We start from the raw sequence: 57,671 nt of genomic DNA, 5'->3' as shown, positions 1-57,671 counted from the left end.
AATACCGGCAGCGGCCAGACGCGCTCAGCCTCACCTTCCCTATCCAGCGAAGTATCCATGGTGGCGGCATGTAACAGATTCTCGGCGCAACGCCGGGCCGACATCCACCAGGCCGTCGCTTGCGGACCGACCGGCAGGCTCAAGGACTCACCGGCTGCCAGCGCGTGCAGCAAGTCGCTCATGAAGGCCGATACCAGACCGGATGGTGCACGCGGGCGCGCGACGATGCCCGGCAGGCGCAACGAGCGTCCATCGAGCAGGCCGCGACGGGTGTAGTCGGCCAGCAGGATTTCGCAGGCGCGCTTGTGGGCACCATAGATCAGTGCCGGCCGGGTAGGTGTGTTCGGCGTGACCGGGTCCGGCAAGGGCGAACCATAGACGGCGATGGTACTGGCATACACCACCACCGGCGCGCGGCGCGCGCCACCGCTGGCGGCTTGCGCGGCCAGCAGTTCGAACAGATCCAGGGTGGCATCCAGATTGACGCGGCGGCTCAGTGCCGGATCGGCCTCGGCCGCACCACCCGGGACAGCTGCCAGATGGAAGCAGACATCCGCACCGAATTGTGCAATGCGGGCCTGTACCTGAGCATCCTGCAATGCACCTTCGATGCGTACTACGCCCTCCATCGTGGCTGGCAACTGCTGATCCAGCGCTGCCAGTTGTGTGATGGGATGGCTGCCTATGCGCCCCGCCTGCTGCAGCACTTGCAGCAACGTGGCGCCGATGAAGCCGGCGGCTCCGGTAACCAGGACCTTCATACTTGCTGCACCACGCGTTGCTGCAGCACGCCAAAGGGACCGGCGCGACCATCGTCGTAGTGGGCTTCCATGCGCACCTCATCGCCAAAATGCATGAAGCCGGTGCGGATCTCGCCCTGGTCGATCTTTTCGATCACGCGCCGCTCGGCGATGCAGGCCGAGCCGGCAGTGCGCGCCACATTGGAGACCGTGCCCGAGCCAATGATGCAGCCAGCGGTCAGTCGTCGGCTGTGGGCGGCGTGCGCCACCAATTGGCCGAAAGAAAAATTCATTTCGCCACCATGCGGCTCGCCGAAACGCTCGCCATTCCACTGCACGTGCAGGCGCATCGCGACCCGTCCTTCACGCCAGGCATCACCCAGCTCATCGGGCGTAACCGCGATGGGAGCAAAGGCCGTCGAAGGCTTGGCTTGCAGGAAACCAAAACCGGTCTTCATCTCGTGCGGGCCCAGCGCACGCAGGCTCCAGTCATTGATCTGTACCACCAGGCGCACCGCTTGCAAGGCCTGCTCCGGGGTGGCGCCCATGGCCACCGGACCGACCACCACGCCGAACTCGCCCTCGAAATCGATGCCCTCTTGTTCTGAACATAGCGGCACGTCCTGATAGGGACCGAGGAAGTCATCACTGGCACCTTGGTACATCACCGGCACGGTATCGAAATGCGGGATGGGGGGCGTATTGAAGGCCTGTTCCATCAGCCGGCCATGATTGAGGAAGGCCGACGCATCCAGCCATTGCGGCGCGCGCGGCAGCGGCGCCATGCAACGTTGTACATCGAAGCCGATACTGCCATCTGCCCGGCCTGCATTGAGTGCCTCGTAACGCTCGGCCAGTGCGCCCTGGACCTGGTCCCAGCGTGCCATGGCGTCGATCAGGGTGGCGGCGATCTGCGGCACCGGCAAGGCGCTGCGCTGGTCACGGGAGACCAGCACCAGGCTGCCATCCGGGGTGCCGTCATGGTAGGTGGCCAGTTTCATGCGGCGGCTCCCTTGGCCAGTTGCGCGGCAATGGCGGCATCGTATTGGCCGTCGATCAGGATGAAAAGCATACGACACGGCTTGCCCGAGCGATTGGCCCAGGCATGATTGGTGCCGCGCTGGATCACCACGCTGCCGGGCTTGAGCGCCACTTCGCCGCGATCCAGCACCAGTGTCATCTCGCCTTCGATGACGATGCCATAGTCGACCGACTCGGTACGGTGCATCAGCGGGTGCGGTGAATCGGCCTGCATGGTCGAGGCTTCGGCTTCGCCGATCTGACTGAAGGCATCGTGCATCTTGCTGCGGGCGCTGGCCAGGAACTCTTCGGTGTCGGGTGGAATATCGACGAAGCGCATACGCGTGCCCAACTCGGGCGGCGAGAGCACCATGGGACCCAGCGAGGGATCGATGCCATTGTCCACTGGCGCAGGGGTGGCGTTGGTGCTCCAGACTTCATGGAACAGCGTACCGGGAATGGCGGCGATATCGACCACGGTAGGCAGCGGGCCGTCGCTGCTAATGATGGAGTGGCCTTGGGCGTCATGGCCGGTGACCACGCGGTGGATGGGGGGGAAGGACATCATGGGCTCCTATGAATCGCTTGAATCGCTTGAATCGGGGCAGTGCAAGTTGCGTCAGGCTTCCTCGAAGATCGCCACGGCACGGGTCCAGCCCGCGCTGGCGCCGCGGATCTTGTGCGGGAAACAGCTGATGGTGAAGCCATGCGCGGGCAAGGCTTCCAGGTTGTGCAGTTTTTCCAGGTGGCAGTAGCCGATGTCACGGCCGGCCTTGTGGCCTTCCCAGATCAGGGCCTTGTTGCCGGTCTCGGCCACCCGTTGGGCGGTGTAGGAGAACGGCGCATCCCAGCTCCAGGCATCGGTGCCGGTCAGGCGCACGCCACGTTGGAGCAAATACATGGTCGCTTCGTAACCCATGCCGCAACCGGCGCCGAGATAGTCGCGGTGACCATAGCGCGAGCCGGCACGGGTATTGACCACCACGATATCGAGCGGCTGCAGGACGTGGCCGATGCGCTGGAGTTCGGCTTCCACATCGGCTGCCGTGGCGACATAGCCATCGGGGAAGTGCCGGAAGTCCAGCTTTACGCCAGCCTGGAAGCACCATTCCAGCGGTACTTCATCGATGGTGATGGAGGGGCGCGCACCGCCGTTCTTGGCGTCCTGGGTGGAATGGAAATGCCAGGGCGCATCCAGATGCGTGCCATTGTGCGTGGTCAGGGTGACCCACTCGGCGGCAGCCGCTTCACCATCAGGATAATCCTCGGGCTGGGTGCCGGGCAGCATGGCCATGAATTCGGGCAGGGTGTCGGCGTGCTTCTGGTAGGTGATCTTCGGCGCCAGCGGCGGCGGGTCTGAGAGCACGTCGTTTTCAAGGTAGATGGACAAATCGACGAAACGATGACGGCGACGTGCCTGCAAGGGTGCGGTCATGCCAAGGCCTCCTGGGATTGAACAGCGGCGCCGCGCGGCAGCCGCGAGAAACAGAACGATGCCGTCAGCCCCAGTGCGATCGCCACCGAGCCCAGACAGGCATAACCCCAACCCTGCACCAGCGTGCCGCCAAGAATGGGGCCGATGGCAGCACCCGTCATCAGCATGGCGGGCGTGGCGGCCAGGGCGCGGCCACTGCGATCGAGCCGGGCCATCAAGCCGAAGGCGAAGGTATGGGTGAAGATCATCACTGCGGCAAACACCGAGGCTGCCACGGCATAGGGTGCAAAGCGCGTCGAGGACATCATCAGGGCGGCCAGCATGGCCTGCACCAGCGGCCCGACCATCAGCACGCTGCGGGCCGACAGGCGCTTTTCCAGCAGGGCTGCCAGCGGCGCCGGCAGCAGATTGACGAAGCCCAGTGCGATGAGCACGCCGGTCAACGCCGCGTGACCAAAGCCGCGGTCCATGCCCACACGCTCCAGAAAACTGAAGATCATCGACTGCACCAACCCCATGCAGGCAATGCCGGCGATGCCGAACCACACCACGCGCGGCATGGACTCGCGCGGGCCGCTGCGGGGCAGGATACCCTCGGTCTCGGGCAGGGGAAATGCCAGCGCGCAGGCCAGTGCGCCGACGGCCATGACGGCACCGAAAATATAGAACAACGCCTGACCACCCTGGCTGGCAATGATGACCGGGGAGCCGCCCAGAAAGACAATGGCGAATACGCCCAGTGCCATGCCCACCAGAGCGAAGCCACGATGCGGATTGACACCACGGGCGATGGTGCCGTGTGTGACACTCAGTGAAAGCCCCGTGGTCATGCCGCAGCCGGCATGCAGCAACGCCAGCAGCAGCAGGCTATGAGTCTGCGCTGCCAACACGAACAGGATCGCCGACATACTGAAGCCCAGCGTCGCTCGCAAACGTGAGGTGCGTGGGTCGAACCGCGGCGCCACCATGGCACTGGCCAGCACCGCCCCACCCAGAAACAGCGACACCAGCAAGCCGGCCTGCTGGGGATTGAAACTGTAGTAGGCCACCAGCGCGCCAACCCATACCGGTAGCGCCACCATGTCGATCATGCCGGCACAGTGCGCCAGCATCAGCGCAGCCAGGGCGCGCTTGGAATAGGTCGTGATCATCTTGTCTCCTTGTTGCGCGCAGATTGAAAGCCGTGGATCGTTTATTTTTTTATATTGTTTTCTTGAGATCAGATCGGCTGCACCAGCGCGGCGTGCGACTCGCGCATGATGCGGGAATGTTCGTCCTTGTCGCCGCCTTCGACCTCAATCTCGCCCAGCCGCGCCGAGTTCTCCACCACCATACGGCAGCGCTCCCAGCGGCGTTCCTCGAAGGCCGACAGGGCCAGCGGCACGGTGCCGTTGCGCGCCAGTTCATCGGCCAGCACCAGCGCATCCTCGATACCGATGCAGGCGCCCGAGGCCAGGTGCGGGGTGGTGGCATGAACGGCGTCGCCGATCAGTACCACCCGGCCCTGATACCACGGACGCGGCAGCAGCATACCTTCCAGCGGACGGAAGATGATGCGGGCGTTGTCATCAAGCTGATCGCGAATGGTCTTCAAGACCGGTGCGCTGAAGTCCGCCAGCAGGCCGCGCAGACGCTCGACGAAACTGGCCGGATCGACGTGATCGTTGACTGGGCGCGGCTCAGTGACGAACAGATACATTTCGTCCTTGGAGACCGGATTGACACCGGGCTTGATGCGCGGCCCCATCCACATGGTGCAGGTGGTGATCTCCGCCGGACGCGGCAGCACCGCCCGCCACACCGCCTGGCCGCTGTAACGCGGCTTGGGTGCGTTGGGGAAGATATGGGCGCGTAGCTTGGAATAGAGACCATCGGCACCGATCACCAGGTCATAGCGACGGGTCTGACCATCGGTGAAATCCACCTCGACTTCATCGCCCACCTCGCGCAGTGCGGTAAAGGTGCAGCCCAGGCGTACGTCGGTGCCCGCTGCGCGCGTGGCGTCGGCCAGGATGCGCGCCAGCACCGGACGCAGGATCGCGCCGCCGCCCGGCACGTCCGGCGCGGCCAGGCGCGGTGTGGGCAGCACCGCCACCTGGGGGCCATGCGGCAGACACAGTTGCACGCCATCACCGGCCGCGCCCTCACGCAGGAAGGCATCAAGCACGCCCAGTTGCTTCAAGGCGCGCAAGGTGGCCGGGCCCAGGCTGATGCCGGCGCCATAGTTGCGCCACTGGGCATCCAGTTCCACCAGGTCGACCTGGGCGCCAAGGCGGCGCAGTTCGATGGCGGCCGACGTGCCGGAAAAACCGCCGCCGATGATGAGAATGCGTTGGGCTGCGAGTGTCATGGTGAGTCTCCTGAATTTTTTTACTGAATTTTTTCTTGCACAAACTAAATCGGATTGCCATCGGCAATGTGCAGGCCGCCGTCGCCATCGATGCGCAGTGGCACCGCAGTGAGCGTGTCACCCAGGCAAGGGCCGAGCGTGCACACGCCGGTCAACGGATCGAACAGGGCGCCATGGGCGGCACAGACCACATGCTCGCCGCTGGCGTCGAGGTAGGCATCGCGCCGCCACGGCAGGGGGGTGCCATGGTGCGGGCAGATGTCGCGCCAGGCACGCACCTGATCGCCTCGGCGCAGCAGGAAGATGGTGGCCTGCCCTGCGCCTTCGGTATCGAAACCGCGCGCGCCGCCCTCGGGTAACTGGGTCACATGGCACAGGTACATGGCTGCCTCTGCGCTGGCGACTTCAGTGCGCCGCGCCTGGCGGCGGCGGACCGCTCGGCGCCCACTTCTCGCGGTACTGGAACAGGAACAGTTGCGAGGCATCTGCCCCCATCGGGACTTCACGAGCGGCCCAGTGCTCATCGTGCAAGTCCATATCGGCGTCGTATTCGACGTGGCAGCCCAGCGGCGAATTGAAGTACCAGAACCAGTTGCTGCCAAAGTGATGGCGACCCGGGCCCCAGAAGCTCTGGTACCCCTTCTCGACGAAGCGGGTGCCGGCCAGCAACACTTCGGTGGGGCCACCCATGTGGAAGGTAAAGTGTTCGCAGCCTTTCATGAAGGGCGGTGTCTGGATCATGAAGAGGGTATGGTGATCCTGCGTGCCGGCCGGACGCAGGAAGGGGCCTACGCCAGTGAAGCGGTCGGTGCAGACGAAGCCCAGGCGATGATAGAAGGCCTCGGCCTTGGCCGCGTCGGGCACGAAATACACCACGTGCGACAACGTGCGCGGCAGGGCTTGCAGGTCCGGCGTCAAACCCAGTTGGTTGGGTGCGCGCTGGGCGTCGCCAGGGCCGTTGACGCGTTCGGAGGACAGCGCCAGGTCGCGACGCACGGTGACCTGGAAGGCCAGGGCAAATCCCATGTCATCGACACTGCGGACCACGCCATCGCGGCGACTGACTTCGCGGTCGCGACGCAGTTCGGTTTCGATGGCGTCCAGGGTGGCCACATCGGCCACGCCATAGACGGTTTCACGCAACAGGCTGGCAGTGCCCATGGCTGGCGGCAGCGTGGCGTCGTCCTTGGCACGCAGCACGACGGCGGTGCCATCGAGTGCTTCAAAGCGGTCGCTGCCGGCATCCTTGAGGCCATAGTCGATCAGGTACTGGCGGCAGGCGGGCAGATCGTCCACGCCAAAGACCAGGGCATCGGGTCCAATGATGTTCATGCGAATTTCCTTATGGTTGACTGGGTGTTTTCTCGTGGCGCCGTAGGCATCAGCCCTTGGTGCGCCCACCCAGGGTCTCGGCCACCCAGTCGGCGATGACGTGGCCGGCATTGATGGAGTTGTCGAAACTGGCGTGCTGGGCGCCGCCTTCACGATCCGTGAAGACCTTCAATTCGCGCTTGGGGCTGTTGACCAGTTGTTCGTAGGTGCGATGCGCCCACTTGAGCGGAATCTGGCTATCCTTCTCGCCATGGGTGACCAGGAAGGGCACGCGGATCTTCTCGACCACGCCATCCAGATGGACGTCTTCGGCAATGCGCATGAAGTCGTCGATGTCCTTGGCGCCCCACACCCAGCACACGTGCTGCCAGTAATGCGGCACCGGGAAATCGCCTTCCTTTTCCAGGCGGCGCTTCTGCACGTCGCGCCAGTCATGATTGGCACCCCACACCACGCCACAGGCAAAACGCGGTTCCATGGCGACCACGCGCGGGCAGTAGTAGCCGCCCAGGGAGACGCCTTCGCAACCGATGCGGGTGGGATCGACGTCGTCGCGCTGTTCCAGCCAGTCCACCACGTGACGGGCCCAGTGCTCGGCATCGAAGCGCGCGGTCAGGCCCTGCAGGCGCAGAGCTTCACCTGTGCCCGGCTGGTCGATCACCAGCGAGGAAACGCCGCGCTCGGCAAGCCAGCCCGGCAGGCCGACCAGGTATTTCATTTCCTTGGTCGAATCCAATCCATTGAGCTGCACCAGGATCGGCGCCGGACCTTGCACATTGTGGGCACGGGTATAAAGCCCCGAGATGACCTTGCCCTCATAAGGAATTTCGACACGTTCGCAGTTGTCGCCGGCCAGGGTGATGCCACGCTGGAACACTTCCAGGAAGCGCCGGTACAGCTCCAGCCGACCCGGCGCGCCATGACCCTGCAGGCGCTCGCAGGTCAGCAGATAGCTGGCCGCGCGCTTGTACTTGGCGCCGGCCGAGAGCAGCCGGCCGCGCACTTCATCCTCGGCGGCCAGGCTGCACAGCTTTTCTGCCATGTCCGCCCAGGTGGCGCGAAAGGCCGCAGTGCCTTCAGCGTCAGGCTGCTTGGCCGCCTCCTGCAAGGGCGCGCACATGGCTTCGATTTCGCCGATGCGGGCGCCCATCTCGATGGCGAGATCGACGGAAAGATTCCAGACATAGTTCGTCGGGAAGTAACGGAACATGGTGTAACTCCTTAGATGATGATTAATGCTCGGGGACGCCGCGTTGCTACAGGCTCAGTGCGGCCCGCCCAGCCACAGCGGCATGGCGAAGTTGAGCCAGATGGCATCGTTCTTGGCCGTGTTGGCGGCATACAGACCGCGCTGGTAGTTCATGTTGATGGAGTAGGTGCCGGCGTTGTAGCTCACCATCGGCCCCATGGCGAAGCTGCGCGCGCGATTGCCCGTGATGGTGTTGCCGTTCTGGCGGTCGTCGGTGAACTGGTTCAGATAAGCGCCGGTCACGCCGACCTTCCACTTGCCGAAGTTCCAGCCGCCGATGAAGTCGGCTACATAGGCCGAACCGGAGCGGTAGTTGGTATCGCTGTTCTTGTCGTTGAAGAGCACCCGGTTGGAGATGCCCAGATCCAGACCATCTGGATCGTTGTGGCGGATGGCCAGCACCGGCTGGTAGGAGGTGTAGCCTACCGCTACGCTGGTGCGGGCGGGATTGTAGGAACCGGTCTTCAGCGCGAAGTCAAACCCCCATGTCACGTTGGTGTTCGGGGCTACGTCCCAGCGCAACAGCAGGGGCGTGACGGTGACGTTGGAGAGGCCATTGTGGTTCTCGCCGTGACCGAACACTTCGGTATGCAGCGACACTACCGGTAGCACCAGTTGCGAATACACCTTGGCACCGAGAAATTCCACGCCATAGGAAGCCAGCAGGCGCGTGGTGGACGAGAAAGCGTCGGACTTGAAGGGGATGGGCAGCTTGTTGCCATGGTTGTCGTAGAGGCCGTTCGAACTGCTGTAGTTGAACTGCTCCACTGCGAAGAAGCCGGGCATGGGGGGCAAGGCCGCGATGTATTCACTGGTGGACCCGGCAGGGAACGGCGAAACACCACTTTCGAAGGCTAGCGCGGACTTCATGCTGGCAGCACTCAACATGGTCATGACGGCACAAGCTGCCAGCCGACGGGCTGGTACATATCCTCTCTTCACTTCTGTCTCCTTGTCTCCTACTCTGCCTGGCTTGTTGTCTCGCCGTCTCGGCGTGTTGTCGTGGCCAGGCCGAAAGTGGCGCATAAAGCGCCACTGGCTTGCCCTGCCGGCCTTTTCTCATGCTTGTCTGGGAGGCCGTGCAGCGGTTGTATGAAGATTAAGGTCGAGGTTGATATTGATCAAATGGATTGTTTTGATTCATGATATGGACACCATCAATACATGACCGCGCCCAGCGACACCCCACGAGAAGGCCGGCATCCTGACAACGGAGACTGCCCCATGCGATTTAACAAGCTCGACCTCAATCTACTGGTCGCCCTCGATGCGCTGCTGACCGAACGGAGCATCAGCCGCGCTGCCGAGAAGACCCACCTGAGCCAGTCCGCCATGAGCAATGCCCTGGCCCGCCTGCGCGAATACTTCGATGATGCCCTGCTGATCCAGGTTGGACGCCGCATGGAACCGACGCCACGCGCCGAGGTTTTGCGCGATGCGGTCAACGATGTGCTCAGACGCATCGAAGGCTCGATCTCGGCCAAGCCGGCGTTCGTACCGAGACAATCGCATCGCGAATTCCGCATCTCGGTCTCGGACTTCAGTCTGAGCGTGCTGATCCCACGCGTGATCGCCCGCGCCCATGCCGAGGGGCCAGACATTCGTTTTGCGCTGATGCCGCAGGTACAAGACCCGACCCGTTCGCTGGACCGCGCAGAAGTCGATCTGCTGGTACTGCCGCAAGAATTCTGTACGCCCGACCACCCCGCCGAGGAAGTCTTCCGCGAGCGCCACGTGTGCGTAGTGTGGCGCGACAGCCCGCTGGCCGAGGGCGAGTTGACGCGGGAGCGCTACATGGCCGCCGGTCACGTGGTGATGGTGCCACCCGGCGCCCATTCATCCTCGGTGGAAGCGTGGATGGCCAACAAGCTGGGCTTGGAGCGGCGGGTGGAGGTGACCAGCTTCAACTTTGCCTCTTGCATGGCACTGGTGCAGGGAACGGACCGCATCGCCACCGTGCATGGACGGCTGGCGCGCCAGCTGGCACCGCAACTGCCAGTGGTGTTGAAGGAAAGCCCGCTCCCCCTGGCGGAAATGCACCAGATGATGCAATGGCACCGCTATCGCACCAATGATCCGGGCATCGAATGGCTGCGGCGAGTGTTCCTGGAAAGCGCGAGGGAGATGGATGAGGTCGTCGGTAGCTGACGCCTCCGCGATGAAGAGGTGTCGGGTCGACAAACGGCCCATGCGGTGGCGGGTTGCCCCGGTTTTGGGCCGATATGAATGAAAAAGCCCCGGCAACCAGGCCGGGGCTTTCAAACGGACTTCATCCGGTGCCGCGATGGCGCCGGATATGAAGCTTGATACTTACTTCACCACGCTCAGCAGCGAACGCTTGCCACCCTTGTAGGTGTACAGGGTCAGGGTACCGTTGAGGATGTCGCCCTTCGGATCGAAGGCGATCTCGCCGGTCACGCCCTTGTGGTGGATCTTGGCCAGAACCGGCAGGTAGACCTTCGGATCCGACGAGCCAGCCTGTTGCATCGCATCAGCCAGGGTCATCAGCGCGTCGTAGGTATACGGTGCGTAGATCACGACTTCCTGGTTGAACTTCTTCTTGTAGGCAGCCTTGAAGTCCTCCAGCGGCTTCTTGCCAGCTTCGGTCACACCACCGGCTTCAGCACAGACCACCTGGTTATCCTTCAGACCGGCGCCAGCCAGGCCCGGCAGTTCGGTGGTGCAGATACCGTCACCGCCCATGAACTTGGCAGCAATGCCCAGTTGGTCCATCTGGCGCAGCATCGGGCCGGCCACGGCATCCATACCGCCGAAGAAGACCAGGTCCGGCTTCTTGGACTTGACCGAGGTCAGGATGGCGTTGAAGTCGGTCGCCTTGTCGGTGGTGTACTGGGTAGCCACGATGGTGGCACCGGCAGCCAGGGCGCTCTTGCGGAATTCTTCAGCCACACCTTGGCCGTAGGCGGTACGGTCATCGATGACGGCGATGTTCTTGGCCTTGAGTTCATTGACGGCATAGCGACCCAGCACGCCACCCAGCTGGCCATCGTTGGCCACCACGCGGAAGGCGGTGTTGAAGCCTTGTTGGGTGTACTTGGGGTTGGTTGCCGACGGCGAGATCTGCGGGATGCCGGCGTCGTAGTAAATCTTGGAAGCCGGGATGGTGGTACCGGAGTTCATGTGACCGACCACGCCCTTGACCTTGGCATCGACCAGGGCCTGGGCCACGGTGGTAGCTTGCTTCGGATCGGAAGCGTCGTCCTGGGGCACCAGTTGGAAGGTGACCTTCTTGCCGGCGATCATGAAGCCCTTGGCATTGAGTTCGTCCACGGCCATGCGGGCACCGTTTTCATTGTCCTTGCCGATGTGCGCATTGGGACCGGTCAGAGGAGCGACGTGACCGATCTTGATGACTTCTTGTGCCTGCGCAGCCCCTGCGAATGCGAACGCTGCCACCAGTGCTGTAGCGACAGGAATCATTTTAATTTTTTGCATGAATTGCTCCTATTACTTCCAATGAATGATTGAAAACGCAGTGCGTTGTGTGCCATTTGTTATGTGTGCTGACCCAAGCTGACAACCGTATCGACGATCACATGGCCGGACAGCACCGCAGCGCCTCCCAGTGGATAACTGGTTCTTGCTTGCGGACTCTGCTACAGCAAAAAACGAGCCATGCCTGAGAGCATCACGACTCGGGCGCTTTCCCGCCGGTGATCCGCGGATAAAAAGGGACGGAGCCACAGAAGGCAAGCGGCCCGGACGAACGGCCAGGCCAGGCGAGGCAGTTCCACCAATGCACTGCCCCGCCGGGCAGAATACACCTGAATTGTGCGCCTGGGAGAGCGAGTTCCGTGCCAACACAACTCTTCATTCAGATCGCACGTTTTATGCACTTTTTTGAATCAGGATGCGCAGGGATGCACCATTAAAGGCCATGCAACAGAAGAAAGCTGCGCTTGGACAGAAACTGCAGCAGAAGAGCACTCTCAATATAAGCACATACAATCCCGCAAATTGAGAATATCCATCAAATAGCAGGGCCACAGCCATCACGCGAGTTGATAGCTCACATCAGCACAATCCATTTGTCCTGCAGCAAAGGGGGCCTTAGAGTAATGCTGGGTCTGCACCAGAGTGCCGGCCTTCCTATGAAACAGCATTACAACGACGAGAAAAAAGAAGAGACATTCATGATCAAGTTGATGATCATCGGCCGACGCCGAGCCGGCATCACCCGCCGCGCCATGCAGCACCACATGCTCAACATCCATGCTCCGCTGGTACTGGAGTTCATCGCCGCGCATCCGGCCGAGGCGCCCAAGCGCTATGCCCAGAACCACTTCATCGACGCCACCCATGCCCTGGGCTCGCCGGCGGAGTCGGACTGGGCACTAGACCGCGACTTCGTGACGCAGGTCTGGGCCACCTCCCCCGCCGAAGCGATGGCCGCGCTGGCCCTGCCCTTCTACCAGGAAAAGCTGCGGCCGGATGAAGAAAACTTCGTGGACCAGTCCACCGTGAGCAAATTCATGGTTCAGGAGGAGCTGGTGTTCTGTGACAAGCGGCGCACTGCGCGCCACAAGCTGTTCTTCGTCCTGCCTGCGGCCCCGGAAGCCGCGGCGGAGGACGGGCCGCGTGCCGAGCAGTTCGCCGAGGTAGTTGCCCGCGTAGTGGCCGACCGTCGCACGCCGTATATCTCGCGTCATGTCCGCAACCGGGTGATGAATCCGCCCAGCAGCCCAGCCAGCGTCGATCTGATCGAGGAATTCTGGCTCGATGACGCAGACAGCGCCGAGCGCCTGCTAGCGCTGCTCACGGAAGGTCTGGCGAGCGACGCGACTGCACCGGGCTTGCGGCAGGTCATGCAGCATGGCATGGCCAGCATCGCGCTGGAGCACGCGCTCTACCAGGAATGAAGTAATCTGGAGACATACGGCAGCCTGACGGGTGCCCGTGTTAGTTGTTCTTCAATTGATACGGCATACGACGGTCTTTACTTTAAAATCGCTCCCCGCCACGCCCCTACGCCTTCCTTGTCCTCGCCAGCGCTTCGTCGGGCGTGCCCCATCCTGAAATGACTTGAACCTTCAGACAGGACAGGGCACGGCAATGTCGCTAACCAATGTTGGCAGCTGCTCAAAAAAAGTGTAGCAACCGCAGATTGATACGGGCATTTTCCTTGAAACCGTTTTCCACCGACAGATCACGGCCCAACGCCATCAGCAGCTGCGTCTTGGGGAGGATGAACCAGCTACCGCCGATGCTTGCCTTGCGTTCGCGCGCTTCGTCGTTGCTGTCGACACTGTTGATCCGCGTTTCCCCACCCCAGGTCTGCGACAGACTGACGAAGACGTTGGCCGCTGGCGTGAACTGGTAACGCAGATAGGATTGCCCCTGGAACAGCGGCTTTTGCCTTTGGGTGGCACCGCTGCTGCCATAGTCACCGTTCTTGCCATAGACCATGCCGTCTCCGGTCAGCTCGAGGTACCACTTGTCGGTGAGTCCCTTCACGAAACCGACCTGCAGATCGAACTTCCATCGGTTCTCCCCCAAGTTCAACGCCCGGTTGTGGTCATAGCTGCCAGTGGGCAGATACAGGTAGGGAGCAATGCCGAGATAAGTACGGGATGCAGCATCGTTGACCGGCCAGAATGGCGCGGCCAGGATGATGTCACCCACGCCACTGGTCTGGCCCAGGGCCGCCGTATCGCGTCCGGCATCTTGCCGCCCGAATGGCACCATGACTTGAGGGGCGAATGCCAGTCCGCCAATCGTAGTGTAGTGCACCAGTCTGGCAATGCCGATGTCCGAGTCCAGCTTGGGGTCAGTCGCGGCTTTCTGGCCTTGCGCATACAAGCTGGTGCGCTCGACGTGCTGGTAGTAGAGCAGGCCCACCGTCGTACCAGCGGGTGCCGGTACAAAGTCGCCGATGTCCACGTCGATGGCTTGTGCGGCGATGGGCAGCATCGTGACCGACAGCACTGACGCCAGCAAGGGAATCCTTTTTACGGGAGTGCTGGGTGACTTGATCTCTGCCTTGCGCAACCGAAGCGCACGGCTGCGCTTGCGGGAAAGTATTACCTTCATAGCGGTACCTCTTGAGCTTGATCACATGAAATGGATCGGGTGCCCTCGCTGCGCAGCCAGGCAGTAGAGGCCGTTGCACATCGCGCACCCGGAGCTTGCCGGCGAGCGCTTATCCTCGCGCTTCGGCGGAGGCCATCGCGTCGTAGTCCTTGGAGCGCAGCAGCGTGTGAAGCTGCCGACGGCGCACGCCCATATTGCCGCCGTCGTAGAGAGGGAAGCACAGGGCATCTTGCATCAGGCCGGCCAGCGGGTAGAGGTCGGTGTAGGCGTCCACGCCGACGACGCGCATCGCGTCATAGACCACTTGCACGCACAATTCAGAACAATAGGTTTTTGTAATGACCGCCAACTCGCGGCTGCGGCCCTCGGTCAGGTCGAGTTGATGGCAGGATTTCCAGGTCAGGTAGCGGGCAGCCTCGATGCGCATCTTGATATCGGCCAGCATGAAACCGACGTTCTGATGTTCGATCACTGGCACCGTGCCAGAGCGGCGGTCGCTGTGCGCGAACTTCAAGGCAATGTCAAAGGCGGCGCGCATCACGCCCACGCAGGCCGCGCCGATCAGTGCCGCTGTCCACGAAAAAGCGCCCTCCAGCATCGTGATGCCATCGCCGGGCTTGCCCACGATGTTCGACGCAGGAACGCGCACATTGTTGAAATGAATGCGTGGCGAGATCGTCGCACGATGGCCCATGGTGTCGAGCAGGCTAACGATCTCGATACCCGGGGCATCACCCGGCACCATGATCACCGCCAGCGATTGCTGGGGAGGCAATGCGGGATCGGTACGACAGATGACGCTATACAGATGCGCCCCCTTGCCATCCCAGCCGGTGCCGTTGGTGGTGTAGTGCTTGGCACCGTTGATGACCCATTCATCACCCTCCAGACGGGCAAAGGTTTGCACTCCCACGGAAGGATCGGTGCTGTCATAGTTGGCGCCGCCGGTGACCTCGGTAAATGCAAGTGCGGCCAGGCGTGAGCCATCTTCGATGAAGTCCGGCAGGAAACGCTGTTTCTGTTCAGGCGTGCCATGATGCACAACCGCATGCAGTCCCAGACCGGTGCCCAGCAACGCGCTAGGGAGGTTGACATCCGCAGCAGTGAGCTCCTCTGCGGCCAGGGCGAAGTCCAGGGTGCTCATTGCTGTACCGCCGAAGGACTCCGGCAGCAGCGCCTTGACAAAGCCGGCATCGGCCATGGCCTGGTAGAACGGTCGCGTTGCATAGAAGCGTTCATCCGGCTTCACTAGCGCAGCGATGGTTGGCGCGACCTTGCTCAGGACGTCGGCGGCGAAGGTGCGCGCCCCTGCCTGCAAAGCCTTCTGGGATTCAGAGAGTTGGAAATCGATGGGCATGGAGAACCTCCTTTATTTGCAGAGTGGATGGGAAAAGCGAGGCTCATCGTAGAGGGCTGGATCGGCGTGGTCTCGCCGGCCTGTGCAGCATCGTTTGTTCAATTGCGCAATCCGGCCAAGGCTTGCTGAAGCGCAGCGAAGAAGTGGAGGACTGGCATGAACCTTGCGATGGTCCGGCTCAACGCTGGCAATGCGCGGCCTGTGTTGATGCGAGTACCGACTTCGGTGCAGACGAGGGCACCAGCAAGAAGCGCGCGGTGCTGCGCGTCCCCGGCGTGGGGCAAATCTGGCCTGCGGCATGGCCACCGTGACACCGGCCTTTGCGAAATTGACTTTTCGTGCAAGGCCAACTTGACTACTTGTGCAGCGAAGCCAAAAACGCAAGGTACGTAGGGGCGTTTGCCCATTTACCTTGGCGCCGGCCATTCGCCGCAGGCACACTCCGGATGTCCAGAAAGGATGACGGCAATGAAGCTCTGGTCCACTCAGTCCTGCGCGCAGAACGAGCGCTTCAGTTACTGGCGCGAGGTGCTGTGCGAGGCGTTTGTCTCGCTCAATCCAGTCCTTGAGGAAAAGCAGAGGGCGATTGATTTCGTGGGAGAGGTGAATTCAAGGCCACTCTCGACGACTGCGCAGACGCGCGTGTTTTCAAGGGCCCAGCACATTGAGCGACGCGGCGAAGAGATCCGCCGCAATCCGGTCGAATACTGCTTTGCGAACTTCCAGCTCGAAGGCTCATGCGTGGTACGCCAGGATAGCCAGGAAAGCCTGGTGCTGCCCGGCGACTTTTCCATCGTGGACAGCACCCGCCCCTACTTCCTTGATTACCAGGGGGACTGGCAGGTATTGTCCTTCCGCATTCCCAGGGAGCAAGTGATCTCCAGGCTGGCCTCCCCCTACAAGGCGACAGCACGCCGAGTGGACGGCAATACAGGCATGGGACTGGTGGCATCTCGTTTCGCCCGTTCACTTGAGCAGGTGGAACTGGATATGGGTAGCGGCATATCGGACGGACTCAGCGCCGCGCTCAACAGCATCATCGCTATCGCGCTAGGTGCCACGCTGGAGGCTCAAGAACGGGACCGGCTCCCGGTGCGGGAGGCTTTCCGCATGGCCGTCGAGACCTATATCCGTGACCATCTGGAGGAGCCTCACCTCGGACCGGACATGCTAGCCTTGCGCTTCAAGGTTTCGCGCCGCACGCTCTACGGCCTGTTCGAGGACGCGCCGCTCTCTGTCAGCGGCCTGATCCGCGAGTTACGCCTGCAACGCAGTGCGCGTGATCTGCTCAGTCCAGGCCATGCCGGTGTGCTCGCCATCGCATTACGCTGGGGCTTCAGCGACGCTTCTCACTTTTCGCGCTTGTTCAAGCGCCGCTTCGGCGTCTGTCCGCGCGAATTTTCGGACTACGCACTCAAGGGTGACTACGATGCAAGATTGAGCCCACTCCCAGGTGCAGGACCTTGAACAGCGGAAGGCGTGCTGCGAGTCGATAGGAGCGGTCAGGTTTTGTAAGGGCCACTCTGGAAAGTTCATACCTAAACGAATTTTCAAAAGTTACTAAAAGGAAATAAAAAATTCGGGTATGTCGGACAGCAGTGGGGGAAGAGCTATCGTGTTACATGCTCAAAACCGGAATTTGTTTTCACATGAAATTTAAACGTCCATGTCGAATTCAAATCGTCATATTGATCAGAAAACAGCGCGACTCGATCCTAAGCCACTGATTTTAAATAAGTATTCCAGCGTCATTATTTTTGATCGCAGTGTCATTATTCATGAGCGCGGACAGCAATTGACGCCTTGAAAATTCCCCAACCCATCCCTATACTTAGCACTCGTCAAGGCAGAGTGCTAACAGCCCGCCTGACGCAATCCCCTTTTTCATGCGGTGAGGTTTGCTGCATTTGGAAGAAAACCGTTGCAGGCTTTGCCGCAATCAATGCTAACTTATTGAAAATTAAGGAGTTCTCATGAATCTTCGCCCTTTGCACGATCGCGTTATCGTCAAGCGCCTCGACCAGGAAACCAAGACTGCTTCCGGTATCGTTCTGCCTGACGCAGCGACCGAAAAGCCGGACCAAGGCGAAGTCCTGGCCGTCGGCAACGGCAAGATCCTGGAAGACGGCAAGGTCCGTCCGTTGTCCGTGAAGGTCGGCGACCGCGTCTTGTTCGGCAAGTACTCCGGCCAAGCCGTGAAGATCGATGGCCAGGAACTGCTGGTCATGCGCGAAGAAGACCTGTTCGCCGTCGTCGAGAAGTAATTCGGCATCCGGCCTTCCTTTTCTTTCTCTATATAGAAAGAAAACCTGAAGGCCAGCGGCAACAAGACAGCAGCCGGCGCCCCTGAAACTTCAGTCGTGCGCCAGGCTATATGAACTGAACCGAATTTCTGGAGAATCCAACATGGCAGCAAAGCAAGTTATTTTCGGCGATGAAGCACGCGCCAAGGTCGTCAACGGCGTCAACATCCTGGCCAACGCAGTGAAGGTCACCCTGGGTCCCAAGGGCCGCAACGTCGTGCTGGAGCGCAGCTTCGGCGCCCCGACCGTGACCAAGGACGGCGTTTCCGTCGCCAAGGAAATCGAACTGAAGGACAAGCTGGAAAACATGGGTGCCCAGCTGGTCAAGGAAGTCGCTTCCAAGACCTCCGACAACGCCGGTGACGGTACCACCACCGCTACCGTGTTGGCCCAAGCCATCGTGCGCGAAGGCTTCAAGTACGTCGCCGCCGGCTTCAACCCGACCGACCTGAAGCGCGGTATCGACAAGGCTGTCACCGCCATCGTCGGCGAAGTCAAGAACCTGGCCAAGCCCACCACCACCTCCAAGGAAATCGCTCAAGTCGGCTCGATCTCGGCCAACTCCGACGCGGACATCGGCGACATCATCGCCAAGGCCATGGAAAAGGTCGGCAAGGAAGGCGTCATCACCGTGGAAGACGGTAAGTCGCTGGAAAACGAGCTGGACATCGTCGAAGGTATGCAATTCGACCGCGGCTACCTGTCGCCGTACTTCATCAACAACCAAGAGAAGCAGATCGTCGCCCTGGACAATCCCTTCATCCTGCTGTTCGACAAGAAGATCTCCAACATCCGTGACCTGCTGCCGGTGCTGGAACAAGTCGCCAAGGCTGGCCGTCCGCTGCTGATCGTGGCTGAAGACGTCGAAGGCGAAGCCCTGGCGACCCTGGTGGTCAACAACATCCGTGGCATCCTCAAGACCGCTGCCGTCAAGGCGCCTGGCTTCGGCGACCGTCGCAAGGCCATGCTGGAAGACATCGCCATCCTGACCGGTGGCCAAGTGATCGCCGAAGAAGTCGGCCTGACCCTGGAAAAGGCTACCCTGGCTGAACTGGGCCAAGCCAAGCGCGTTGAAATCGGCAAGGAAAACACCACCATCATCGACGGCAACGGCGAAGCCGCTGGCATCGAAGCTCGCGTGGCGATGATCCGCACCCAGATCGGCGAAGCCACCTCCGACTACGACCGTGAAAAGCTGCAAGAGCGCGTGGCCAAGCTGGCTGGCGGTGTTGCACTGATCAAGGTGGGCGCTGCCACCGAAGTCGAAATGAAGGAAAAGAAGGCCCGTGTCGAAGACGCCCTGCACGCTACCCGCGCTGCTGTTGAAGAAGGCGTCGTGCCTGGCGGTGGCGTTGCCCTGCTGCGCGCTCGTGCCAACGTCAAGGATCTGAAGGGCGACAACGCCGATCAGGAAGCCGGTATCAAGATCGTCCTGCGCGCCATCGAAGAGCCGCTGCGCCAGATCGTCTTCAACGCCGGCGATGAGCCGTCGGTGGTGGTCAACAAGGTGCTGGAAGGTTCGGGCAACTTCGGCTACAACGCCTCCAACGGCACCTACGGTGACCTGGTGGAACTGGGCGTGCTGGATCCGGCCAAGGTGACCCGTTCGGCTCTGCAAAACGCTGCCTCCGTGGCCAGCCTGATCCTGACCACCGACGCCCTGGTGGCCGAAGTGGCAGAAGACAAGCCGGCCGGTATGCCTGGCGGCATGGGTGGTATGGGCGGCATGGGCGGTATGGACGGCATGATGTAATAGGCCTCCTGCCGCGGGCCATGGATGACATGGCCTGTGCTGCAAGAAGAAAACCCGCATCGGTGACGATGCGGGTTTTTTGTTGCCGACTCTGGTCTATGACTGCTCTTGGAGGTCGCCAGGCGTGCTGTTGCCGATGCATAAAAAAAACCCGCCCCCTTTTTGCGGGAGGCGGGCCAAACATCGGGCCCAGGAGCCCGGATGCAGTGCCAGATCTTAGAAGCTGTGGATCAAGCCGGCGTTGATGCCGGTCTGGCCGCGATTGGCGCCGGGAACGCGATCGCTGCTCAGGCCCACGTTGTACATGTCGGACGAACGCAGGTTGCGCAGGACAGCATAGGTGGTGGTGCGCTTGGACAGCTCATACTTGGCGCCCAGGTTGACCTGCAGCAGGCGACCATCGGAGGTGCGAACGAATTTGGCCCGGGTGTATTGCAGGCTGCTGATGAGCGACAGCGCTGGCGAGAGCCGGTAGTTCACACCGATATCGAAGGTCTGGCTGGATTCGTTGTTGGCGCCGCCGATGGTGTAGTCACCCTTTGCAGCAGGCTGGTAGAGTCCCAGCTTTTTCGGGTCGATGAACGCAGCAAAGCTGTCGAACCTCGAATCGAATCGGGTGCGCGGCGCAGTCAGCGGCAGCCTCACATGCGAATAAGAGCCATAGACCTTGGCCGGACCGAACTGGTAAGAGGCGGCCAGGGTCCAGGTCTTCAGGCAGGTATCGCCATTCTTGCCCGGACCATTGCAGGCAGATGCGCCATTGACGTCGCTGGCATTGGCGTTGCCCATCTTGCTCTGGAAGTAACCCAGGCCGACGTTCAAGGGACCGTTGGCGTAGGTGCCGCCCAGACCGAAGGACTGGCCGGAACCGGTCTTGCCGGCTTGCTCACCGAAGCCATAGATCACGCTGCCGATGAAGCCGTTGAAGTCCGGGGTGTTGTAGCGGATGGAGTTGTTGACGCGCTCGCCGTTGGTACGATCCAGGTTCAGCGAGTGGACACGGCTGACCACACCACCGAAGTCGCCGGGCGAAGTGATGCTGCCGACATCATCCAGGACATCCTTCTGACGACCGGCCAGCACCGTACCAAAGTTGCCCGACAGGCCCACGGTAGCCTGGCGCCCCCACAGCACACCCTTCTGGCCCGCATCGCCGGAATCGACGTTGAAGCCGTTCTCGATCGTGAAGATGGCCTTCAGACCACCACCCAGATCTTCAACGCCCTTGATCCCCAGGCGCGAACCCTTGATCAGGCCAGAATCGAGCGCCATCTGGCCGCCGGTATCCTTGCCGGCGATATCATTGCCGTGGGCGTCCTTGCCAGAAATCCCGATCTTGTTGGTGTAGGACAGGCTGGCATCGACCGCGCCGTAGATGGTGATGTTACTTTGCGCGTGCGCCGCGCCGCCGAAGGCACCCAGCACGGCCAGGGCCAGGATGGACTTTTTCATAGAGTACTCCGTAGTGGTTTGATTGCTGTTGATTGACGGGTGGTGGTCGCCATGGCGCGCAGGCACCACCCAGGCTTCCGAAAAGAAACATCAAGAAGTCATCGCAAATCTAAACCGTCTTTATTTTTTCAATCGAATCAAAATTTGAATTAATGGCTTTTATAAGATTTTTCTGTAGTTTTATTACAACCAATGTCGTCGATAGTGGCCGCCGCCTTTGTTGGCAAGCAGTAATCGGAATGGCATGGACGAAGCGGCAGTACGGCCATCAACCGTGCTCGGCTGGCGGTGCCGCTCGCCCCGGAATTGCACTGCTGCGCCGACCACCTCGGTGTGCGCAAAATCCAGTCCCCTGGCGGTTTCCCGCCAGATGCTAAGACGCGATGGTTATATGCATAATTGAAAAATTATTTTCCCCATATAACCGTGCCGCCTTAAAATAGCGCCTTCTTATAAAAATACTGATGGCAGTGGAGACCTGTGGTCCCTGAGCCGCCTGCAGCGTCCCCCGATGCCGCGCTGGCCTAGGAGCCCGGGGCCCGCTGCCATTCTTCTTTTCCACCATGATCGAAATACAAGCTGTCACCCAGCGATTCGGCAATGTCGAAGCGGTGCGCAATGTCGATTTGTCGATCCGCAAGGGCGAGATCTTCGGCATCATCGGCCGCAGCGGCGCCGGCAAGAGCACCCTGGTGCGCACCCTGAACCTGCTCAACCGTCCCACTTCCGGGCGCATCGTCCTGGATGGTCAGGACCTGACCTCGCTGTCGGCCTCGCAACTGCGCGAAGCGCGCCGTGGCATCGGCATGATCTTCCAGCACTTCAACCTGCTGTCCTCGCGCAGCGTCTACGACAACATCGCCCTGCCGCTGGAACTGGCCGGCAAGAGCAAGGCCCAGATCGCGGCCAAGGTCGAGCCGCTACTGGAACTGGTCGGCCTGACCGCCCTGCGCGACCGCTATCCGGCACAGATTTCCGGCGGTCAGAAGCAGCGCGTGGGCATCGCCCGCGCACTGGCCAACGATCCCAAGGTCTTGCTCTCCGACGAAGCCACCTCGGCGCTGGACCCGGAAACCACCCGCTCCATCCTCGACCTGCTGCGCAAGATCAACCAGGAACTGGGCCTGACCATTGTCCTGATCACGCACCAGATGGAAGTCATCAAGCAGATCTGCGACCGCGTGGCGGTGATGGAAGCCGGCCAGGTGATCGAACAAGGCGAAGTGCTGGAAGTGTTCCGCCAGCCGCGCCATGAAGTCACCCGCGCCCTGATCGGTGACGTCATCGCCCACGAACTGCCCAAGGGCGTGCTGGCGCGCCTGCGCGAGCGTCTGGCGCGTGCCGACGGTGGCCAGGGGACCGACCACCTGTTCCGCTTCGCCTTCACCGGCAATGACGTGGACCAGCCGCACCTGTCGGAAGCGGTGCGCCGCTTCAACCTGAACTTCAATATCCTGCACGGCCAGATCGACGAGATCCAGGGCCAGGCCTTCGGCTCGCTGGCGATCCTCGCCAACGGCACGCAAGACAACATCAACCAGGCCATGCAATACCTGCGCGAGCAGGGTGTGGTCGTCGAGGAGCTCAACCATGTCATCTGAACTGATCGATCTGTTCGTCAGCTCCTTCGGTGAGACGCTGATGATGGTGGTGATCTCGGGCGTGGTCGGCTCACTGCTCGGCATTCCGCTGGGCATTGCCCTGCACATCACCGAATCCAAGGGCGTGCTGCCCAACGTGGTGTTCAACCGCGTGGCCGGCCTGCTGGTCAATGCGGTGCGCTCCACCCCCTTCATCATCCTGCTGGTGGCGGTGATCCCGATGACGCGCTTCTTCGTCGGCACCTCCATCGGTACGGCTGCGGCCATCGTGCCGCTGACCATTGCCGCCGCGCCCTTCATCGCACGCCTGGTCGAGACCGCCTTGCGCGAAGTCGATCACGGCCTGGTGGAAGCGGCACAAGCCATGGGTGCGACCACCTGGCAGATCATCTACAAGGTCTTGGTGCCGGAGGCGTTTGCTGGTATCGTCGCCGGTCTCACGATCACCTTCGTCAGCCTGGTCGGCTATTCGGCCATGGCCGGCGCCATCGGCGGCGGTGGCCTGGGCGACCTGGGCATCCGTTATGGCTATCAGCGCTTCCTGCCGGAAGTGATGCTGGCCGTGGTGCTGATCCTGATCGTGTTCGTCCAGTTGGTGCAATCCCTGGGAGACCTGCTGGTGCGCAAGCTCAGCCACCGCTGAACACAACAATTCATACAAAAACGGCAGCTACCCGCTGCCCACCTCAAAGCTTGAAAGGAAAGTCATGAAGCGTCGTCAATTGATTCAATTCATCGCAGGTCTGGGCCTGGCCGCTGGCCTGGTCTGTGCCCCCGCCATGGCCGAAGACCAGATCAAGATGGGTGTGACCGCCGGTCCCCACGCCGAGATCATGGAACAGGTCAAGAAGCTGCTCGAGAAAGATGGCGTGCAGATGAAGATCATCGAGTTCACCGACTACATCCAACCCAACGCCGCCCTGGCTGCCGGCGACCTGGACGCCAACTCCTACCAGCACCAGCCCTACCTGGATGCGCAGATCAAGGACCGTGGCTACAAGTTCGTCAGCGTCGGCAGCACCATCACCTTCCCGATGGGCGTGTACTCCAAGAAGATCAAGTCGCTCAACGACTTGAAGCCGGGGGCTCGCGTAGGCGTGCCCAACGATCCGACCAATGGCGGCCGTGCCCTGCTGGTGCTGCAAGCCAAGGGCGTGATCAAGCTCAAGGCCGATGCCGGCCTGAAGGCAACCCCGCTGGATATCGTCGAGAACCCCAAGAAGATCAAGATCGTCGAACTGGACGCAGCCCAACTGCCGCGCTCGCTGGATGACTTCGATGCCGCCGTCATCAACGGCAACTACGCTGAATCGGCCGGCCTGTCGCCGACCAAGGATGCGATCGCCGTGGAAGCCTCCACCGGCCCCTACGCCAACGTGATCGCCGTGCGCATCGCCGACAAGGACAAGCCCTGGGTGGCCAAGCTGGTCAAGGCTTATCACAGCCCGGAAGTGAAGAAGTTCGTGCTGGAAAAGTACAAGGGTTCCGTGATCACCTCCTGGTAATCCGCAACGCGTACCTCCCCCTGTATCAACGAAAAGGCCAGCTCAATCGAGCTGGCCTTTTTGCATGGAGCCGAAGATCGGAACTTAGTTTTTCCACACCGGTTTCTAAGTTTTCGAGAGAGGAAAACTTAGTCCTTGCGCCCGCGATGATCCGCTGCGTCTCGCCAGTCGAAGTCCTCTTCCTCGTCGTCTTCATCCTCGGCCGGCAGCGCATCGGGATTGTCGGTGGAGCGATAGTTCGCCAGCAGTTCAGCGCGCGACTGCGGCGTTTCCAGCGAGATGCGGCCCAGTGCGCCGCTGCGGTAATCCTGCAGGAAGGTATGCGAAGCCTTCTCGAAATCATAATCCCCGCCCTTCAGACGGAAACCGCGCTTGGCCGCCACACCCTCCACCACGGCCACGCCATCCATGCCTTCGGTGTTGAAGCCATAGCGCGCCTTGAGCAACTGCGGATAACGCTGCAGCAACAGGTCGGCCAGGAAGGTGGCCACTTCTTCTTCGATCAGCGCATTGCTGCCCACCGCGTGACTGGCCGCCAGCATCAGGCCATCGCTGGGATGCTCGATCTTGGGCCACAACATGCCGGGGGTATCGGTGAGCACCATGTTGTTGCCCAGGTAGAGACGCTGCTGGGTCTTGGTCACGGCCGGCTCATCACCCACGGCGGCCACGCGTTTTTTCAGCAGTGCATTCATCAGCGTGGACTTGCCCACGTTGGGGATGCCCATGATCATCATGCGCAAGGGCTTCAAGGCCGTGCCGCGATGCGGCGCCACCTGCATGGCCAGCTTGGGCACGCGCGCCACGTCCGAGGGCTTCTTGCAGGACAGCGCCACGGCGGTCACACCCTTCTGGCTGTTGTAGTAGTCGATCCAGGCTTGCGTGGCCACCGGGTCGGCCATGTCGGTCTTGTTGAGGATCTTCAGACAGGGACGCTGGCGCGCATTGCGCAGCTGCTCGATCATGGGATTGCAACTGGCCTGGGGCAGGCGGGCATCGACCACTTCGATGACCATATCGACTTTTTCCATGCTCTCGGCCGCCTTGCGGCGGGCAGAGTTCATGTGACCGGGGAACCATTGGATGGACATGCGGGGCTTCTTTCTGGTGCGTATTTCGTTGAAGGCGCTATTTTACGGCCCTGCCCCGCCAATCCCTAACAAATCCCCAATAAAACGGCCTGCCACGCACAAGTCGGGGCAGGCCGTTGGATGCGCAACAACACTAGGCTTCAGGCGCGCCGCGTCACCCATTGCTCCTTGACAACACCGACGAAGCGCCATACCAGCCACAGCGCCGTGCCGTAGCCCGCCGCCATGACGCCAAAAGCCAGCCCATTGCGCAGGCTCCACGCCTGCACGCTATGCAGGATGGCCCCCATCAAGGCCACCCCCACCAAGGCACCGATCTGGCGATTGGCGTTCAGTGCCGCGGCGGCGCTATTGGCATGGGCCTTGCCGGCCACCTGCATGACCACCGTGGTCATGGCGGGAATGGCGGTGCTCACGCCCAGGTTGGCGGCAGCGCAGACCAGGGCCAGGATCCAGTAGGGCGTCTCGGGGCGGAAGCTGATCGCCACCGCAGTAAAGGCAGCGCCCACCGACAAGCCCAGCAGCAGCGGCACACGCGGTCCCCAGTGGGCCGACATGCGGCCCGACATCAGGTTGCCGAAGAAGATCACCGCCATCATCGGCACCAGTTGCAAGCCGGTCTGCAAGGCGTCGGCACCACGCCCCTGCTGCAGGAACAGGGCCAGGTAGAACAGGTTGCCATAGACGCCAAAGTTGATCAGGAAACCAATGCCATTGGCCGCCGCGAACTGCGGCGTGGCAAACAGCGCACGCGGCAACAGCGGTGCGATGCCAAGCAGTTCATGGCGCACCAGAGCCACCGCGGCCAGCACCGCCACGGCCAGCCCGACCAGGATGCGCGGCGAAATCCAGCCATAGACCGGCCCCTGGATCAGCACGAAGGACAGCGCGGCCAGCATCACCACGCCAGCCAGGTGACTGAACAGGTGCAGGGCGCGGGCATGACCGGCCACCTGCGGGATCAGCTTACGGGCCATCAGCAAACCCACCAAGCCGACCGGCACGTTGATGAGGAACACGCTGCGCCAGCCCAGCCAGTGGATCAACACGCCGCCCACCAACGGGCCAACGGCTGCGGCCAAGCCGACCGTGGCCGACCACACGCCCAACATGCGGGCGCGCACGCGGTCGTCTTCATAGACGTGGGTGAGCAGGCTGAGCGAACTGGGCATGAAGAAAGCTGCTCCCAGGCCTTGCAGCAGGCGTGCGGCGATCAGGAAGGGACCGTTGGGCGCCGCCCCGCAAAGCAATGAGGCCAGCACGAACAGCAACAGCCCGGTCAGGTACAGTCGGCGCGCACCGAAGCGATCAGCCAGAGCGCCACCCACCAGCAGCATGGCGGCAAAGGTCAGGGTATAGCCATCGACGATCCACACCAGCGTGGCCAGCGGCGCATCGAGGCTGCTGGCAATGCTGGAGAGGCCAACGTTGACCACGGTCACATCCAGCATGGCCATGACGAATCCGATGGCCAGCGCCACCAGCGGCAACATGCCGGCGCGATGGCCACTTGAGGCAGGCACAACAGGAGCCGCCAAGGCGGCGGCATCGGGACATTGGGCGGAAGACATGAACTGGGTTCTTTCTGCACGGTGGGCGCGAGGGAAAGCAACAAACCCGCGGCCGGGATCTCCGGGGCGGGCGACGATGGGGCAGATTCTAGGCCCGGAACGTGATGCAATAAATAGGTATAGAATCGGCACCCTGATGCAAATCTGCATCACCTAATTTGCCGGAGCTAGCTATCGTGGACTGGGACAATGCCCGCATCTTTCTCGCCATCTATCGGGTGGGCACGCTGCGCGGCGCGGCCGAGCAACTGGACATCGACCAGGCCACGGTGGGCCGGCGCCTGGCCGCACTGGAAAAATCGCTGGGGGCGCGCCTGTTCCTGCGCACGCCCAGCGGCTACGTGCCTACGCCAGCGGGGGAACTGGCAGGCGCTGCCGCCAGCCAGATGGAGCAAGGCGCCGAGCAGTTGCAGCGGCAGATGCAGGGCTTGGATGAACGCCTGTGCGGCGTGGTCAGGCTGGCCGCTACCGACCTCACGGCGCGCTACTTCCTGATGCCAGCGTTGCAGCATCTGCGCCAGGAGCATCCCAACATCAAGGTCGTACTCTCGACCTCGACCCAGCTCACCAACCTGACCAAGCGCGAAGCCGACATCGCCGTGCGCACCGTGCGCCCGGATGCGCCGGACCTGATCGCGCGCCATCTCAAGCGCTTGTACACGGGCATCTATGCCGCCAAAGCCTATGTGAAGAAACGTGGCCTGCCCGAGCCCGGTACCGGGCTGAAGGGACATGACGTGGTGATCTATCCGCGCAGCGTCTCGCCGGTGAAGTCGGAACAGATCAGTGGCGAATCGATCACCCATGCCAACGTGGCCATGGAAGTCAGTACCGGACTGGTGATGTATGACTGCCTGCAAGCCGGAGTGGGCATCGGTGAACTGCCAACCCACATGGGTGACAAGGCCAGCGGGCTGGTGCGCATCTGGCCGCAGCGCGCGACCCCATATGACATGTGGCTGGTCCTGCACAGCGACCTGAACCGCACCGCACGGGTGCGAGCGGTGGCCGATGCGATCATTGCAGCCTTTGAGGCCCATGAGGTTTGAGATGGACGTGGGGCTTGGGGAAAACCTAAGTTTTCCTGATGCAGATCGTTAGAAATGGCTGTGGATAAACTAATTATCCATCAACTGACTATTCATCTTGTCATTCGAGATCAGCCAGCACCTTCAGATGCGCCACCACGCTGCGCCCCAGCGCCGACAGGTTGTAGCCACCCTCCAGGCAACTGACGATGCGGCCCCGGGCGTACTGGTCGGCGATCTTCATGATCTGCCGGGTGATCCAGGCATAGTCGGCTTCCACCAGACCCAACTGGCCCATGTCATCCTCGCGATGAGCATCGAAACCGGCCGAGATGAAGATCATCTGCGGCTGGTGCGCATGGAGCGCCGGCAACCACTTCTCGGTCACCAGTTGGCGGACTGCGCTGCCATCCGAATAGGCCGGCACCGGCACGTTGACGATGTGCGACTCGGTGGGCGCATCGCCCGAGAAGGGGTAGAAGGGATGCTGGAAGAAGCTCACCATCAGCACCCGCGGATCATGGGCGAAGATATCCTCGGTGCCATTGCCGTGATGGACGTCGAAGTCGATCACCGCCACCCGTTCCAGCCCATGCACATCAAGGGCATGGCGCGCGGCCACGGCCACGTTATTGAACAGGCAAAAGCCCATGGCCTTGCCGTGCGTGGCGTGGTGTCCGGGCGGGCGCACGGCGCAGAAGGCGTTGTCGAGTTCACCGGCCAGCACCGCATCGGTGGCGGCTACAGCCGCACCCGCCGCGCGCAGGGCGGCGCGCCAGCTATGCTTGTTGAGCAGGGTATCGCCATCGATGGAATGGTAATGCTCGCCCGACAGGCTCAGGGCATGACTATGCTCGCGCACGTAATCGACGGCGGCGGCCGTATGCACGCGCTCCAGTTCAGCCGGATCGGCCAGCGGCGCATCGCGGCGATCGAGGAAATGATCGATGCGGCTCAGGATCAACTGATCCTCGATCGCCTCCAGGCGAGCAGGCGTCTCAGGGTGCCAATCGCCCATTTCATGGCGCTGGCAATCGGCGTGGGTATAAATGGCGGTAGTCATTATTGATCTTATTGCTATCAGGCAAGCCACGGGGCAGCCTGGGTTGTCTCGTAGAGCTAGTGTACATCCGCTGTCGTCCATCGTGTACAACGCTTGCGACGCTCATGCACCAGCGCGGGGCGAGGCGGTCGATGCGATATACTTGCAGGCTTGTCTCGCCCTCCCCCCGCTTGCCGCTCATGCCCATCTCCCTGCTCCGCCTGACTTCCCTGCCCGCCACCCTGTTGCTGGCCAGCCTGTACACCCTGCCGCTGGCCACGCACGCGCAAGAGAGCAAGCCCGCCAAGGCAGCGGAGAAGAAAACACCGAAAAAGGCGACGCAGAAGAAAGCCAGCCCGCCGGCCAAGAAGAAGGTCGCCAGTGCTGAGCAGGGCGAGTTCGTCAACTTCAACGAGTGGAAGGATGTGGGCCGCTTCATCGATGAAATGGTGGAGCGCAACCAGTTCCAGCGCAGCGATCTCAATGCGCTCTTCGCCCAGACCCGCTACGTCGATACCGCCATCCAGCTCATCAAGCCGGCTCCCAGCAACAAGCCCAAGAACTGGACCGCCTACCGCGCCCGCTTCGTGGAGCCGGTGCGCATCAATGCCGGGGTCGATTTCTGGAACACCTATGGCGTGGCGCTGGCCAGGGCCGAGGCCCAATACGGGGTGCCGATGGAAATCATCGTCGGCATCATCGGCGTGGAAACGGTTTACGGGCGCAACACCGGCAACTTCCGGGTGATGGATGTGCTGACCACGCTGGCCTTCGATTATCCCAACACGCCCAACCGTGAGGCCCGCATGGCCTTCTTCCGCGGCGAACTGGAAAACACCCTGTTGCTGGCGCGCGAGGCCGGCATCGATCCGATGTCACTGCGCGGCTCCTATGCAGGCGCCATCGGCTGGCCGCAATTCATGCCCGGCAGCATCCGTGAATACGCGGTGGACTTCGATGGCGATGGCAAGATCGACCTGCGCAATTCGCCGGTGGATGCCATCGGTAGCGTAGCCCACTACCTGGCCGTGCACGGCTGGCAGCGTGGCGAACCGGTGGCCTTCCCGGTGAGCGTCTCGGCCGACAATCGCCAATGGGAAAACATGCTCAACCAGGGCCTGGAAGCCAAGTACAGCGCCGACGAACTGCACGCGGCAGGTATCAGCACCCCGCCACTGCCGGCTGGAATGCGCTTTGGCCTGGTGGACCTGCAAAACGGCACCGGCCCTACCGAGTACTGGATTGCCACCAATAACTTCTACGCCATCACGCAGTACAATCGCAGCTACTTCTATGCGATGTCGGTGGCCGATCTCGGCCATGCCGTGGCCGTTGCACGCAATCGCTGAAACGCTCCCGACACGATCCACACCACCGGGCGTGCATGGCCCGCCCCAGCTTTCTACTCTCCACGATCAGAACCACGATGAAACGCATTGCACCCCTGGCCTCCACGCTGATGCTGACGCTGGCCGGCACCTCGCTGGGCCTGTCGGCCGCCGCCCGCGCCGCTGACACCCCCGATGACAAGGGCGAGGCCCTGCCCACGGTCAACGTCACCGCCAGCGGCGCCGGCAAGGAAGGCGCGCGGGTGCGCTCGGCCGCCGTGGCCGGATTCGACGATGCGCCGCTGCTGGATACGCCCGCCTCGGTCGCCGTGGTCACCGGTGCGCAGATGCGCGACCAGCAATCGCGCGTACTGTCGGACGTGGTCAAGAACGATGCCTCCATCAACGAGAACTACGCCCCGGTGGGCTACTACGAAAACTTCAGCATCCGTGGCGTGACACTGGACCCGGCCAGCGCCTATCGCATCGACGGCTTGACCGTGGCAGGCGAGCAGACCATTGCGCTGGAAAACAAGGAACGCGTCGAATTCCTCAAGGGTGTGGCTGGCTTGCAGGCCGGCGTGAGCAGCGCCGGCGGCATTGTCAATTACGTCACCAAACGTCCGGCCAATGTGCGCTCCATCACACTGGGCAGCGACTCCTATGGCTCGCGCTACCTGGCCACTGACCTGGGCGCGCTCTTTGGCGAGCAACAGCAGTTCGGCCTGCGCCTCAATGCGGCGCATGAAGATATTCACTCGTACGTCAACAATGGTGATGGCTGGCGCGACTTTGCCTCGCTCGCGGCGACCTGGGCCTTGTCGTCCAAGACCCTGCTGCAGTTCGATGCCGAATACCAGCAGAAGGCCCAGCATTCGGTGGCCGGTTACCAGCTTCTGGGCGGCACCACGCTGCCCTCGGGCGTCTCACCCAAGACCATGCTGACGCCGCAATCCTGGGCGCAGCCGGTGCGTGACAGCTCGCTGAACTATCGTCTGCGACTGGATACCGAATTCAACGCCAACTGGCGCGGCTATGTACAGGCCGGTCGCAGTCGGGCGGTGATCGACGATTACCTGGCCTTCCCCTATGGCAGCGGTGGCGGCGCCTCTTCCACCTTTGCCGCCAATGGCGACTTCGATGTGTATGACTATCGCGTCCCCGATGATGAGCGCCACAATGACGACGCCCAGGCAGTCATGATCGGAAAGTTCGCCACCGGCTGGCTGCAACATGAATTGACCGTGGGACTGGAGATGTCGCGGCGGGTGGTGGACAAGTCCGACGGCATCAGCGTGCTGGTGGGCAGCGGCAATATCTATACCGGCACGCCCGCGCTGGCGCCCGCCACCACCCTTCCTGGCCCGGCTTATCGCAATCTGGACAGCCGCCAGAAAGCCTTGTTCCTGAGCGACCGACTACAGTTTTCCGAACGCTGGCAAGTCATCGCCGGCGGACGCCAGGTGTGGTTGAACGAGCAGGCCTTTGGCGCCGATGGCAGCGTGACCCGCAACACCGCACGCAACCTGTTCCTGCCGCAACTGGCGCTGATCTACAAGCCGGCGCAGAACATGTCGCTCTATGGCAGCTATGCCGAAACCCTCACGCTGGGCAGCTCGGCGCCGTTCTGGGTCAGCAACTTCCCGACCACGCTGCCGCCTTCGGTGGCACGGCAACTGGAAGCCGGTGTCAAATACGATGTCTCGCCCGAACTGGCGCTGACGGCGGCCATCTTCCGCATCCGCAAGGCCTATGAATTCCAGCAGCCGGACAATAGCAGCGCCGGCTTCACCTACGTCCAGCAAGGCCGCCAAACCAACACCGGGATCGAACTGGGCGCCAGCGGCAAGCTCGCGCCGCGCCTGGCTGTTGGTGCCAGCGTGAGCGCCACGCGCGCCCGTGCCAGCGATACCGGTACGGCCGCCTACGATGACCAGCAGGTGGTCAACGTGCCGCGCCTGCGCAGCAGCGTCTATGCCGACTATGCCGTTCCGAGCCTGGAAGGCCTGAACCTGCTGGGTAGTTGGCTCTACAGCAGCAGCAAACCGGCTACCCGGGACGGCAGCGTGAGCCTGCCGGCGGTGCATGTATTCAATGCCGGCCTGCGCTACCGGATGCGCCTCAACGCCCACACCGCTACCCTGCGCGCCAACGTCGACAACCTCTTCGACAAGCGCTACTGGAAGGATGCCGGCCAGTACCTGGGCGATGGCTATGTACACCTGGGGGCGCCACGCACCGTGCGGGTGTCACTGCAATACGATTTCTGAGCCGCTCACTGCTGAAGAAGACGACATGGACGCCGCCTCCCATCACCTCACCCGCGTCATCAGTCACGGCATGGGCGTGGAACCGGTCATTTCCGACTGGCCCGCGCTGACCTCGGCTGAAGTGGCACGGGTACTGCGACACTATCCCGACGTGGGCCAGCCATTGCGACTGGAGTGGCATAGCCCGCGCCCCTTCTCGGCGGCCTGCGTGATGCAGACCGAGAGCGGCCCCATTATCGTCAAGCGTCATCATGCACGCGTGCGTGACGTGGCCGCACTGGCCGAGGAACATCGCTTCGTGGCCCACCTGCAGGCGCGTGGCCTGCCGGTGAGCACGGCCCTGGCGACGACTGACGGGGCCACCGCCCTGGCCGATGAATACTGGACCTATGAGGTATTCCCGCTGGCGCCAGGGGTGGACTTGTATCGTGAAGCGATGTCCTGGACCCCTTTCACCAGTTGCACCCATGCGCATTCGGCAGGACAGATGCTGGCGCGGCTGCACCAGGCGTCAGCCGGCTACGATGCCCCGGCCCGACCGGCCAGGCCACTGGTATCGAGCTTCACCATCTTCTCGCAGGAAGATCCGGTACGCCCACTGCAAGCCTACATCGAGGCGCGTCCGGCCATTGCAGAGTATCTGGAAGGACGTGCCTGGCGCGGGGAAGTGGCGCAGCACCTGCTGCCCTGGCATGGGGCATTGAAGCCTTACCTGGATGAATTCACGCCGCTGTGGACGCACAATGACTGGCACGCCTCCAACCTGCTGTGGAGCGATGCCACGCGCCAGGCGCAGGTCAGGACGGTGCTGGACTTCGGCCTGTGCGACCGCACCTGCGCCCTGCATGACCTGGCCACCGCGATCGAACGCAACATCGTCGAGTGGCTCTCCATGGCCCAGCGCGACACGCAACTGGTCCACCTGGACCTGCTCGATGCCATGCTGGACGGCTATGCCTCACTGTTGCCGTTAAGCGCAAGGCAGATGCGGGCGCTGGCCGCCTTGCTGCCATTGGTCCATGCCGAGTTTGCGCTGGCCGAGCTGGATTACTTCCATGGCGTGACGCAGTCGCCCCGGAATGCCTCGCTGGCCTATGACACCTACTTCCTCGGCCATGCCGCCTGGTTCCATGACAGCGAAGGGCAACGCTTGCTGACACATCTGCAGCGACGTGCGGATGCGCTGGAAAAAAACTAAGTTTTTGCGGGAGAACGACTAAGTTTTTGCTGTGGAAAAACTAAGTTCGGGGGATCACCCCCGTTCCTGCCGCTCCTCTTGCTGCTCCCGCTGGAGAATCAGGCAAAATCCTTGATCGTTTCCGGTTCGATCAACACCATGTTTTCATTGGCACCCAGCCAGACCTGGCCATCCTGTATCGTGCACTGCAGTTGCATGGTGCGCTGGGCCAGCGCCGCCAGGGCCTGGCTGGCCTCCGCCGCGATATTGATCACCTTGAGGTTCTTGGCGCGATCCACGCGGCTACCGGTCTGGTTCCACCAGATATTGGAGGTGCTGCTGTAGCTGTACACCAGCACCTGCTGCGCGCGGCCACAGGCCTTGAGGATGGCGCGATCATCGGGTTGCCCTACTTCGATCCACAGATCGATGGCACCGGTCAGGTCTTTCTGCCACAGGTCCGGCTCATCAGTATCGGACAAGCCCTTGCCGAAGGCCAACGCCTCGCTGGCATGGAGGGCGAAGGCCAGCACCCGGATCATCATCCGTTCATCGGTCTCGGAGGGATGACGGGCGATGGTCAGCGCGTGTTGCTGGTAGTAATGCCGATCCATGTCGGAGATCTGCAGGTCGGCCTTGAAGATGGTGGATTTGAGCGCCATGGGATTGTGTTCGTACGAGGGAAAGGCGAGCACTGCATATCTTCATGCCGGCCGCCGCCAAAGGTTGGCAAGCATAGCCGATCTGGCGCGGCTGTGGGCATTTGCGGTTCAGACTGGATGTGAAGCCGGGGGACGGTGGTGGGACGTGCGACAATGACGATATGAACACTTCAGCAACTCACTCCATTTCGACTCCGAGCGACAATGAGGTCGTCGCCCTCACACGCGCCTGGCTGGAACAGGCTGTGATCGGTCTGAATCTTTGTCCATTCGCCAAGTCGGTACATGTGAAGGATCAAGTCCGATACCACGTGAGCCGCCATCAAGATTGGGACAGTCTGGCTGCCGAGCTGGAAGAAGAATTATGCTTTCTGGCAAAAGCCGACCCGGAACAGGTCGATACCACCCTATTCATCATCCCGCTCGCATTGGCAGAGTTCCTGGAATACAACGATTTCCTGGACTGGGCCGATCGCATCCTGGAACGACTGGAGCTTGATGGCGAGCTACAGATCGCCAGTTTCCATCCGCACTACCAATTTGCCGATGCGCAAGCCGACGATATCGAGAACTATAGCAATCGCTCGCCTTTCCCCATCCTCCATCTGTTGCGAGAAAGCAGCATCGACCGGGCAGTCGCCGCCTACCCCGATGCAGCCGCAATCTTCGAAAAAAACATGGTTACTTTGCGGAAACTAGGGCTAACAGGCTGGAATATGCTGCCATTTGTCGTATCAAAAGAACAACGCTAGCAAATGTCCAAAAAATCCTGTTAATATCTGTTACAAATTTGAAAATGAGTTTCTGCAACTATTGGGGAATAGAATTTTCTGACTGCATGAAAAATGTGCAATTATTTCTATATAGACATAGAATTATTGCTGTGCTGCTCCAAGCGCACTAGGTCAGAGAACAAAGCAACTTGATAAGTGCCGTTTGAAGTCGTTCTTTGATAGGGCTTTCGATATCTTGCAGAAAAAGGCTTTGCCTTGGCTCGGATAACGTGAGTCGCGTTTTGCAGTTTTACAAACAATTAATGCATAGGCGCAAAGCCTTCCACAAACATCTGCATAATGGAACGTCCCGATCATGACTACCCACGATACTGCTGAATCCAACTCGATTTCCGATCAAGTCAACTACGATCCCAACCATCTGCTCGATGCGCTGATCGAAAAGCTGCATTTGAAAAACGATGCAGCCTTGTCACGTGCGCTGGAAGTGGCACCGCCGGTGATCAGCAAGATCCGTCACCGCCGCCTGCCGGTGGGCGCTTCGCTGCTGATCCGTATGCATGAAGTCAGCGAGCTATCCATCCGCGAACTGCGCGAACTGATGGGCGATCGTCGCGAGAAATTCCGCATCAGTGACAAGCAGTTCAAGCCGAAGCCAGGCGCAGCGCCCGGCACGGCAGCGCCGACCAGCGGCACCCCGGAATAATCGGCATAAATCATGTTCGGTGTTTGCCTGCAAGCGCCGAAGATATTCCCTCTGGTTTTCGTCTGACAGGAATCCATCAGGGCCGCCGAGCCGGGCCAGGAAAACAAAAACGGAGCCATTGGCTCCGTCAGATTGATGACAAAGCCTTGGCGAAAGCCAAGGCTTTGTTGTTTAATCGGTCATGCTCAAAAAACCGACAGCCGCCCAGCACGAGTTAGAGATGGTGACCATCGAGATGCTCGTGCCCAAGGACCACCTGCTGCGCAAGATCGACGCGGCGGTGGATTTCGAGTTCATCCGAGAGAAGGTGGCGCATCTGTATTGCGCCGACAATGGCCGCCCGGCACTGGACCCGGTGGTACTCTTCAAGCTCTTGTTCATCGGTTACCTCTTCGGTATCCGCAGCGAGCGCCAGCTCATCCGCGAGGTCCAGGTCAATGTGGCCTATCGCTGGTTTGCCGGATTCCGTCTGACCGACAAGGTACCGGACTCATCCACCTTCTCCCAGAACCGGCGCCGCCGCTTCATTGATACCACCGTCTATCAAGAGATCTTCGACGAGATCGTGCGCCAGGCCATTGGACGCGGCATGGTCGATGGCCGTGTGCTCTACAGCGACAGCACCCACCTCAAGGCCAACGCCAACAAGAACAAGTTCGACTACGTTCAAGTTACCCAGACCCCCTCGGCCTATCTGGCCGAACTGGATGCCGCTGTGGATATCGACCGTGCCGAGCATGGCAAGAAACCGCTCAAGCGTGACGACGATGATGAGCCGCCCACCAAAGAGATCAAGGTCAGTCGCACCGATCCCGAGAGCGGCTACATGGTGCGCGACGACAAGCCCAAGGGCTTCTTCTACCTGGATCACCGCACCGTCGATGCCAAGCATTCCATCATTACCGATACCCATGTCACGCCCGCCTCAGTCCATGACAGTCAGCCTTATCTGGCACGCCTGGATCGTCAGCGCCAGACGTTCGGATTTGATGTACAGGCCGTTGGCCTGGATGCGGGCTACTTCACACCGGCCGTCTGCCAGGGACTGGAGAATCGCGAGATCAGCGGCGTGATGGGCTACCGCACACCCAACCACAAGCCGGGGACATTCTTTAAACGGGCGTATGAGTACGATGCCTACCGTGACGAATACATCTGCCCGCAGGGTCAACCCTTGCGCTACAGCACGACCAATCGACTCGGGTATCGGGAATACAAATCCAACCCTGAGCAATGCCGAGGCTGCAAGGTACGCGAGCAATGCACCAATAGCGCCAATGCGGTCAAGGTGGTGACGCGCCATGTGTGGGAGCGTTCCAAGGAGAAGGTGGATGATCGGCGTCGTACCGAATGGGGCAAGCGCATCTATGCCCGACGCAAGGAAACGGTAGAACGCAGCTTCGCCGACGCCAAGCAATTGCACGGACATCGTTATGCCCGTATGCGGGGATTGCGCAAGGTCGCCGAGCAGTGCTTGTTGGCGGCGGCGGCCCAGAACATGAAGAAGATTGCCCTGTTGGTGGCGCGCTTGCGCGCGCTTTTACACGGTTTGAGCGCCTCTGCCAGCGTACAAAAGTGGCTACAGCGAAAAATGCGCGCCTTGCTTGGCTTCTGCGCCATCGACCATCTGCAAATTACCTGCGCCTGAAAAACAAAACCCCGTGTTCGAAAACACGGGGTTCGTCATCAACCTGACGGAGCCATTGGCTCCGTTTTTCATTGCGCCGAGGCTTCAAGGGCCTCTTCTCACTGAAGCCCCTGATCTACCATCAAGCCGGGAATACCCCGGTCGATAGATAGCGGTCACCACGATCGCAGACGATGAAGACGATGGTGGCGTTTTCCAGCTGATGTGACAGCCGCACCGCCACTTCACAGGCGCCTGCGGCCGAGATGCCGCAGAACAGCCCTTCGGTCACAGCCAGCTTGCGCGCCATGTTCTCGGCGTCGGCCTGACTGACCGACTCGATCTGGTCCACACGCGAGCGGTCAAAGATCTTGGGCAGGTAGGCCTCGGGCCATTTGCGAATACCAGGAATGGAAGAGCCCTCTTCCGGTTGCGCGCCGACGATCTGCACTTGCGCATTCTTTTCCTTCAGGAATTGCGCCACTCCCATGATGGTACCGGTGGTGCCCATGGCACTGACGAAGTGAGTGATGCTGCCCTTGGTATCGCGCCAGATCTCGGGACCAGTGGTCTCGTAGTGAGCCAGCGGATTGTCGGGGTTAGCGAACTGGTCCAGGATCAGGCCTTCGCCATTCTTCTGCATCTGCTCGGCCAGGTCGCGCGCGTATTCCATGCCACCGCTCTTGGGCGTCAACACGATCTTGGCGCCATACGCTGCCATGCTCTGGCGGCGCTCTTCGGACAGGTTCTCGGGCATCAGCAAGACCATCTTGTAGCCGCGCATGGCCGCCACCATCGCCAGGGCGATACCGGTATTGCCGCTGGTGGCTTCGATCAGGGTATCGCCCGGCTTGATCTGGCCGCGCGCTTCGGCGCGGGTGATCATGGAATAGGCGGCGCGGTCCTTGACGGAGCCGGCCGGGTTATTGCCTTCGAGCTTGCCCAGGATGAGGTTGTTGCGGCGCCTGGCTTCGTCGCCGCCGATGCGCGGCAACTGGATCAGCGGGGTATTGCCGATGGTCGATTCGATGGTCGGATAAGACATCTGCTTGGCTTTCTTGCGCAGCCGTGCATGGGCACGGGGCGATCTTTGGTCGAAATGGCCATTCTAATATGACTGCTGCGCATGTGTCGGCAGTGCGACCTAACAAGATGCTTATAAGGATATAGCCAAATCATTTAAAGCATCGGGTGTGCTGAAAGACCGTTTCAGCTTGCTGGCATCCCCAGCAGCAGTCGGCGCAATGCCTGCCCGGCATGATCGGCCAGGAACTGCGCACCGTATTGGCTCAGGTGACCGGGATCGAAATAGAGAATGCGGAGCCCATCGATGACCTTGCAGCCATGCTGATCACACAGCGTGGGGAAGGGATCGAATACCGGCACCTGTAGCCTTTGCAGCAGCGGCAGCAATTGCTCGCGGTAGTGGTCGTCCATCTGTTCGGCCTTGGCCAGCGGCAAGTTGCAGAAGTCGGCATCGGACAGGTGGACGCCACGCAGCACGCAGGATTTCGGATTGGCACCGTTGGGCGGTGACAGCAGCACGACCACGCGCTTGCCCAGTTGGCGGTAATACAAAATGGTCTGTTCCAGTGCCCTCAGAATATCGCTCTGATCGGCGGCGAACTGGCCCGGCCAGTTGGCGGCCAGGACCACGGTCTGGATCGAGGGGGTGTCGCGCGCATACTGGGCCAGCCGTTCGGCAATCTCCAGGCAGTAGCCGCTGCTGTAATTGAGCAAGGAAGCACAACCGCCACGGGCAAATTGCCGGAATACCAGTTGCGGCTGCGGGCTGGTTTCATACAACCGCGCCAGCATGGGCGCATAGGCCCCTGAATAGCTATCCCCGATGAGCAGCACTTGTGGTGGCGCCGAGCTCACGGGCGCGGTACACCAGTCGCGGGAATGTTCTTTCCCCATCAAGGAGGCGCAAGAGGGATGCGGCAATTCGAAGTGGTTCAGCGCCGCTGTTTGCCTGACCTGGTCGTTGAACAACATCGCCAAGGCCCCCATGTTGCGGAATTCCATACCATTGCGTTTGACGACAAACCAGCCCAGCGCAGCCATCAAGAGCATCAACAGCACCAGCGTCACCGCCACTTTGCGACCGGAGGCGCGCAGGCGCACCGGGACTTCCAGCAGTCGATAGGTGAACCAGGCCAGCACCATGGCCAGCACGACCACCCCCAGACGCACATCGACCGGTGGCGTATCCCCCGCCAGCAAGCGCGCGAAGGCCAGCAGCGGCCAATGCCACAGGTATAACGGATAACTGATCAGGCCGAGCCACACCATGGTCCGGTGCGACAGCAGGGTGCGATTGACGCTGGCCTGTGGCCCGGCCGCCAGCAACAGGAAGGCGCCTGCCACCGGTAGCGCAGCCCACCAGCCAGGGAAGAGGTCTTGCTTGGTGATGACGGCAATGGCGAGGATGATGAGCAAGAGCCCGATGGCCGAGAACCAGTTGGCCACGCTGCCCTGGACAGGCGCGCTCCTGCCCCGCCAGTAGGCCAGCAAGCCCCCCGCCCCCAATTCCCAGAAACGCGACATCGGCAGGTAGAAAGCGGCCACGGCATCCTGGTGGACCGACACGACATTCCAACCAAAGGACAGCAGCATGACCGTCAACAGGGTCGCCAGCATCGTGCGTCGGCGTTTCCAGGCGGCCCACAGCAGCAAGGGCCAAAACAGGTAGAACTGTTCTTCCACCCCGAGCGACCATAGATGGAGCAGGGGCTTGGTCTCGGCCGAGGTGTCGAAATAACCGGCCTCGCTCCACAGCACGATGTTGGAGACGAAGCCGGCACCACCGAGGATGTGCTTGCCCAGTTGTCGATATTCTTGCGGCAGCAGGATGAACCAACCCGCCAGCAGGCACACCAGCATCACCAGCAACAGCGCGGGGAAGATGCGCCTGACACGTCGGATATAGAAGTCGATGATGCTGAAGTGCCCTCGCTGCAGCGCGTCGAACAGGATGCCGCTGATCAGGAAGCCGGAAATGACGAAGAAGATGTCCACCCCGACGAATCCCCCTGGCAGGCATTCCGGGAAGGCATGGAACACCACCACGCAGAGCACGGCGATGGCCCGCAGGCCATCAATGTCGCGGCGGTAGGGTGCATGGCTTGGAGGGCGAGGAGTGGTACCTGCAGGTGTCTTGTGATGGCTGGCAAGCATGAATGCTCAGGGCAAAGCTGAGTATTATATGGCCTATTAAACGGCGCACAGGAAGGGAAAACTGGTTATCCCCCCTCAGCTCCTGTGCTCGCGAGATCTTTTCTACGGTTCACAAGCCCGCCAAATACGCGCACACTAAAGGCTTTCAGGCGCGCACCACGACCAAACGATCCGGCACAATAACAAGGCTTGCGCGGCTCCCACGGAGACCACATGCATACCCACGACATCAGCAACCAGGCCCCTGACCTGTGCGACTACAACCTCTACCGCAACGATGCGGCCCTGGTCGAAGCCGTACAGCGCGAAGGCGCACACTGGCACGACTGCACCCTGGCCAGCCAGGGCGAGGCGCTTGGCACGGCCGAGATGAGTGAGCTGGCCGCGCTGGCCAACCAGCACAGTCCGGTACTGCGTACCCATGACCGCACTGGCCATCGCATCGACGTGGTCGATTTCCACCCGGCCTGGCATACGCTGCTGGAACAACTGCGGCGCGCCGGCCTGCACGCGCTGCCGTGGATGCAACCCGGCGATGGTGCTCACGCGGCACGGGCGGCGGGTTACTTCCTCCATGCCCAGGTCGAGGCCGGGTCGCTCTGCCCGACCACCATGACCTTTGCAGCCATCCCGGTACTGCAACAGGAAGTGGCGCTGTTCGCGCAATTGCGCACGCGTCTGTTCTCGCGCGAGCACGACGGACGTGACTTGCCGATGATGCACAAGCGCTCCATCCTGATCGGCATGGGCATGACCGAAAAACAGGGCGGCTCGGACGTGCGCAGCAATGCCTCCGTCGCCATGCCGGCCGATGCGCTCCAGCAGGGTCGCGGTGCGGCCTACCTGCTGACCGGCCACAAATGGTTTTTCTCGGCACCGATGTGCGATGCGCACCTGATGCTGGCACGCACCGAAAACGGCCTGTCCTGTTTCTTCGTGCCGCGCTGGATGCCCGATGGCAAGCGCAATCCGGTACTGATCCAGCGCCTCAAGGACAAGCTTGGCAACCGCTCCAACAGCAGCAGCGAGGTGGAGTTCGAAGAAGCCCTGGGCATCATGGTGGGCGAGGACGGGCGCGGCATCCCCACCATCATCGAGATGGCCAACCATACCCGTCTGGATTGCGTCATCGGCAGCACCGCGCTGATGCGACAAGCGCTGGTGCAGGCGATCCACCATGCACGTCATCGCAGCGCCTTCGGCCGCTTGCTGGCCGAGCAGCCCCTCATGCGCGCCGTGCTGGCCGACCTGGCCCTGGAGAGCGAGGCCGCCACCATGCTGATGCTGCGCCTGGCCCATGCCTTCGATGCCCCGGACGATCCGCTGCAACGCGCCTGGAAGCGTATCGTCACGCCCGCCGCCAAGTTCTGGATCTGCAAGCGCGCATTGGAATTCACCGGGGAATGCATGGAAGTCTGGGGCGGCAACGGCTACGTCGAGAACGGGCCGATGGCACGGCTCTATCGTGAAGCGCCCGTCAATTCGATCTGGGAAGGTTCCGGCAATGTGATGTGCCTGGATGTATTGCGCGCCATCGAGCACGAGACCGAAGGTTTCGCGCTGCTGCTGATGGCGCTGGACGATGCAGCCGCTGTGCATTCGGCACTGGCACAGCGTGTACGCGATCTGAAACAATGGCTGGCGGCACCGGAAGAACAACGTCAGGCTGGCGCTCGCCGTTTGGTCCAGCAACTGGTGCTGGCCCTGCAGATGATGCTCATGCTGCGTCATGCCCCTGGCGAATCTGCCGAGGCATTCCTGGCCAGTCGTTGCGATCGCGATGGTGGACGCGTCTACGGCACGCTGGCCGTCACCAGCCTGGCGGCGCAGCAAGCCATCCTGCAGCGCGCCTGGCCGACCGTGTGAGCCTGTCTGCGGCCCTCGCTCAACCCGGCAGCGACGGCATCAGCGGGCTGCGCTCGGCCCAGCCCAGGAAGAGCTTGCCCCGACGCGGGCGCACGCGACGCTTCTTCATGGCGCAATAGACCAGTTCGGCCAAGGTGCGTTGCTCGGCCGGGCTCATGGTCAGCGACATGCGATACATGCGCAGCAGCATGAGGGCATTGTTCATGAAGGCGGTGTCAGCCGCATCACTGCGCGCCAGTGCCGCCATCTGCGCCGCCAGCGTGAGCGTGCGCGCTGCATCGCCGGCGGCAGCTTGCGCCTGCTGACGCAGCACTGGCAGATCCTGCAGGGCGATGCGTTCCAGCGCCATGCGGTACGAGGCTTCCAGTCCCCTGCCCTCGCCGGCCGGCTCTCCGATGCCCACACCTGCCAGGCCGGCCAGCAGTTTTTCCAGGGCGCTGAAGCTGACCTGGTGACCGCTCAGTTCACCGTCGCGCCAGCCGCCACCGGCCGGATCGAGCAGCCAAGCCAAAAAGCCATGATCGAGCTGCGTCATGCTGGCGGCACGACTGCTCAACAAGCGCTGGGCAATGACCGCATCGGCGTTGCTCATGCGCGCCGTCTGCGCAAGGCCATTACCAGGCACATCCTTACCTGCAGCCGCAGCAGCACCTCGCGTATTTGCAGCACCGGCGCGCGCGCGGCGGTAGGCGGCCAGATCACGGGCCAGGGCATCCACCTCTTCCAATGCCATCTCATGGGTCTGGGCGTAGGCATAGGCCTCGGCCAGCAGGCGCCGGTCATCGTAGGCCAGGAAATCGCGATTGAGCGCCCCCGCTCCGGCGCGGCGCAATGGGGCCGGCTCCTCCTCGCGCCGCGAGAGACCGAACACCCGTTGCAGCAACACCAGATAGGCACTGTCCTGCACGTTGTGGGCAATGTTGTTGACCTGTACCAGGTCGGCCAGGCGCGGCGCGGCAGCGATCAGTTCGGCCAGCGACGGCCCCAGGCGTGGCAAGACCAGGCCGCGGATGACGCCACCGGCCAGCGCCATCGGCCCTAGTGGCAAGACCAAGGTTTCCAACATGCGCGCCAGGTCGGCCTGCTGCTGCAGCGGTAAAGGCGATTGCGGCTGCCACTGATAGAGGTCCAGATATTGCTGCAGCAATTGCGCATAGTTGGAAGGATAGGCGGTCTGCTCCAGCGTCGACAGACTGGCGTAGAACACCAGGGCTGCCGCGATGACCGGCTTCCAGTCGCCGCTGTCAAGGGCACGCTGAAATACCGGTGCCCAGAATTTCTGGTCCAGCTCGGTACGCTGGTTGGCGGCGGCATAGCGTTCGTTGACGGTGTAGGCGCCACTATCGTCATAGACGATGGCCGACAGCTCGGCGCGCGACAAACCCGTGAATGGATTGGCGGCGCGGCCATACAAGGAGTCGGTGGCCTGACGCGCCTGCACCAGGCGCTGGGCATCCTCCGAGGGCGGCAGTTGCGCATCGGCAAAAGCGATCGCATCGGCGCCACGACGCGCGGCTACCAATTGGGCTTCGATCGCAAAGAGCGTATTGCGCGTGATCGGGCGCGCAGCACCACCAACAGTCTCGAGCAGGACTTGGACCGCCTCGGTGGAGCCGACCGCAGCCGTGGTGACATTGTCGACGGCACTGGCCAGCGCGGCCATGAGCTTGCCTTGCGCCGATAACGACAGTGTCACGCCTTCTTCCGGCAAGGCCTGCTCAACGGCTGGCCGGGGCGCCGATGTGGGGGGCGACGCGCCGTCACCGCGAGGAGGATATTGCGAGGCCAGTTGCGTGAGGGCCTCGCGGGCCATGATGGTCAGATCGGTTTCCATCGTCATGTTCGCTCTCCTGGTTCGGAGTTCTCATGACTTGGTTACGGTAAAAGATCGTCAATCTTTACACTTGCAAATCAGCATCTTCTCAGGCGGGACGTGACGTATCGCCCAATCAGACAGACGCTGACGGCGGCTCCGCAAAGGGCAGTTGATCCTCGCCCTGCCCTTCGGCGCGCATAGCGAAGGTGTTCAAGGTCATGGCCACCAGCGCGTAATAACCGAGCAGACCCACCAGGTTCACCACCACCTGCAGGCCGAACATCTCGCAGGCCTGCGCATAGGTGGTCTCGGAGACGCGTTTGTCACGATACAGCTCGCTGGCAAAGCGCCAGACCAGCGCTTCATCGGCGGCGACGAAATGCGGGCTCTGGCCCAGGCGGATCTGCTCGGCCACGGCCGGGTCGATACCTGCCTCGATGGCGATGGGCAAGTGGATGAACCACTCCGCCTGCGATTGCCAGCACGCCGCCGTGGTCAGAATGGCCAGTTCCGACAAGCGTAGCGGCAAGCCGGTGTCATAACGGCAAAAGGCGCCCAGACGTTGGGCCAGTTCGCCCAGCGGCGGACTGTGGATCCAGGCCACGAAAGGGCCGTTGAGATTCTTGCGCGGGCCGGCCAGGATGGCGTCGAGCATCGCACGCTGGTCGGGACGCATCGCCTCGCGTGTGATGGCAGGCAGGCGGGTAGGTTGAGGTTGAACCATGCAAACTCCAGAAAACGAACAGGGAAGTGCGCTAGTGTGCCCGCAATCGCCGTGGGCGGTCATCCCCTATTGCGTAGCCAGGGTGATGCGGCGCTTTTCCTGACGTGGCAGGTATTGGTTGGGCGTGCTGCGCAAGGCCTTGCGGAACATGCTGGAAAACGCACTCTGGCTGCGATAGCCCAAGGCCTGCGCCACCACCCCGACCGCATCTCCACGCGCCAGCCGCACCAGCGCTTCGCTCAGATGCACCTGCTGCACCCAGTGGCGAAACTGCAGACCGGTCTCCCTGGGAAAGAGACGGATTACCGTGCGCACGCTGGCCCCGCCCAGCCCGGCCCAGTCGGCCAGTGAAAACTGACGGCCGGGATCGGCCAGAATGGCTTCGCAGATGGCTTGCAGGCGACGATCACGGGGCCAGGGGATGGCCACCGGAATGGCGGGTGCCCGCCCCAGCTCGGAGAGGATCAATTCGGCCACGTGACCGGCACGGCTGTGCGGAGCATAGTCGCGCGGCTCGGCCAGCAAGGCCAGGATCAGCTCGCGCAGCAGCACCGACACTTCCAGCAGACGACATTGCGCACCGATCACCTGCCCCTCCACTTCGCCAATGTACAACGTGCGCATACTCACCTTGCTCAACATGCGAATCTCATGCTCCACCTGGGGCGGCACCCACAGCGCCCGCTGCGGCGGCACCATCCACACCCCTTGCGGGGTTCGCACCTGCATCACGCCTTCCACCGCATAGAGCAACTGACCACGCCGATGCGAGTGTGCCCGCAGCAGGTCGCGATAGGCCAGCTCGCGCGCAAAGGCTACTACGGCACTGCCCAGATGCTGGAAGGCATCCACTTCGGCGCTGGGACAAACGGAGGTGAGTTGGACACGCATGGCATTTAATCGCCAATAATTGGCATCAGCATCAATAGGTGCCAATGATACGCTTGCCTCCTCCATTCTGTTTGCGATCCCCCACACCATGACCAGTGCCACCGACTCCACCGCGTCCGTCGCCGCCAGTGCCGACGCCCCAGCTTCTTCCGCCGCCATCGCCGCCCAGCCGCTGGTGATGAGCATCATCCTGGCTTGCGGCGGCGCGCACCTGATCAATGACATGATCCAGGCCCTGTTGCCCTCGATCTACCCGATGTTGAAGACCGGCTATGGCTTGAGCTTCACCCAGGTCGGCCTGATCACACTGACCTTCCAGGTCACCGCCTCGCTGCTGCAACCCTGGATCGGCATGTATACCGACCGTCATCCACAGCCCTGGCTGTTGCCCTGCGGCGCGGTCGCCACCCTGCTGGGCATCGTATTGCTGGCGCTGGCGGGCAGCTTCGAAGCCTTCCTGCTGGCAGCCGCCCTGATCGGCATCGGCTCCTCCACCTTCCACCCGGAAGCCTCGCGCATTGCGCGCATGGCCTCGGGCGGGCGCTTCGGCCTGGCGCAATCGACCTTCCAGGTCGGCGGCAATGCCGGCTCGGCCTTCGGCCCCTTGCTGGCGGCGGCCATCGTAGTGCCTTATGGCCAGACCAACGTGGCCTGGTTCGTGCTGCTGTCGGTGCTGGCCATCGTGGTGCTCTCCCGCGTGTCGGCCTGGTATCGCGGCCACCTGGCAGCAGGCAAGGGCCGCGGCAAGGTGCGTGCAGCCCATCAACTACCCGCGTCGACCGTGCGGCGCGCACTCGTGGTGCTGGCGCTGCTGGTGTTTTCCAAGTACTTCTACATGGCCAGCTTTACCAGCTACTTCACCTTCTACCTGATCGAACGCTTCCAGATGTCGGTGGCATCCTCGCAGCTCTACCTGTTCCTGTTCCTTGCTGCGGTGGCGGTAGGCACCTTCGTGGGTGGCCCGATTGGTGACCGCATTGGTCGCAAGCTGGTGATCTGGATCTCGATCCTGGGCGCCGCCCCCTTCGCACTGATGCTGCCGCACGCCAACCTGTTCTGGACAGCCGTGCTGTCGGTGCTCATCGGGCTGATCATTTCCTCGGCCTTCTCGGCCATCGTGGTCTATGCCCAAGAACTGGTGCCGGGCAAGGTGGGCATGATTGCCGGGGTGTTCTTCGGCCTCATGTTCGGCTTCGGCGGCATCGGCGCCGCCCTGCTGGGCCACCTGGCAGACCTCTACGGCATTGCCTGGGTCTATGGCCTATGCGCCTTCCTGCCGCTGGCCGGCCTGCTGACCGTATTGTTGCCGGACGTGCGGGAACGCTGAGCAACACCGCCGCCAGAGGTAATCGCAGGACGCAAAAAAACGCGCTGGCCCGCAAGCCAGCGCGTTTTTTATCGGAACTGAACCGGCTCTGTCATCAGGCCGCAGCCAGCAAGGCCGGATCAGCAAGCTTGCTGCGACGACGCCAGGCCATCCAGCCCACCAAAGCCAGGCCGGCCAGCAACATGGCATAGGTCGAGGGTTCCGGCACCGGCGCCACGTTATGCAGCGATGCGTTGGCTGAGAACATGGTCAGGTTGGAAAACGCTGGTACCTGGTTGCCATTGTTGGTCCAGTTGATTACAAAGGTACCGCTCTTGGTCTGGCCAGCGTTCAGGACCAGGTTATCGAACAGGAAGGAACCGGTGTAGCCACCCGCGTGGATGCCCAGCACCAGATCCATCTGCAGGCTCTTGCTGGAGGTGATGCTCCAGGTACCGGACGTGCTGTCGCTACCCAGATTCATGCTCACCGTGAAGGTGGAACCCAGTACGCTGGAAGATGCGCCAGACAGGGTCCCAGTGGAACCGAACTTGCTCAGCAGATTCCAGTTACCGCCGCCGAAGGCGCTGCTAAAGAGTGAACTGTCACCGTTGGGACCGCCCTGAGCATTGCCGCTGGCGACGGTGAAGCTGCTGGCTTGCTGACCGTCCAGGGTGACGTCGGCCACCGACGGAGTCACCAAAGTCGAGCCACCGGAACTGCCCGAATTACCGGAGCCGCCCCCGCCATTGTGACCACCGGGTGCTGCTACCGCGATTGAACTGGCTACCAGAAGGATGGCTGCAATCAAGGCTTTCATATGTTCCTTTTTGTTGTCTAATTGATATTAATGTAAAACAAATTTTAATCAAAAGACAACTAAATTTTGAACAAATTGACAACTTTGTTTGAACTCTGCCACAAAGCATTTCCTGTCCGAAACCCCTTGCCAGACGGCATTGCGCAAGCCTGACACTTGATTTACCCAGGAGCAGCAAAAGCATTTTCGATTTTTCCGGCGATTTAAGTCTGGCTTAATTTTCGGCGCCTACAGTGAGCACATCGGAAACACTTCTTCCCCTTGTCCGCTGCGACGACATCCAGCGGATCTTTCAGCCCGTCCACTCCCCCGGACGGGCTTTTTTTCGTCCCTGTCATCGCCAGATTGCCTTTTGACGCGTGTGTGACGCACAGCTGGAACAATATGGGCAGAATTGCAACAAGCAGAACCTTTCACTTATGCTCCACCATATGAGATGATTAACAACTAGAAATCCTGACCCATACTACCTCCAGCGCAGCACCGCACCCGGAATGGGTGGCCGAGCTAACCTGTTCCCCCGGCGCGCCGGAGAGATGCACGAGAAATGTTGAAAAAAATCAAAACGGAGGATCTGGTCCTCGGCATGTATTTCTGTGGCTTCGAAGCCGCATGGCTGGACCATCCGTTCTGGAAGAACAAGTTCCTCCTCAAGCATGAAAGCGAACTGAAACAGGCTCATGAGAGCGGTATCGCCTATTGCTGGATCGATCCCGCGCGGGGCCTGGATGTGGCCGAGCAAGAACCCGCACAAGAGCAGGACGAGTCCCCTGCCAGCACTGAACCCGAGCCACTGCAGGAACCGCCCGAGCCGGGCATCGATATCGCCCTGCTGGACGCCGCAGCCCTGCGCGAGAATGCCAAGAAAGCCACCATGGCCATGTTCAGCGCCGCCCGCATGGGCAAGGTGCTGGACATGGATCGTTGCGTATCGGTAGTGGAAGAAATCGCCGGCTCGGTGGTGCAAAGCCCCAATGGTTTGCTCAGCGTGCTGCGTCTGAAACTGGCCGATGAATACACCTATCTGCACTCGGTCGCCGTCTGCGCACTGATGGTGGCGCTGGGCCGTACTCTGGGGCTGGATGAAACCGCCTGTCGCGAAGCCGGCCTGGGCGGTTTCCTGCATGACGTGGGTAAGGCCTTCCTGCCGCAGGAGGTGCTCAACAAGCCCGGCAGGCTCACCGATGAAGAGTTTTCCCAGATCAAGAAACACCCCGAGCTGGGCTACAAGTATCTGAGCCTGGACCCCAACGTCCCCGACTACGCGCGCGACGTCTGTCTGCACCATCACGAAAAGATGGATGGCACCGGTTACCCGGAGTCGCTGCGGGCTGGCAACATCAGCCTGTATTCACGCATGGCCGCCATCTGCGATGTCTATGACGCCCTCACCTCGGACCGCCCCTACAAGCGCGCCTGGGATCCGGCTGAAGCAATTTCCAGCATGGCCACCTGGACCGGCCACTTCGACCGCGCCATGTTCCTGGCCTTCGTCAAGACGCTGGGGATCTATCCGGTGGGTTCCATCGTCAAGCTGGAATCGGGCCGCTCGGGCTTCGTCATCCGGCAGAATGCCCAGGACCTCACGCGCCCGGTGTTGAAGGTGTTCCGCTACAACGACAACATGGAAATGAGCGACACAGAAATCCTCGACCTGATGGCCACCCCCGAAGCCGATACCATCATCGCCCGTGGCGGCGAGGAATGGGCGCGCCTGAGCCATCTGGACGCGATGCAATTGCTCAGCACCGGCACGCCGGGCTGAACAAGCGCGTGCCGGCCGGCGCGATTCAAGCTGCGCGAACCTGGCGGATCGCCGCCTCCCAGGCCCCGATCCGCTCCTCGGCCTCGTCACGGGTGATGCCGGGTTCAAAGCGGCGCTCCATGCGCCATTGCGACGACAACTCCGAGACATCCCGATAGACGCCTGTAGCCAAGCCCGCCAGATAGGCCGCGCCCAGCGCCGTGGTCTCGGTCACTTGCGGTCGAATCACGGGAATGCCCAACAGATCGGCCTGGAATTGCAGCAATAGGTTGTTGGCTGCAGCCCCGCCATCCACCCGCAACTCGGTAATCGGCGAGACGGCATCGCGCACCATGGCATTGAGCAGCGCACTGCTCTGGAAGGCGATCGACTCCAGTGCAGCGCGGGCGATGTGCGCCACCGTGCTACCTCGGCTCAAGCCGACGATGGCGCCCTTGGCGGTGGGGTTCCAGTAAGGAGCGCCCAGGCCGGTGAACGACGGCACGAACACCACGCCACCCGAATCCTCCACCGTGCAGGCCAGGCCCTCGACATCGGTGGAGGTCTTGATGGCCTTCAAGCCGTCACGCAACCATTGCACCACGGCGCCGCCGATGAAGACGCTGCCTTCCAGCGCATATTGTTTCTGCGCATCGACCTGGCAGGCTGCCGTGCTGATGAGCCCATTGTGGGAAGTCGCGCACTGGTCGCCGGTATGCAGCAACATGAAGCAACCGGTGCCATAGGTATTCTTGGCCATGCCTGGACGCAGGCAAGCCTGGCCGAACAGCGCCGACTGCTGGTCGCCGGCGATGCCGCCGATCTTCACTGCCGCGCCCAGGTGCGCCACATCGATCTCGCCGAAGAGGTGGGAAGAGGCGTGCACCTGCGGCAGCATCGACGCCGGAACGCCCAGCCATTGCAGCAATTCTTCATCCCAGGCACCGGTATGGATATTCCACAGCATGGTGCGCGAGGCATTGGAAACATCGCTCACATGCAGGCGGCCACCGGTCAGGTTCCACACCAGCCAGGCATCGACGGTACCGAACAGCAGCTCGCCGCGCTCGGCGCGTTCCCGCAGCCCGGCAACGTTATCCAGGATCCAGCGCAGCTTGGTGCCGGAAAAATAAGGATCCAGCACCAGCCCGGTCTTGTTCTGGATCGCCTCGCCCAGGCCGCGTTCGCGCAAGGCCGCACACACTACTTCGGCGCGCCGGTCCTGCCACACCACGGCGTTATAGACCGGCTTGCCGGTGGCGCGCTCCCACACCACGGTGGTTTCGCGCTGGTTGGTGATGCCCAGCGCGGTCAATTCACTGGCCTGGATGCCGCTTTGCGCCAGCACCCGCTGGGCGGTCTGCAACTGGCTCTGCCACAGGTCCATGGGATCGTGTTCGACCCAGCCCGGCTGCGGGAAGATCTGCGGGAATTCCTGCTGGGCCGTGGCGACGATGGCGCCACTCTGGTCGAAGATGATGCTGCGCGAGCTGGAGGTTCCCTGGTCGAGGGCGAGCAGATAGGCCATGATGATTCCTTGCAGACGTACTGAAAAACTAAGGTTTGAAAAATAAAAAACTAAACAATACGGAAGCGAAAACTTACTCTTCCAACGGCGTCCCTACAGACGACGACGCCATCCCGACACCGGCCAGGATGGCGCCTTCTCATGCGCGGTCGCGATCAACCTGGATCAACGCACGCGGCCATCCTTCCAGGCCTGCAGCAGCTTGTCGTAGGGGATGGTCTCGCCCTTGGGCTTTTCATTGGCCAGCTTGGCCCACGGTGCACCCTTGTCGGACAGCCAGCTGGCCGGATCCTTCTTCGGGTTCAGCTTGGGTGCGCACTGCTTCATGCCGGCGCGCTGCAAGCGGGCCATGATACCGTCCATCTCCTCGGCCAGGTTATCCATCGCACCTTGCGGGGTCTTCTCGCCGGAGATGGCCGAGGAAATATTCTTCCACCACAGTTGCGCCATCTTCGGATAGTCAGGCACGTTGGTCCCGGTCGGCGTCCACGCCACCCGTGCCGGGCTGCGGTAGAACTCGATCAAGCCACCGTACTTGGCGGCATTCTTGGTGAAGTAGTCGGAACGGATGTCGGAGTCACGAATGAAGGTCACGCCAACGATGGACTTCTTCAGCGACACGGTCTTGGACGTGGTGAACTGCGCATACAGCCAGGCTGCGGCCATCTGGTCCGGTGGCGTGCTCTTGAGGAAGGTCCAGGAACCCACGTCCTGGTAGCCGTTCTGCATCCCATCCTTCCAGTACGGACCATGCGGGCCAGGGGCCATGCGCCACTTGGGTGAACCATCGGCATTGACCACCGGCAGGCCTTGCTTGGTCATGCTGGCCGTGAAGGCGCTGTACCAGAAGATCTGTTGCGCGATGTGACCTTGCGCAGGCACCGGTCCGGCTTCGGAGAAGGTCATGCCCAGCGCCTCGGGCGGGGCGTATTTCTTCATCCAGTCCAGGTACTTGGTCAGGGCATAGACCGCTGCCGGCGAGTTGGTGGCACCACCGCGCGACACCGATGCGCCCACCGGGGTGCACTTGTCGTCGGCCACGCGGATACCCCATTCATCCACCGGCAAGCCGTTGGGCAAGCCCTTGTCGGCAGCACCGGCCATGGACAGCCAGGCATCGGTGAAACGCCAGCCCAGCGAGGGATCCTTCTTGCCGTAATCCATGTGACCGTAGATCTTCTTGCCATCGAGTTCCTTCACGTCATTGGTGAAGAAGGCCGCGATGTCTTCGTAGGCCGACCAGTTCTGCGGCACACCCAGTTCATAGCCATACTTGGCCTTGAACTTGTCCTGCAGATCCTTGCGCGCGAACCAGTCAGCGCGGAACCAGTACAGGTTGGCGAACTGCTGGTCAGGCAGTTGATACAGCTTGCCATCGGGCGCGGTGGTGAAGCTGGTGCCGATGAAGTCCTTCAGGTCCAGGCCGGGGTTGGTGTATTCCTTGCCGGGGCCGGCCATGTAATCGGTCAGTACCACGGTCTGGCCGTTGCGATAGTGGGTACCGATCAGGTCGGAGTCATTGACCCAGCCGTCATAGATGGACTTGCCCGATTGCAGCGAGGTCTGCATCTTCTCGACCACGTCGCCTTCCTGGATCACGTCGTGGATCACCTTGATGCCGGTGATGTCCTCGAAGGCCTTGGCCAGGGTCTTGGATTCATAGGCGTGGGTGTCCAGGGTTTCGGAGACCACGTGGATTTCCTTGACGCCCTTGGCCTTGAGCTTGGCCGCCGCGTCGATGAACCATTGCATCTCGCTGACCTGCTGCGCGCGAGAGAGCGTACTGGGCTGGAATTCCGAGTCCACCCACTTCTCGGCGGCCTTGATGTCGGCCCAGGCATTGCCGGCCACACCGGCCATGGCCATGGCAGCCACCAACACCGTCAATTTGATCTTCCGCATGTTTTGCATCATGTCTCCTCATCACCTTCCCCTGGTTTGGCGTACCGGGTAGGGAAGGAGAATCCCCGGACGTCCGTTCTGATGACAGATCTATTGCCTGTTGCTACTCAAAAACTGTACTTACCCCTTGCGCATGATCAGCACCAGAGCCACGAAACCCAGTGCCGCCGCATACCACTGGTCGAGATCGCTGAGGCCGACCCAGGCCAGGTTGATGTAGGCCGCCGTCAACAAGCCGATGAACAGCCGGTCGCCACGGGTGGTGCGCATGGGCAGAAAGCCCTTGCGCTCGATGGTGGGTGAACGGATTTCCCACACCGTCATGCCCACCAGCATCAGCACCACACAGGCGAAGAAGATCGCCACCGGTGGCGTCCACGACATCCACGACAATGCATTTCCCATGATCACACTCTCCCCATCGCAAAGCCCTTGGCGATATGGTTGCGCACGAACCAGATCACCAGGGCGCCCGGAACGATCGTCAACACCCCGGCGGCGGCCAGGATGCCCCAGTCCATGCCCGCCGCCGAAGCGGTGCGGGTCATGATGGCGCTGATCGGCTTGGCATTGACCGAGGTCAGCGTGCGCGCCAGCAGCAACTCCACCCAACTGAACATGAAGCAGAAGAAGGCCGTCACGCCCACGCCCGACTTGATCAGCGGCAGGAAGATACGCAGGAAGAAGCGCGGGAAGGAGAAGCCGTCGATATAGGCGGTCTCATCGATCTCGCGCGGCACGCCCGACATAAAGCCTTCCAGGATCCACACCGCCAGCGGCACGTTGAAGAGCATGTGCGCCAGCGCCACCGCGATGTGGGTGTCCGACAGGCCGATGGTGGAATAGAGCTGGAAGAACGGCAGCAGGAACACCGCCGGCGGCGTCATGCGATTGGTCAGCAGCCAGAAGAACATGTGCTTGTCGCCCAGGAAGCGATAGCGCGAGAAGGCATAGGCCGCCGGCAAGGCCACCAGCAGCGACATGACCGTGTTCATGGCCACGTAGATGATGGAGTTGATATAGCCGGAGTACCACGAAGGGTCGGTGAAGATCACCTTGTAGTTGTCCAGCGTGGGCGCGTTCGGCCAGAGCGTGAAGACCGACAGCGTTTCCTCGTTGGTCTTGAGCGAGGTGTTGAGCAGCCAGTACAGCGGAATCAGCGTAAAGGCGATGTAGAGCAGCATCACCAGCACGCGGGTGATGCTCTGATCCTGGTTTTTATTCATGTTGGCCTCCCGAAGCATTGGCGTTGTTGCCGGCGCTCTGCATCCAGTTGTAGAGCACGAAGGACAGCAGCAGGATGATGAGGAAGTAGATCAGCGAGAAGGCGGCGGCCGGACCGAGGTCGAACTGGCCCACGGCTTTCTGCGTGAGGTACTGGCTCAGGAAGGTGGTCGAGTTACCAGGGCCGCCACCGGTGAGCACGAAGGGCTCGGTATAGATCATGAAGCTATCCATGAAGCGCAGCAGCACCGCGATCACCAGCACGCCACGCATCTTGGGCAACTGGATGAAACGGAACACCGCCCAGCGGCTGGCGCCGTCGATCTGCGCGGCCTGGTAATAGGCGTCGGGAATGGAACGCAGACCGGCGAAGGCCAGCAGCGCCACCAGCGGCGTCCAGTGCCACACATCCATCACCAGCACGGTCAGCCAGGCGTCGGCCGGATTGGAGGCATAGTTGTAGTCGCTGCCCAGCAGGTTCAACACATGGCCACCCAGGCCGATGTCGGCGCGCCCGAAGATCTGCCAGATGGTGCCCACCACGTTCCAGGGAATCAGCAGGGGCATGGCCAGGATCACCAGCGTGGCCGAGGATTTCCAACCCTTGTAGGGCATCGCCAGCGCCAGGCCGATGCCCAGCGGGATCTGCACCAGCAGCACGCAGAAGGAAAAGATCAGTTGGCGCAACAGGGCGGCGTGCAGCTCGCCGTCGCGCATGACTTCGCGGAACCAGTCCAGACCGACGAAGACTTTCTGCTCGGGACTGATGATGTCCTGCACCGAATAGTTGACCACCGTCATGAGCGGGATGATGGCCGAGAAAGCGACGGTGAGGAAGACCGGGAGGATGAAGAACCAGGCCTTGTTGTTGTATGGCTTGTTCATGGCTTAGCGTCCTATTCTCTGGTCGTTGCTGAAGTAGATCGTTTCCGGCTTGGCCAGTCGCAGCCATTGCGGGCCGGTGACGACCTTCATCTCGGGCGCAATGCGCGCCTTCACGCTCATGCCATCGAACTGCGCGCTCACCAGTTGGCTGGTCCCCAGATGCTGAACCTGGGTAACCTCGGCGCTGACCGCACCGGGCGTGCCGGGCGCGGCCAGTTCGACGAATTCGGGACGGATGCCCAGCTTCAGCTCCCCGGAAGAATTCTTCAGTGCCTGCAATTGCGCCGCATCGAGCTGTATGCGCTGCTGGCCCAGCAGGACGGCGTCTCCTTCAACGCGCAAGGAACAGAAGTTCATACCGGGGCTGCCGATGAAATAGCCGACGAAGGTATGGTCCGGGCGCAGGAAGAGTGCCTCCGGCTTGCCCTGCTGCACCACCTTGCCCTCGGTCATCACCACCACTTCATCGGCGAAGGTCAGCGCTTCGACCTGGTCGTGGGTGACGTAGATGAGGGTGAGCTTCAACTGGTGATGGATTTCCTTCAGCTTCTGGCGCAACTCCCACTTCATGTGCGGATCGATCACCGTCAGCGGTTCATCGAACAGGATCGCCGCCACATCCTTGCGCACCAGGCCGCGGCCCAGCGAAATCTTTTGCTTGGCGTCAGCCGACAAGCCCGCAGCGCGCTGCTTGAGGTCGCGGGTGAGATCAAGCATCTCGGCGATCTCGCGCACGCGGGCCTGCACTTCACGCTCGGCGATCTTGCGATTGCGCAGCGGGAAGGCCAGGTTGTCGAACACGCTCATGGTGTCGTAGAGCACCGGGAACTGGAACACCTGGGCGATATTGCGCTCACGGGTGGCCTTGCGGGTCATGTCCTGGCCATCGAAGAGCACTTGCCCTTCGGAAGGCTGCAACAGGCCCGAGATGATGTTGAGCAAGGTCGATTTTCCACAGCCGGAAGGCCCCAGCAGCGCATAGGCGCCACCGTCTTCCCACACCATGTTCATCGGTTGCAGGGCATAGTCCTTGAGGCTGGCGGGATTGCTACCGTAGGCGTGGCCCAGGTTCTTGAATTCGATGCGGGCCATATCAGCGAGTCTCCATCGGGGCGCTCAACAACTGCCCCTGCGTATCGAACAGGAAAGCCTTGGCCGCCGCGATGCTGACCTGCACCGTGCTGCCGATGGCCACTTCATGCACGCCCGACAGTTGCGCCACCAACGGCACCTCGCCATGGCGCAGGTGCAGATAGGTTTCGGAGCCGGACAGTTCGGCCAACGTCACGCGGCATCCCAGGCTCACGCCCGGCGCGGCCAGCGTTTCCAGGCGCACGTCGTTGCAGCGGATGCCCAGCTTGCAGGGCTGGCCCTCGGCCAGCTGGAGATTGCGACCGGCGATTTCCAGCACGCTGCCATCACTCATGCGGATGGCCGCCACGCCTGGGGCTGTAGACACCGCTGTGGCTTCCAGCACATTCATGGGCGGGTCGTTGAAGATGGCCGCCACCCGGGTGGAAGCGGGACTGTTGAACAATTCCAGCGTTGGCGCCAATTGCAGCAGGCGGCCTTCGTGCATCACGGCGGTGTGGCCGCCCAGCAGCAGCGCTTCCTGCGGCTCGGTGGTGGCGTAGACCACCGTGGTGTCGCCGGTGGCGAAGAGCGAAATCAACTCGCTGCGCAATTCCTCGCGCAGCTTGTAGTCGAGGTTGACCAGCGGTTCATCCAGTAGCACCAGTGGAGCGCGCTTGATGAGCGCACGCGCCAGCGCGCAGCGCTGCTGCTGGCCACCGGAGAGCTCGCCCGGCAGGCGTTGCAGCAGGTGGGCGATATGCAGTTTCTCGGCGATCTCGTTGACGCGCTTGCTGATCTCTTGCTCGGGCTGCTTCTGCAAGCGCAAGGGTGCGGCGATGTTCTCCCACACCGTCAGGCCGGGATAGTTGATGAATTGCTGATAGACCATCGCCAGGTTGCGCTCGCGCACCCCCACCCCGGTCACATCCTGGCCATCGACCAGTACGCGTCCTGCGGTGGGCTTATCGAGCCCGGCGATGATGCGCATCAGCGATGTCTTGCCGGCCTGGGTCGGCCCCAGCAGGACATTGATGCCGCCTTTGGCAAGGCGTAGATCAAGCGGATACAGATGCGTTTGCGCACCGACCGTCTTGGCCACTTGTTTCAGTTCCAGGGTCACGCTGTCTCCTCGCTACTTTTTTTAATTGATGGCTGTGGCGACCTGGCTCAGTGGGGCACTGGAGCGGCGGGTTCTGGCAAACCGGCCAGCCACGCCTCCAATCGTCCTCTGTGCTGCGGCCCGCTGTGCAGGCCCAGCTTGCTACGACGCCACAGGATATCGTCGGCGCTGCGCGCCCATTCGTGTTGCACCAGGTAGTGCGCCTCG

49 protein-coding genes and 1 pseudogene (2 of these 50 running past the window's edge) are annotated in these 57,671 nt (G+C 61.7%); 18 read left to right on the top strand and 32 right to left on the bottom strand.

From position 1 onward, the window contains the following. The 10 genes and pseudogenes from RC54_RS04430 to RC54_RS04385 all read right to left on the bottom strand — a co-directional run. Positions 1-761 carry the 5' portion of an NAD-dependent epimerase/dehydratase family protein gene (locus RC54_RS04430; protein ID WP_061788853.1) on the bottom strand. Its footprint begins 244 nt before the window's first position, so 761 of the gene's 1,005 nt are visible here — the first part of the coding sequence; it begins with the start codon at positions 759-761; its stop codon lies off the left edge, out of view. Then, positions 758-1,741, bottom strand: a complete 984-nt coding sequence (locus RC54_RS04425) for a fumarylacetoacetate hydrolase family protein (protein WP_058894363.1) — start codon at positions 1,739-1,741, stop codon at positions 758-760. The genes RC54_RS04430 and RC54_RS04425 overlap by 4 nt, the downstream gene beginning before the upstream one ends. Further along, a complete protein-coding gene (locus RC54_RS04420; protein ID WP_058894362.1) occupies positions 1,738-2,325 on the bottom strand; it encodes a cupin domain-containing protein in 588 nt (195 codons plus the stop codon). The genes RC54_RS04425 and RC54_RS04420 overlap by 4 nt, the downstream gene beginning before the upstream one ends. A 54-nt stretch (positions 2,326-2,379) precedes the next feature. Then, the gene (locus RC54_RS04415; RefSeq protein ID WP_061788852.1) at positions 2,380-3,195 is read right to left on the bottom strand and encodes a cyclase family protein; all 816 of its coding nucleotides are present in this window, start codon (positions 3,193-3,195) and stop codon (positions 2,380-2,382) included. Next, positions 3,192-4,346 carry an MFS transporter gene (locus tag RC54_RS04410; RefSeq protein ID WP_082685979.1) on the bottom strand — a complete coding sequence of 385 codons (1,155 nt, stop codon included), beginning with the start codon at positions 4,344-4,346 and terminating at the stop codon, positions 3,192-3,194. The genes RC54_RS04415 and RC54_RS04410 overlap by 4 nt, the downstream gene beginning before the upstream one ends. A gap of 68 nt (positions 4,347-4,414) precedes the next feature. Further along, positions 4,415-5,563, bottom strand: a pseudogene (locus tag RC54_RS04405) (FAD-dependent oxidoreductase); the annotation flags it as partial. Between the two features lie 26 nt (positions 5,564-5,589). After that, positions 5,590-5,928 (bottom strand): Rieske (2Fe-2S) protein, encoded by a 339-nt coding sequence (locus tag RC54_RS04400; protein WP_058894359.1) that lies wholly within the window; start codon positions 5,926-5,928, stop codon positions 5,590-5,592. 22 nt (positions 5,929-5,950) lie between these two features. Then, positions 5,951-6,877, bottom strand: a complete 927-nt coding sequence (locus tag RC54_RS04395) for a VOC family protein (RefSeq protein ID WP_058894358.1) — start codon at positions 6,875-6,877, stop codon at positions 5,951-5,953. 49 nt (positions 6,878-6,926) lie between these two features. Continuing rightward, positions 6,927-8,087: an alpha/beta hydrolase family protein gene (locus RC54_RS04390; RefSeq protein WP_058894357.1), complete on the bottom strand. Its 1,161-nt coding sequence runs from the start codon at positions 8,085-8,087 to the stop codon at positions 6,927-6,929. 54 nt (positions 8,088-8,141) lie between these two features. Beyond that, on the bottom strand, positions 8,142-9,014 hold the full coding sequence (locus tag RC54_RS04385; protein ID WP_174526070.1) for a SphA family protein: 873 nt from the start codon (positions 9,012-9,014) through the stop codon (positions 8,142-8,144). Positions 9,015-9,350: 336 nt separating this feature from the next. Between RC54_RS04385 and RC54_RS04380 the strand changes: the two genes are divergently transcribed. Further along, complete coding sequence (locus RC54_RS04380; RefSeq protein ID WP_061788850.1) at positions 9,351-10,274, top strand: LysR family transcriptional regulator; 924 nt, start codon at positions 9,351-9,353, stop codon at positions 10,272-10,274. 162 nt (positions 10,275-10,436) lie between these two features. On the opposite strand, the gene RC54_RS04375 is transcribed toward RC54_RS04380, so the two are convergent. Beyond that, positions 10,437-11,582, bottom strand: coding sequence for a branched-chain amino acid ABC transporter substrate-binding protein (locus RC54_RS04375; protein ID WP_061788849.1), 1,146 nt, complete (start codon positions 11,580-11,582; stop codon positions 10,437-10,439). A gap of 698 nt (positions 11,583-12,280) precedes the next feature. Here RC54_RS04375 and RC54_RS04370 point away from each other — a divergent pair. Further along, entirely contained in the window at positions 12,281-13,006 is a 726-nt protein-coding gene (locus tag RC54_RS04370) for an EthD domain-containing protein (protein WP_164471189.1), read from the top strand. Between the two features lie 220 nt (positions 13,007-13,226). Here RC54_RS04370 and RC54_RS04365 read toward each other — a convergent pair whose 3' ends face one another. Further along, positions 13,227-14,177, bottom strand: coding sequence for a transporter (locus RC54_RS04365; protein ID WP_082803065.1), 951 nt, complete (start codon positions 14,175-14,177; stop codon positions 13,227-13,229). Positions 14,178-14,286: 109 nt separating this feature from the next. After that, the gene (locus RC54_RS04360; protein ID WP_058894352.1) at positions 14,287-15,534 is read right to left on the bottom strand and encodes an acyl-CoA dehydrogenase family protein; all 1,248 of its coding nucleotides are present in this window, start codon (positions 15,532-15,534) and stop codon (positions 14,287-14,289) included. 468 nt (positions 15,535-16,002) lie between these two features. On the opposite strand from RC54_RS04360, the gene RC54_RS04350 reads away from it, so the two are divergent. The 3 genes from RC54_RS04350 to groL all read left to right on the top strand — a co-directional run bounded on the left by RC54_RS04350 (position 16,003) and on the right by groL (position 19,590). Next, positions 16,003-17,001, top strand: coding sequence for a helix-turn-helix domain-containing protein (locus RC54_RS04350; RefSeq protein ID WP_061788845.1), 999 nt, complete (start codon positions 16,003-16,005; stop codon positions 16,999-17,001). A 506-nt stretch (positions 17,002-17,507) separates the two neighbouring features. After that, positions 17,508-17,798 (top strand): co-chaperone GroES, encoded by a 291-nt coding sequence (groES, locus tag RC54_RS04345; protein WP_013233027.1) that lies wholly within the window; start codon positions 17,508-17,510, stop codon positions 17,796-17,798. A gap of 142 nt (positions 17,799-17,940) precedes the next feature. After that, complete coding sequence (gene groL, locus RC54_RS04340; RefSeq protein WP_017451309.1) at positions 17,941-19,590, top strand: chaperonin GroEL; 1,650 nt, start codon at positions 17,941-17,943, stop codon at positions 19,588-19,590. Positions 19,591-19,806: 216 nt separating this feature from the next. Here groL and RC54_RS04335 read toward each other — a convergent pair whose 3' ends face one another. After that, positions 19,807-21,042: a porin gene (locus RC54_RS04335; protein WP_058894350.1), complete on the bottom strand. Its 1,236-nt coding sequence runs from the start codon at positions 21,040-21,042 to the stop codon at positions 19,807-19,809. 563 nt (positions 21,043-21,605) lie between these two features. Between RC54_RS04335 and RC54_RS04330 the strand changes: the two genes are divergently transcribed. The 3 genes from RC54_RS04330 to RC54_RS04320 all read left to right on the top strand — a co-directional run bounded on the left by RC54_RS04330 (position 21,606) and on the right by RC54_RS04320 (position 24,148). Next, positions 21,606-22,643, top strand: a complete 1,038-nt coding sequence (locus tag RC54_RS04330; protein ID WP_058894349.1) for a methionine ABC transporter ATP-binding protein — start codon at positions 21,606-21,608, stop codon at positions 22,641-22,643. Then, complete coding sequence (locus RC54_RS04325; RefSeq protein WP_058894348.1) at positions 22,633-23,286, top strand: methionine ABC transporter permease; 654 nt, start codon at positions 22,633-22,635, stop codon at positions 23,284-23,286. Before RC54_RS04330 ends, RC54_RS04325 begins: the two co-directional genes overlap by 11 nt. A 64-nt stretch (positions 23,287-23,350) precedes the next feature. Further along, complete coding sequence (locus RC54_RS04320; RefSeq protein WP_058894347.1) at positions 23,351-24,148, top strand: MetQ/NlpA family ABC transporter substrate-binding protein; 798 nt, start codon at positions 23,351-23,353, stop codon at positions 24,146-24,148. A 128-nt stretch (positions 24,149-24,276) separates the two neighbouring features. Here the strand turns inward: RC54_RS04320 and ylqF are convergent, their stop codons facing one another. Continuing rightward, on the bottom strand, positions 24,277-25,239 hold the full coding sequence (ylqF, locus tag RC54_RS04315; protein WP_082685977.1) for a ribosome biogenesis GTPase YlqF: 963 nt from the start codon (positions 25,237-25,239) through the stop codon (positions 24,277-24,279). Between the two features lie 140 nt (positions 25,240-25,379). Beyond that, entirely contained in the window at positions 25,380-26,810 is a 1,431-nt protein-coding gene (locus RC54_RS04310) for an MFS transporter (protein ID WP_061788844.1), read from the bottom strand. 176 nt (positions 26,811-26,986) lie between these two features. Between RC54_RS04310 and RC54_RS04305 the strand changes: the two genes are divergently transcribed. Beyond that, complete coding sequence (locus RC54_RS04305; protein ID WP_058894345.1) at positions 26,987-27,859, top strand: LysR family transcriptional regulator; 873 nt, start codon at positions 26,987-26,989, stop codon at positions 27,857-27,859. A 100-nt stretch (positions 27,860-27,959) separates the two neighbouring features. Here RC54_RS04305 and RC54_RS04300 read toward each other — a convergent pair whose 3' ends face one another. Further along, entirely contained in the window at positions 27,960-28,901 is a 942-nt protein-coding gene (locus tag RC54_RS04300) for a histone deacetylase family protein (protein ID WP_058894344.1), read from the bottom strand. 179 nt (positions 28,902-29,080) lie between these two features. On the opposite strand from RC54_RS04300, the gene mltB reads away from it, so the two are divergent. From mltB to RC54_RS04285, 3 genes are all read left to right on the top strand, one after another. Beyond that, positions 29,081-30,229: a lytic murein transglycosylase B gene (gene mltB, locus RC54_RS04295; protein ID WP_174526061.1), complete on the top strand. Its 1,149-nt coding sequence runs from the start codon at positions 29,081-29,083 to the stop codon at positions 30,227-30,229. A 77-nt stretch (positions 30,230-30,306) separates the two neighbouring features. Continuing rightward, positions 30,307-32,478, top strand: a complete 2,172-nt coding sequence (locus RC54_RS04290) for a TonB-dependent siderophore receptor (RefSeq protein WP_061788842.1) — start codon at positions 30,307-30,309, stop codon at positions 32,476-32,478. Positions 32,479-32,503: 25 nt separating this feature from the next. Further along, positions 32,504-33,676 carry a phosphotransferase enzyme family protein gene (locus RC54_RS04285; RefSeq protein ID WP_061788841.1) on the top strand — a complete coding sequence of 391 codons (1,173 nt, stop codon included), beginning with the start codon at positions 32,504-32,506 and terminating at the stop codon, positions 33,674-33,676. Between the two features lie 98 nt (positions 33,677-33,774). Here RC54_RS04285 and RC54_RS04280 read toward each other — a convergent pair whose 3' ends face one another. Next, positions 33,775-34,317 carry a YaeQ family protein gene (locus RC54_RS04280; protein WP_026051981.1) on the bottom strand — a complete coding sequence of 181 codons (543 nt, stop codon included), beginning with the start codon at positions 34,315-34,317 and terminating at the stop codon, positions 33,775-33,777. A gap of 161 nt (positions 34,318-34,478) precedes the next feature. Between RC54_RS04280 and RC54_RS04275 the strand changes: the two genes are divergently transcribed. From RC54_RS04275 to RC54_RS04265, 3 genes are all read left to right on the top strand, one after another. Further along, complete coding sequence (locus tag RC54_RS04275; RefSeq protein ID WP_058897479.1) at positions 34,479-35,069, top strand: DUF1415 domain-containing protein; 591 nt, start codon at positions 34,479-34,481, stop codon at positions 35,067-35,069. Between the two features lie 337 nt (positions 35,070-35,406). Beyond that, entirely contained in the window at positions 35,407-35,757 is a 351-nt protein-coding gene (locus RC54_RS04270) for a hypothetical protein (RefSeq protein WP_058894340.1), read from the top strand. 181 nt (positions 35,758-35,938) lie between these two features. Beyond that, positions 35,939-37,405, top strand: coding sequence for an IS1182 family transposase (locus RC54_RS04265; protein WP_244216356.1), 1,467 nt, complete (start codon positions 35,939-35,941; stop codon positions 37,403-37,405). Positions 37,406-37,526: 121 nt separating this feature from the next. Here RC54_RS04265 and cysM read toward each other — a convergent pair whose 3' ends face one another. Further along, complete coding sequence (gene cysM / locus RC54_RS04260; RefSeq protein ID WP_058894339.1) at positions 37,527-38,429, bottom strand: cysteine synthase CysM; 903 nt, start codon at positions 38,427-38,429, stop codon at positions 37,527-37,529. Between the two features lie 164 nt (positions 38,430-38,593). Further along, on the bottom strand, positions 38,594-40,564 hold the full coding sequence (locus tag RC54_RS04255; protein ID WP_244216443.1) for an acyltransferase family protein: 1,971 nt from the start codon (positions 40,562-40,564) through the stop codon (positions 38,594-38,596). A gap of 213 nt (positions 40,565-40,777) precedes the next feature. On the opposite strand from RC54_RS04255, the gene RC54_RS04250 reads away from it, so the two are divergent. Next, complete coding sequence (locus RC54_RS04250; protein ID WP_061789219.1) at positions 40,778-42,430, top strand: isovaleryl-CoA dehydrogenase; 1,653 nt, start codon at positions 40,778-40,780, stop codon at positions 42,428-42,430. A 19-nt stretch (positions 42,431-42,449) separates the two neighbouring features. On the opposite strand, the gene RC54_RS04245 is transcribed toward RC54_RS04250, so the two are convergent. The 3 genes from RC54_RS04245 to RC54_RS04235 all read right to left on the bottom strand — a co-directional run bounded on the left by RC54_RS04245 (position 42,450) and on the right by RC54_RS04235 (position 45,861). After that, positions 42,450-44,270 carry a hypothetical protein gene (locus tag RC54_RS04245; RefSeq protein ID WP_061789220.1) on the bottom strand — a complete coding sequence of 607 codons (1,821 nt, stop codon included), beginning with the start codon at positions 44,268-44,270 and terminating at the stop codon, positions 42,450-42,452. 109 nt (positions 44,271-44,379) lie between these two features. Then, positions 44,380-44,970 (bottom strand): carboxymuconolactone decarboxylase family protein, encoded by a 591-nt coding sequence (locus RC54_RS04240; protein WP_058894336.1) that lies wholly within the window; start codon positions 44,968-44,970, stop codon positions 44,380-44,382. Between the two features lie 66 nt (positions 44,971-45,036). After that, positions 45,037-45,861, bottom strand: a complete 825-nt coding sequence (locus RC54_RS04235) for an AraC family transcriptional regulator (RefSeq protein WP_061789221.1) — start codon at positions 45,859-45,861, stop codon at positions 45,037-45,039. Between the two features lie 88 nt (positions 45,862-45,949). Between RC54_RS04235 and RC54_RS04230 the strand changes: the two genes are divergently transcribed. Then, positions 45,950-47,188 (top strand): MFS transporter, encoded by a 1,239-nt coding sequence (locus RC54_RS04230; RefSeq protein WP_061789222.1) that lies wholly within the window; start codon positions 45,950-45,952, stop codon positions 47,186-47,188. A 94-nt stretch (positions 47,189-47,282) separates the two neighbouring features. Here RC54_RS04230 and RC54_RS04225 read toward each other — a convergent pair whose 3' ends face one another. Next, entirely contained in the window at positions 47,283-47,987 is a 705-nt protein-coding gene (locus RC54_RS04225; protein ID WP_061789223.1) for a PEP-CTERM sorting domain-containing protein, read from the bottom strand. Positions 47,988-48,534: 547 nt separating this feature from the next. On the opposite strand from RC54_RS04225, the gene RC54_RS04220 reads away from it, so the two are divergent. Continuing rightward, positions 48,535-49,752, top strand: a complete 1,218-nt coding sequence (locus tag RC54_RS04220; protein WP_061789224.1) for an HD-GYP domain-containing protein — start codon at positions 48,535-48,537, stop codon at positions 49,750-49,752. A gap of 25 nt (positions 49,753-49,777) precedes the next feature. Here RC54_RS04220 and glpK read toward each other — a convergent pair whose 3' ends face one another. From glpK to glpD, 8 genes are all read right to left on the bottom strand, one after another. Beyond that, positions 49,778-51,259 carry a glycerol kinase GlpK gene (gene glpK / locus RC54_RS04215; protein ID WP_061789225.1) on the bottom strand — a complete coding sequence of 494 codons (1,482 nt, stop codon included), beginning with the start codon at positions 51,257-51,259 and terminating at the stop codon, positions 49,778-49,780. A 165-nt stretch (positions 51,260-51,424) separates the two neighbouring features. After that, on the bottom strand, positions 51,425-53,173 hold the full coding sequence (locus RC54_RS04210; RefSeq protein WP_017451334.1) for an ABC transporter substrate-binding protein: 1,749 nt from the start codon (positions 53,171-53,173) through the stop codon (positions 51,425-51,427). A gap of 108 nt (positions 53,174-53,281) precedes the next feature. Then, on the bottom strand, positions 53,282-53,566 hold the full coding sequence (locus RC54_RS04205) for a DUF2160 domain-containing protein (protein ID WP_017451335.1): 285 nt from the start codon (positions 53,564-53,566) through the stop codon (positions 53,282-53,284). 2 nt (positions 53,567-53,568) lie between these two features. Beyond that, entirely contained in the window at positions 53,569-54,387 is an 819-nt protein-coding gene (locus tag RC54_RS04200; protein WP_058894330.1) for a carbohydrate ABC transporter permease, read from the bottom strand. Then, positions 54,380-55,270, bottom strand: coding sequence for a carbohydrate ABC transporter permease (locus RC54_RS04195; RefSeq protein ID WP_058894329.1), 891 nt, complete (start codon positions 55,268-55,270; stop codon positions 54,380-54,382). The genes RC54_RS04200 and RC54_RS04195 overlap by 8 nt, the downstream gene beginning before the upstream one ends. A 3-nt stretch (positions 55,271-55,273) precedes the next feature. Beyond that, a complete protein-coding gene (locus RC54_RS04190) occupies positions 55,274-56,362 on the bottom strand; it encodes an ABC transporter ATP-binding protein (RefSeq protein WP_017451338.1) in 1,089 nt (362 codons plus the stop codon). A 1-nt stretch (position 56,363) separates the two neighbouring features. Continuing rightward, a complete protein-coding gene (locus tag RC54_RS04185) occupies positions 56,364-57,464 on the bottom strand; it encodes an ABC transporter ATP-binding protein (RefSeq protein ID WP_058894328.1) in 1,101 nt (366 codons plus the stop codon). A gap of 47 nt (positions 57,465-57,511) precedes the next feature. Further along, a protein-coding gene (gene glpD / locus RC54_RS04180; protein WP_058894327.1) for a glycerol-3-phosphate dehydrogenase crosses the window boundary here: on the bottom strand, positions 57,512-57,671 show its 3' portion. Its footprint extends 1,382 nt past the window's final position; only the last 160 of its 1,542 coding nucleotides appear in the window; its start codon lies beyond the right edge, outside the window; its stop codon occupies positions 57,512-57,514.

Origin of the sequence: Herbaspirillum rubrisubalbicans, from assembly GCF_003719195.1 — a bacterium.
In the GTDB taxonomy this organism is placed as follows: Bacteria; Pseudomonadota; Gammaproteobacteria; order Burkholderiales; family Burkholderiaceae_D; genus Herbaspirillum; species Herbaspirillum rubrisubalbicans.
Note: the sequence above shows the minus strand (reverse complement) of the source record. Positions and strands in the feature narration are given on the sequence as shown.

What these genes read in the sequence shown, in the direction of transcription:
- RC54_RS04425 (WP_058894363.1), bottom strand. Translation starts at nt 1,741, where the DNA reads ATGAAACTGGCCACCTACCATGACGGCACCCCGGATGGCAGCCTGGTG.
- RC54_RS04420 (WP_058894362.1), bottom strand. Translation starts at nt 2,325, where the DNA reads ATGTCCTTCCCCCCCATCCACCGCGTGGTCACCGGCCATGACGCCCAA.
- RC54_RS04415 (WP_061788852.1), bottom strand. Translation starts at nt 3,195, where the DNA reads ATGACCGCACCCTTGCAGGCACGTCGCCGTCATCGTTTCGTCGATTTG.
- RC54_RS04410 (WP_082685979.1), bottom strand. Translation starts at nt 4,346, where the DNA reads ATGATCACGACCTATTCCAAGCGCGCCCTGGCTGCGCTGATGCTGGCG.
- RC54_RS04400 (WP_058894359.1), bottom strand. Translation starts at nt 5,928, where the DNA reads ATGTACCTGTGCCATGTGACCCAGTTACCCGAGGGCGGCGCGCGCGGT.
- RC54_RS04395 (WP_058894358.1), bottom strand. Translation starts at nt 6,877, where the DNA reads ATGAACATCATTGGACCCGATGCCCTGGTCTTTGGCGTGGACGATCTG.
- RC54_RS04390 (WP_058894357.1), bottom strand. Translation starts at nt 8,087, where the DNA reads ATGTTCCGTTACTTCCCGACGAACTATGTCTGGAATCTTTCCGTCGAT.
- RC54_RS04385 (WP_174526070.1), bottom strand. Translation starts at nt 9,014, where the DNA reads ATGTTGAGTGCTGCCAGCATGAAGTCCGCGCTAGCCTTCGAAAGTGGT.
- RC54_RS04380 (WP_061788850.1), top strand. Translation starts at nt 9,351, where the DNA reads ATGCGATTTAACAAGCTCGACCTCAATCTACTGGTCGCCCTCGATGCG.
- RC54_RS04375 (WP_061788849.1), bottom strand. Translation starts at nt 11,582, where the DNA reads ATGCAAAAAATTAAAATGATTCCTGTCGCTACAGCACTGGTGGCAGCG.
- RC54_RS04370 (WP_164471189.1), top strand. Translation starts at nt 12,281, where the DNA reads ATGATCAAGTTGATGATCATCGGCCGACGCCGAGCCGGCATCACCCGC.
- RC54_RS04365 (WP_082803065.1), bottom strand. Translation starts at nt 14,177, where the DNA reads ATGAAGGTAATACTTTCCCGCAAGCGCAGCCGTGCGCTTCGGTTGCGC.
- RC54_RS04360 (WP_058894352.1), bottom strand. Translation starts at nt 15,534, where the DNA reads ATGCCCATCGATTTCCAACTCTCTGAATCCCAGAAGGCTTTGCAGGCA.
- RC54_RS04350 (WP_061788845.1), top strand. Translation starts at nt 16,003, where the DNA reads ATGAAGCTCTGGTCCACTCAGTCCTGCGCGCAGAACGAGCGCTTCAGT.
- groES (WP_013233027.1), top strand. Translation starts at nt 17,508, where the DNA reads ATGAATCTTCGCCCTTTGCACGATCGCGTTATCGTCAAGCGCCTCGAC.
- groL (WP_017451309.1), top strand. Translation starts at nt 17,941, where the DNA reads ATGGCAGCAAAGCAAGTTATTTTCGGCGATGAAGCACGCGCCAAGGTC.
- RC54_RS04335 (WP_058894350.1), bottom strand. Translation starts at nt 21,042, where the DNA reads ATGAAAAAGTCCATCCTGGCCCTGGCCGTGCTGGGTGCCTTCGGCGGC.
- RC54_RS04330 (WP_058894349.1), top strand. Translation starts at nt 21,606, where the DNA reads ATGATCGAAATACAAGCTGTCACCCAGCGATTCGGCAATGTCGAAGCG.
- RC54_RS04325 (WP_058894348.1), top strand. Translation starts at nt 22,633, where the DNA reads ATGTCATCTGAACTGATCGATCTGTTCGTCAGCTCCTTCGGTGAGACG.
- RC54_RS04320 (WP_058894347.1), top strand. Translation starts at nt 23,351, where the DNA reads ATGAAGCGTCGTCAATTGATTCAATTCATCGCAGGTCTGGGCCTGGCC.
- ylqF (WP_082685977.1), bottom strand. Translation starts at nt 25,239, where the DNA reads ATGTCCATCCAATGGTTCCCCGGTCACATGAACTCTGCCCGCCGCAAG.
- RC54_RS04310 (WP_061788844.1), bottom strand. Translation starts at nt 26,810, where the DNA reads ATGTCTTCCGCCCAATGTCCCGATGCCGCCGCCTTGGCGGCTCCTGTT.
- RC54_RS04300 (WP_058894344.1), bottom strand. Translation starts at nt 28,901, where the DNA reads ATGACTACCGCCATTTATACCCACGCCGATTGCCAGCGCCATGAAATG.
- mltB (WP_174526061.1), top strand. Translation starts at nt 29,081, where the DNA reads ATGCCCATCTCCCTGCTCCGCCTGACTTCCCTGCCCGCCACCCTGTTG.
- RC54_RS04290 (WP_061788842.1), top strand. Translation starts at nt 30,307, where the DNA reads ATGAAACGCATTGCACCCCTGGCCTCCACGCTGATGCTGACGCTGGCC.
- RC54_RS04285 (WP_061788841.1), top strand. Translation starts at nt 32,504, where the DNA reads ATGGACGCCGCCTCCCATCACCTCACCCGCGTCATCAGTCACGGCATG.
- RC54_RS04280 (WP_026051981.1), bottom strand. Translation starts at nt 34,317, where the DNA reads ATGGCGCTCAAATCCACCATCTTCAAGGCCGACCTGCAGATCTCCGAC.
- RC54_RS04275 (WP_058897479.1), top strand. Translation starts at nt 34,479, where the DNA reads ATGAACACTTCAGCAACTCACTCCATTTCGACTCCGAGCGACAATGAG.
- RC54_RS04270 (WP_058894340.1), top strand. Translation starts at nt 35,407, where the DNA reads ATGACTACCCACGATACTGCTGAATCCAACTCGATTTCCGATCAAGTC.
- RC54_RS04265 (WP_244216356.1), top strand. Translation starts at nt 35,939, where the DNA reads ATGCTCAAAAAACCGACAGCCGCCCAGCACGAGTTAGAGATGGTGACC.
- cysM (WP_058894339.1), bottom strand. Translation starts at nt 38,429, where the DNA reads ATGTCTTATCCGACCATCGAATCGACCATCGGCAATACCCCGCTGATC.
- RC54_RS04255 (WP_244216443.1), bottom strand. Translation starts at nt 40,564, where the DNA reads ATGCTTGCCAGCCATCACAAGACACCTGCAGGTACCACTCCTCGCCCT.
- RC54_RS04250 (WP_061789219.1), top strand. Translation starts at nt 40,778, where the DNA reads ATGCATACCCACGACATCAGCAACCAGGCCCCTGACCTGTGCGACTAC.
- RC54_RS04245 (WP_061789220.1), bottom strand. Translation starts at nt 44,270, where the DNA reads ATGACGATGGAAACCGATCTGACCATCATGGCCCGCGAGGCCCTCACG.
- RC54_RS04240 (WP_058894336.1), bottom strand. Translation starts at nt 44,970, where the DNA reads ATGGTTCAACCTCAACCTACCCGCCTGCCTGCCATCACACGCGAGGCG.
- RC54_RS04235 (WP_061789221.1), bottom strand. Translation starts at nt 45,861, where the DNA reads ATGCGTGTCCAACTCACCTCCGTTTGTCCCAGCGCCGAAGTGGATGCC.
- RC54_RS04230 (WP_061789222.1), top strand. Translation starts at nt 45,950, where the DNA reads ATGACCAGTGCCACCGACTCCACCGCGTCCGTCGCCGCCAGTGCCGAC.
- RC54_RS04225 (WP_061789223.1), bottom strand. Translation starts at nt 47,987, where the DNA reads ATGAAAGCCTTGATTGCAGCCATCCTTCTGGTAGCCAGTTCAATCGCG.
- RC54_RS04220 (WP_061789224.1), top strand. Translation starts at nt 48,535, where the DNA reads ATGTTGAAAAAAATCAAAACGGAGGATCTGGTCCTCGGCATGTATTTC.
- glpK (WP_061789225.1), bottom strand. Translation starts at nt 51,259, where the DNA reads ATGGCCTATCTGCTCGCCCTCGACCAGGGAACCTCCAGCTCGCGCAGC.
- RC54_RS04210 (WP_017451334.1), bottom strand. Translation starts at nt 53,173, where the DNA reads ATGATGCAAAACATGCGGAAGATCAAATTGACGGTGTTGGTGGCTGCC.
- RC54_RS04205 (WP_017451335.1), bottom strand. Translation starts at nt 53,566, where the DNA reads ATGGGAAATGCATTGTCGTGGATGTCGTGGACGCCACCGGTGGCGATC.
- RC54_RS04200 (WP_058894330.1), bottom strand. Translation starts at nt 54,387, where the DNA reads ATGAATAAAAACCAGGATCAGAGCATCACCCGCGTGCTGGTGATGCTG.
- RC54_RS04195 (WP_058894329.1), bottom strand. Translation starts at nt 55,270, where the DNA reads ATGAACAAGCCATACAACAACAAGGCCTGGTTCTTCATCCTCCCGGTC.
- RC54_RS04190 (WP_017451338.1), bottom strand. Translation starts at nt 56,362, where the DNA reads ATGGCCCGCATCGAATTCAAGAACCTGGGCCACGCCTACGGTAGCAAT.